Source organism: Pseudoxanthomonas sp. (assembly GCF_036845285.1).
Taxonomy (GTDB): Bacteria; Pseudomonadota; Gammaproteobacteria; order Xanthomonadales; family Xanthomonadaceae; genus Pseudoxanthomonas_A.
Map to the genome: position 1 here is coordinate 1 of NZ_DAIUEE010000010.1, position 57,671 is coordinate 57,671.

The window sequence follows — 57,671 nt, forward strand, 5'->3', positions numbered from 1 at the left end:
TTCGATCCAGCAACTACGGCCCACTCTGGTCCGGAAAGGCTAGGAATTACCTTTCTTTTTCGCGTGGAAGATGTCGGCTAACAAAAGACGACCAGCACTGGACGGCACCAGGCACGACGATTACTGTGCCGCCGCCCGCATGACGGGCGAACATCACAACAACACGGAAGGATTCCATGAAGCGATTCACTGTTGCCGGCGCGGTTGCGCTGGCGTGCCTCACCCTCTCGTCCACCGCTGCCGCCATCCAGGCCGGCCAGTGGTACGGACGCTTCGAAATCGGCCACAGCGACCTGAAGATCGAGGTCGACGGCCTGAGTGCCGACGACACCGACACCGCCTACGGTCTGCGCATCGGCCATTACTTCACTCCGAACGTTGCCGTCGAGGGCTTCTATTCGATCCTCGGCGACCGTTCCATCCAGGGCGTTTCCTACGACATGGACGCGGTGGGCCTGGGCGTGGTGGGCAAGAAGGCGTTCGGCGCCGACAACACCGGCTTCTTCATCGCCGGCCGCGCGGGTGCGCAGAGCGTCAACACCAAGCTGAGCGCCGACGGCGTGTCGCTGCGCGACCGCTCCACCAAGCCGTACGTGGGCGTGGGCGTGGGCTACGACTTCGACCACACCAACGGCCTCAGCCTGAACTACGACTACAACAAGGGCGACCTGTTCAACGCCGACGTCACCGCACAGACGCTGACGCTGGGATACGAATACCGCTTCTGAGCCAAAAAAACGGCCACCGCAAGGTGGCCGTTTCCGTTGCGGCGACGTACGTCGTCAACCGGCGACGGCCAGCTTCTCCTGGTGGTAACGCCGTACGGCGGCGAACCACAGCAGCGCCGCCACACCGAATGCGGCCGCGACGTAGATGCCCCATGTCTGCGGGCTGATGTACTCGTTGCGGATGACCTTCAGCAACAGCTGGTTCTGCGCCAGGAACGGCACGGCGAACTGCCAGAGCTGGCTCTTCAGCGGATTGGCCATCAGCGCGAACGTCGGGATCATCGGCAGCAGCATCAGCCAGGTCATGTGGCTCTGCGCTTCCTTCATGCTCTTCGCCGACGCGGCGAGATAGGTCAGCAGCGAGGTGCCGATGAACAGCATCGGCAGCAGGATCAGCAGCATCTTGCCCATCGACAGGAACGACACGTTCAACTGCCGGCCCAGCGTGCCCGCGAACTGCGCGCTGAACTTGAAGGCGAGCAGCGTCAGCAGCAGGGTCGTCAGGCCGATCGCGCACGCCGCCGCGATCTTGCCGCTGACCACCGCGCTGCGCGGTGCCGGCGTGGCCAGCAACGGCTCCAGCGATTGCCGCTCGCGTTCGCCCGCGGTCGCATCGAGGATCAGGTAGGCGCCGCCGATGAAGGACGTGAGGATCAGCAGGTACGGCAGCAGCACCGACAGCAGCATGCCCTGCTTGGCTTCGGGCGTGGCCAGGTCCTGCATGCCGACGTTCACCGGCCGCGCGACCGACGCATCCACGCCACGCGCGAGCAGGCGCAGCGCGCCGACCTGCTGGCTGTATGCGGAGAGCGCGGCATTGACGCGTTGCGTGGGAATGTCGGCATCGCGACGCGTGCTGTCGCGGATGATCTCCACCAGCGCGGGGCGGCCGTTGCGCCAGTCGTCCGCATAGTCTGGGCTGATGCGCAGGGCGACGTCGATCTCCTGCGTGCGTATCGCCGCATCCAGGTTGTCGGGCGCCTTCGCGGACGTGATGCCGTTGGTGGCGAGGAACTTCACCAGGTTCGGCGCGTGTTCGGCGCCGACCATCGGGATCTCCAGCGTCTTGTCGACCTGGGTGCGGATGCGGTTCTCGGTCAGGTAGCCCATGCCCAGCATCAGCGCGGGATACAGCAGCGGGCCGAGGAACAGGGCCAGCGCCAGCGTGCGGCGGTCACGCGACAGGTCGCGCAGTTCCTTGCGCATCACGGTGAAGACAGTACGGAACATGTTCATGCCAGCAGGCCCTCCTCCGACCCGATCACCTTGACGAAGGCGTCCTCCAGGTTGTCCTCGCCCGCCTGCGCGCGCAGTTCGTCGGCGGTGCCGGCGGCGACTACCGTACCCTTGGCGATGATGACGATGCGGTCGCAGAGCGCAGCGACCTCCTGCATGATGTGGCTGGAGAAGATCACGCAGCGGCCTTCGTCGCGCAGCTGGTGCAGGAAGCCGCGCATCGCGCGGGTCGTCATCACGTCCAGGCCGTTGGTGGGTTCGTCGAGGATGACGTTGCGCGGGTCGTGCACCAGCGCGCGGGCGATCGCGGTCTTGGTGCGCTGGCCCTGGCTGAAGCCTTCGGTCTGGCGATCGAGGATGTCGCCCATGTCCAGCGCATCGGACAGCGCCTGCGTGCGCTCGGCGATCTGCTTCGACGACAGCCCGTGCAGCTCGCCGAAGTAGGCGATGTTCTCGCGTGCGGTCAGGCGCTTGTACACGCCGCGGGCATCGGGCAGCACACCCAGCGCGCGACGCACGGCGACCGGGTCGCGCGCGGTGTCGATGCCGTCCACGCGGACTTCGCCGCGGTCGGGTGTCATCAGCGTGTACAGCATGCGCATGGTGGTGGTCTTGCCGGCGCCGTTGGGGCCGAGCAGGCCGGTGATCTGGCCGTCGTGGGCGGTGAAGCTGACGCCGTCCACGGCGGTGACCGTTCCGGTCTTGGTCTTGAAGGACTTGTGCAGGTCGTTGGCGATGATCATTCGGTCATGTCCATTGAGAAGGGCGGGCGCGCGAAGCGCGGCTCACGGCTCCCAGCCGTTGAAGCTGGTGAAGGGCGGCACGTAGTCGAGGCTGTCGAGGCAGGTCGCGTCGAGGTCCTTCGCGTTGGCCGTTTCCAGGAAGCGGCCGAGCAGCTTCGGCATGCAGCCGACGGCGAACGTGCCGTGGCCCTGGCCCTTCAGCGTCAGGTGGCGGCCGTTCGACAACGTGCGCAGCACCTGCTCGCCGTAGCGCGGCGGGGTGACCGGATCCAGTTCACCGGAGGTGATCAGGGTGGGAACGTCCGACGTCCACGCCGTGTGGAAATCCGCCGGCCGCTGGCCCGTGGGCCACGCGCCACACTGCGCCTTGAGGGTGTCGCCCAGCACGCTGCCCAGTACCGTATCGGTGTCGGCGGGATCGGCCTTCAGCAGGTCGGCATCCTCGGCGCAGATCACCGACAGCTGCATGCCATGCATGAACTGGTCGCCGACCTGCGTCTCCAGCATTTTCGACAGCGACATCAGCGACCCGTAACGGCCCTGCTGCGCCTCATTGAGGACCAGCGGCAGCAGCGCCGCGCCCTGCGGGTAGTACGAGTACATGCGGGTGATGCCGGCAACGGTGCCCGCGGAGACCTGGCCGCTGACGAGTTCGCCGGTCGAAGGATCGCGATAGTCGGTGTCCACCGGCGTCGCGGCCAATCGCGTCATCAGCGTACGCAGCTGCCCGCGCAGGTCGTCGCCGAAGCGCTGCTTGCACGTCGGCGTCGCCTGGCAACGCTGGAACTGCAGCGCCAGCGCCGCATCCAGGTTGCGCGCGTGCTCGCTGCCCAGCACCAGCTCGTTCGGCACCACGCCGTCGATCACCACGCTGCGCGTGCTGTCGGGATGACGCATGGCGTACTGCTGCGCCACGCGCGTGCCGTAGGAGCCGCCGACGAGGTTGATCTTCGCCACGCCCAGTGCCTTGCGCACGCTGTCCAGATCGCGCACGGCATCGGTGGTGGTGTAGAAGCGCGGATCGGCCTGCAGCGAGGCGGCGCATTCGCGGGCGAACGCCACCGCCGCGGCCTCGCTCAGGTCTTCCGCGTCGCTGTAGGCATTGCGCCCTTCGTCGTCCTTGCAGGACAGCGGATTCGATTTGCCGGTGCCACGCTGGTCGACCAGCACGATATGCCGCGACTTGCGCACCTCGCGGAATGCGGCGTCGATGGCGGGCCAGACCTGCACCGCCGCCTGTCCCGGACCACCGGCGAGGAAGAACACCGGGTCCTCGGTCGCCGCGCCCTCGTTGGTGGCGGGCAGCCACGCGATGTTCAGCGCCACCTTGCGGCCCTCGGGCTTCGCCGGGTCCTCGGCCACGTCGTACGTCGCGCATTGCGCTTCCACCGTGGTGGTCAGGTAGGGCGCGGTCAGCGTGCAGGGCTTGAAGGCGATGTCGCCGTAGTGGCGCACGGCCTGCTGGTCGGGGCCGGTGGCGGTGCCGTTGCAGCCTGCCAGCAGCAAGCCGCCCAGCGCGAGCGCGAGTGATCGATGAAGAAGAGCCATGTATCAGTTCCGTTGGAGGCGGGTCCCAGCATGCCATGACGGTGCGGCGGGACGGATGTGACCAACGGCGCTTACCTGGACGTTCCATCGTCCTGACGGCCCCGCCGGCGCTACTTGCTCGACACGTATTTTTCCCGGCGGATCTGCGGGACGGGCAGGCCGTGTTCCTTCAGTGTCTCGAAACAGGCATCGACCATGTCGGGGTTGCCGCACAGGTAGGCGATGTCGCGCGCCGCATCGGGCGCGAACTCGGCAAGGTGTTGCTGCACGTAACCCTGTCGCACATCGGGATGCGGATCGGCCGGCAGTTCGCGCGACAGGCAGGGTACGTAACGGAAGGCCGGATGCATGTCGGCGAAGGCGCGGAACTCGTCGCCATACAGCAGCTCGGTGGGCGTGCGTGCGCCCTGCAGCAGCACGACGTCGATACCGCGCCCGGCCATCAGCGCCTCCAGTTGCGGCAGCATCGAGCGGTAGGGGGTGACGCCGGTGCCGGTGGCGATCAGCAGGTAGCGCGCGTTGCGGTCGCCCGGCATCAGGCAGAAGCGGCCGAACGGTCCGCTGGCCTCCACGTGGCCGCCTTCCGGCAGGCCTTCGAACAGGGCGGTCGCCGCACCGCCGGGCACGTAGCTGACCGCGATCTCCACCGCCTCGCCCGGACCCATCGCGTGGTCGTGGATCGTCGCCAGCGAATAGCTGCGCTTGGTCGCCGTGCCGTCCGCGTAGCTGAAATGCACCTGGATGAACTGACCGGGGATGAAATCCAGCGGCTGGCCGTCGTCGCGCACGAAGCTGTAGTGGCCCACGCTGGGCGCCAGCATGCGGCGTCCGACGAGCTTCAGGGGAAAGGGAGCGATGGCCAAAGCGGCTGGAACACTCTGTGGCCCGGGGCGGCCCCGGCGAGGCGCCTATAATAAGCGCTCGCCCTCCCACCGCGCCCCCGCGCGCATCGCAAGGCTCCCATGGCGTCTCCTTCCGCGGCTTCCGCCGCCACTCCCGCGCTGGCCATCACCGACCTGCGCAAGGTCTACGACACCGGCGTGCAGGCCCTCAAGGGCGTGTCGCTGCAGGTCGAACCCGGCGATTTCTTCGCCCTGCTCGGCCCCAATGGCGCGGGCAAGTCCACCCTCATCGGCATCGTCAGTTCGCTGGTCAACAAGAGCAGCGGGCAGGTCGGCGTGTTCGGTGTGGACATCGACCGCGACCGCGACGGGGCGATGCGCCTGCTGGGCCTGGTGCCGCAGGAAATCAACTTCAACATGTTCGAGAAGCCGCTCGACATCTGCGTGAACTACGCGGGTTTCTACGGCATCCCGCGCGCCCAAGCGCTGGTGCGCGCAGAAGAGGAACTCAAGCGCGCGCAGTTGTGGGAGAAGGCCCACGTCATGAGCCGTACGCTGTCCGGCGGCATGAAGCGCCGGCTGATGATCGCCCGCGCCATGATGACCCGGCCGAAGCTGCTGATCCTGGACGAACCCACGGCCGGCGTGGACATCGAGATCCGCCGCGGCATGTGGAAGACCCTGAAGGACATCAACGAAGCCGGCACCACCATCATCCTGACCACGCACTACCTGGAAGAGGCTGAGAGCCTCTGCCGCAATCTCGCCATCATCGACCGTGGCGTCATCGTCGAGCAGGGCCCGATGCGCGCGCTATTGGCCAAGCTCGATGTCGAGGGTTTCCTGTTCGACATCGACGGCGACCTGCCGGCGCAGCTGCCGGTGATCGAAGGCACCACGCTGTCCGCCACCGACAGCCACACACTGGACCTGGACATGCCGCGCGCGATGGACCTCAACCGTGTCTTCACCGCACTGGGCGATGCGGGCATCTGCGTGCGCTCCATGCGCACCAAGAGCAACCGGCTGGAAGAGCTGTTCGTGCGCCTGACCGGCGACGAAGCCGCCGCCAAGCGGGAGCAGGCCGCATGAGCGCCACCGAGATGCAGCAGGCCGCCGCCGACACGCCGTTCCGCAAGAACCTGGTCGCACTGGGTACGATCGTCCGTCGCGAAGTGAACCGCATCCTTCGCATCTGGGGCCAGACCCTGGTGCCGCCGGCCATCACCATGACGCTGTACTTCCTGATCTTCGGCGGCCTGATCGGCAGCCGCATCGGCGACATGGGCGGCTACACCTACATGGAGTTCATCGTGCCGGGCCTGGTGATGATGAGCATCATCCAGAACAGCTACGGCAACATCAGTTCCAGCTTCTTCGGCGCCAAGTTCGGTCGCCACGTCGAGGAACTGCTGGTCAGCCCGATGCCGAACTGGGTGATCCTTCTGGGTTACGTAGCCGGCGCTGTGCTGCGCGGCCTGATGGTCGGCGCGATCGTGCTGGTCATCGCGATGTTCTTCACCAAGGTGCGCATCCCGCATCCGCTGGTGACCATCACCACGGTGCTGCTGGGCGCGACGATCTTCTCGCTGGCCGGCTTCGTCAATGCGGCGTACGCGAAGAAGTTCGACGACATCGCCATCGTGCCGACCTTCATCCTGACCCCGCTGACCTACCTCGGCGGCGTGTTCTACTCGGTCAAGCTGCTGCCGCCGTGGGCCGAGGCGCTGACCCACGCCAACCCGATCTTCTACATGGTCAACGCCTTCCGCTACGGCCTGCTCGGCACCAGCGACGTGCCGCTGTGGGTCGCCTATGCGCTGATGCTCGCGTTCGTGTTCGGGCTGGCCGCGCTGGGACTGTGGCTGCTGAAGAAGGGCGTGGGGCTGCGCAGCTGATGCGGCTGCTCGTGCTCGGTGCCGGTGGCACCGGCGGCTACTTCGGCGGTCGCCTCGCGCAGGCCGGCATCGACGCCAGCTTCCTGGTGCGTCCAGTGCGTGCGGCGCGCCTGCGCGAACGCGGCCTGCGTATCCGCAGCCCGCTGGGCGATGCCGATGTTCGGGTGCACGTCACTACCGCAGACGAACTCGGCAACGCCGCCCCGTTCGACCTGGTGCTGTTGAGCTGCAAGGCCTACGACCTGGACAGCGCGATGGACGCCATCGCACCGGCGGTCGCTGCGGGTGCCGCCGTGTTGCCGCTGCTCAACGGCCTGCGCCAGTACGACGCGCTGGATGCGCGCTTCGGTTTCGAAAGAATCCTGGGCGGCCTGTGCTTCATCAGCGCCACGCTGGCCGCCGATGGCGAGATCCTGCACCTCGGCAAGCCGGCCTCGATGACGTTCGGTGAACGCGCCGGCCAGTCGCCGGATACACGCCTGCAGGCATTGGCTGCCGCCTGCACGCAGGCCGGCATCGACCATCTGTACACACCGGACATCGCGCAGGCTCAGTGGGTCAAGTACAGCTTCCTCACCGCACTGGCGGCCGGGACGTGCGCGATGCGTGCGCCGATCGGCACCATCGTGGCGGGCGAGGGCGGTGCGGAGTTCATGGCCGCTCTGCATGACGAATGCCTGGCGGTCGCCGCGGCATCCGGCCAGTCGGTGCCTGCCGCCGCGCAAGCGAACGCGCGGGAGATCCTCGTTGCGGCGGGTTCGCCGATGAAGGCGTCGATGCTGCGCGATCTGGAAGCCGGCCAGCGCGTCGAAGCCGCGCATATCGTCGGCGACATGGTCCATCGCGCCATGGTGCACGGTATCGCGGTTCCCCGCCTGCATGCCGCGTGGGTGCACCTGCAGGCCTACGACGCGCAACGCACCGGCTGATCTCCGCCGTGACGCGCGTCCACGAGCGCTGAACCTCCATCGGGTACGCTCGCGGCTCCCCACACTCAGGAGCGAGGACGAATGCGGAGCATGATGTTGGCCACGGCCTGCGCCACGGCGCTGGTGCTGTCGGCATGCGGTAGCAAGGACACGGACGCCCCGGCGGCGGCGGATGCCACGCCAACGGCGGAAACGCCCACGCCATCGGCGCCCGAAGCAACCCCGCGTGGCGACCGTGCGGCGGGCGACCAGTTGCTGGACAAGGAAGGCCGGCCGATCGCGATCGTTCCCTTCGATCCCGCCAGCGTGCCGGTCAGCGCGCAGGCACTGGGCAGCGACCTGCCGTTCTTCTCGATGCCGGCGGGGTACGGGCCGGTCAACCGCGCGGCGAAGCGGTCGTTCGCCCGCTTTCCGTTTCGTCTGGGCGAAGGTCTGCACTGGGTCGAAGGCCGCAGCTGGAGCACCCGCATCGGCATCGACCGCGATCAGGCGCGGGACAAGGAATACTCGGCGCTGGAACTGAAGCGCAACCTGCTGGCCGTGCTGGAGCAGGCGGGTGCGAAACAGGTGTTCGAGGGACCGCTGAAGCGTGATTTCTACTACGGCTCGCAGCTGGAAGACGAGATCGGCGGAGGCTTCATCGAAGGCGTGAACATGGCGGAGGACACGCCGACCACCGTGCACGTGATACGCCAGGCGGACCGTACCCTCTGGGTGCAGCTGTCGTCCGACTCGCATTCGGCCGGGCTGGTGGTCGTCGAGGAACGCCCGTTCGTTGCGACGGCCCACTGGCAGGATACGTTCCCGTATCTGTCGCTGCCGGCCGACTACGAGGACGGCAACCGCCCCACGCAGCGCGACTTCGACGCCTATCCCTTCTGGACCGGTGCCGCGTTCGAGAACGTCGAAGGCAGGACCTACACGGCCTCGGTGAAGGCGAAGGAAGGCCAGCACTCGATGTACGAGGTGCGCCGCAACCTCGAAGCGATGATGGCCGAAGCCGGCGGGACGAAGCTGTTCGATGGCCGCATTCCGAAGGACGCCGCCGAGCGCATTACCTTCGAACAGAAGAGTCCGTACAGCAATGGCACCGGCTTCGGCTGGGATGGCTACGACTCGCTGGTCTATCGCGTCGACCTGGCGGACGGACGCCAGGTCTGGGTGCATGCGCGGCTGGAATACCTGAGCGCGGGCTGGGTGGTCGTCGAACGCAAGGGCTTGGTGCAGACCGCCGCACTGCTGCCCGCCGACGTGCTGAAGCAGCAGCTCGACGCCAGCGGCCGCGTCGCCATCCAGGTCAACTTCGCTACCGACAAGGCCGACCTCCTGCCGGATTCGAAGCCGCAGCTCGACCAGGTGCTGGCGCTGCTGACGCAGGATCCGGCGCTGTCGCTGTCGGTCGAAGGCCACACCGACAACACGGGTACCGCCGAACGCAACCGCACGCTGTCGACCGCGCGGGCCACCTCGGTGGTCGCCGCGCTGACCGGGCAGGGCATCGACGCCAAGCGGCTCGCCGCCGCCGGTTTCGGCCAGGACAAGCCGGTCGCCGACAACGGCACCGAGGCAGGTCGCGCGAAGAACCGTCGCGTGGAGCTGGTCAGGAAGCGCTGACCGTCGGCATCAGCCCGGCGTCGGCAACCGGAAGAACGCGCGTGCCGTCGCCGTCGTGGCGGCGGCGGTGACCTCGATGTCCTCGCCGCGATCGCGTGCCAGCTCGGCGACGATGTGGGCGAGGTACATCGGCTCGTTGCGCCGGTGCGAAGGCTGCGGCTTCACCGTGCGCGGCAGCAGGTAGGGCGCGTCGGTCTCGATCATCAGCCGGTTCGCCGGGATGTTCTTCACCAGTTCGCGCAGGTGCAGGCCGCGGCGTTCGTCGCACAGCCAGCCGGTGATGCCGATATGCCAGTCCTGGTCCAGGCAGTCGAACAGTTCCTTCCTGGTGCCGGTGAAGCAGTGCACGACGGCCGGACCCAGCTTGCCGTCGAAGTTCCTCATCATCGCCACGAAATCGTCGTGCGCGTCGCGCTGATGCAGGAACAGCGGTTTTTCGGTGTCCACCGCAATCTGCAACTGGCGCTCGAACGCCTTGCGCTGCGCCGGGCGCGGCGAGAAGTCGCGGAAGTAGTCCAGCCCGCATTCGCCCACGGCCACGACCTCGGGGTACGCGTGCAGTGCGCGCATCTCGGCGTCGCACTCGTCGGTGTACTCGGTGGCGTGATGCGGATGCACGCCGGCCGTGGCGAACAGCTCGCCCGCATGCGCCTGCGCCAGCCGCAGCGCAGTCGGCGAGTGCTCGCGGCTGGCGCCGGTCACCACCTGCTGCACCACGCCGGCTTCGCGTGCGCGCTGAAGCACCGCGTTGCGGTCGTGGTCGAAGCTGTCGTGGGTAAGGTTGGCGCCGATGTCGATGAGATCCATGGCTGCATTTTAAACCTTGGCGTGCGTCGTTGTAGGAGCGACGTAAGTCGCGACCGCGAAAACGAAAAGCCCGTATCCAGCGGAAATCTCCCGGAACTACAGTCACGCAAACCGTGCGGTCGCGACTTACGTCGCTCCTACAGAGGCACGGCAGGCCTTATCCTTCCCACCGCATGCCATCACCCACGTTCCCGATCACCCCTCTGCTGCAGGACATCGTCCGCAGCCTGTCCGAGCATCCGCGCCTGGTGCTGGAGGCACCGCCCGGCGCCGGCAAGACCACGCAGGTGCCGCTTGCCCTGCTGGACCAGCCGTGGCTGCAGGGCCGCAAGATCGTGGTGCTGGAACCGCGCCGCGTGGCTGCGCGCGCTGCGGCCGGATTCATGGCGAAGCAGCGTGGCGAAGGCGTCGGCGGCACGGTCGGCTACCGCATCCGCTTCGAGAACAAGGTCGGTCCCGACACGCGGATCGAAGTCGTCACCGAAGGCATCCTGACGCGGATGATCCAGGACGACCCGATGCTCGAGGACGTCGGCGCGATCCTGTTCGACGAATTCCACGAACGCCACCTCGCCGGCGACCTCGGCCTGGCGCTGGCGCTGGACGTGCAGGCACAGCTGCGCGAGGACCTGCGCCTCGTCGTCATGTCCGCCACGCTCGATGGCGAGAAGCTGGCGCGTTTCCTCGATGCGCCGCGCCTGAGCAGCGAGGGCCGCAGCTTCCCGGTGCAGGCGGCGCACTTTCCGGCGCGTCGCGACGAGTCACTCGACGTCCAGGTACGCCGCGCCGTGGAGCATGCGGTCCAGTCGCATCCGGGCGACGTGCTGGTCTTCCTGCCGGGCCAGCGCGAGATCGCACGGGTGGCGGCGATGTTGAGTCCCTCTCCCGACGGGAGAGGGGTTGGGGTGAGGGGCGACGAAGGTCGCGATGGTGCCGGCAACAGGACTGCGCTCGCCCCTCATCCGCCCTCCGGGCACCTTCTCCCTGGGGGAGAAGGGAAAGAAAACTTCATCGTGCTGGCACTGCACGGCGAACTGCCGGTGGAAAAACAGTCCGAAGCGCTGCAGCCGGACCCGCAGGGTCGCCGCCGCGTGGTGCTGGCCACCAACGTGGCGGAATCGTCGGTGACCCTGCCCGGCGTGCGCGTGGTGGTCGACAGCGGCCTGGCGCGGGAGCCGTCCTACGATCCGAACAGCGGGTTCTCCCGGCTGGAAATCACCACGATTTCGCAGGCGTCCGCCGACCAGCGCGCCGGTCGCGCCGGTCGTGTCGCCGATGGGTGGGCCTATCGCTTGTGGCCGCAGTCGCAGCGGCTGGACCCGCAGCGCCGACCGGAGATCGCGCTGGTCGAACTCGGTGCACTGGCGCTGGAACTGGCCGCCTGGGGCAGCGATGCGTTGCGCTTCGTCGACGCGCCGCCGCCAGGCGCGTTGAATGCCGCACGCGATCTGCTGCGCCGCCTCGGTGCGCTGACCACGACGAATGCCATCACGCCGCTGGGCAAGCGCATGCTGACGCTGGGCACGCATCCGCGCCTGGCCGCGATGCTGCTGTCGGCGGGCGAGGGCGACGACCGCGCGCTGGCCTGCGATCTCGCCGCACTGGTCGAGGCACGCGATCCGCTGCGCATGGGCGGCGATGCGTTGGCCTCGCGCTGGCGTGCCTTGGCCGCATTCCGCAGCGGACGTGCGCAGGGTGATGCCAACCGCTCGGGGTTGGCTGCCATCGACGCAGCAGCGAAGCAATGGCGCCGCCGGGTGCGCGAATCGACGTCCCCGCCTTCCTCGGTCGAAGCGCACCGGCTCGGCGACGTGCTGATGCATGCGTTTCCGGACCGCATCGGCTTCCGGCACCCACAGGACGCGCGCCGCTACCTGCTGGCGAACGGGCGCAGTGCGAAGTTGTTCGACGACAGCGCACTGGTCGGCGAGCCGTGGATCGTCGTCAGCGAATTGCGGCACGAGAACCGCGACGCGCTGGTGCAGCGCGGTGCGCCGGTGGACGAGCAACGCCTGCGCCGCGACTTCGCCGACCGCTTCGTCACGGAGGACACCGTGCGCTGGGACGCAGCGCGTCGCGCGCTGTCCGCGCAGCGCGAATCGCGCTTCGACCAGATCGTGTTCGATGCGCGACCGGCGGGCCGCGTGGATCCGCAGCTCGCCGCCGCGGCGCTGACCGACGCGGTGCGCGATCTCGGCCTGGAGGCGTTGTCATGGCCCGAGTCGCTGCAGCAATGGCGCGAGCGCGTGCGCTGCCTGCGCGAGTGGATGCCGGACCTCGGCCTGCCCGACCTGTCGGATGACGCGCTGATGGCCACGCTGGACGATTGGCTGAAGCCGGCGTTCGCCGGCAAGACGCGCCTGGAGGCACTGGGCGAGGACGACTTGGCGAATGCGCTGAAGTCCGGCATGGACTGGTCGCTGCGTCAGCGCATCGACCAGCTGGCGCCGACCCGCATCACCGTGCCATCCGGCATGGAGCGTCGCATCGACTACGCGCATGGCCAGCCGCCGGTGCTGGCGGTGAAGCTGCAGGAGCTGTTCGGCCTGGCCGACACGCCGCGCATCGCCGACGGCCGCATGCCGCTGTTGCTGCACCTGCTGTCCCCGGGCGGCAAGTCGCTGCAGGTCACCGCCGATCTGCGCAACTTCTGGAACTCGACCTATGCCGAGGTAAGGAAGGAGATGAAGGGGCGGTACCCGAGGCATCCCTGGCCCGACGACCCCTGGAGCGCCCAGGCAACGCATCGGGCGAAACCCCGCGGAACGTAACGTGCGCCATGCGCACGACCGCATGAACCCCCATCGCAGCACCCGGATACCATCGCTCGATTCCACATCGCGGATCGTGCGCATGGCGCACGCTACGAGTCCGTTCAGCCGCGGCGGTGGCGCATGCTCCACGTCGCGGGAAGGCTTCACTCGGCGCGGCCCGACGACCCCTGGAGCGCCCAGGCAACGCATCGGGCAAAGCCCCGCGGAACGTAGCGTGCGCCATGCGCACGACTGCATGAACCCCCATCGCAGCACCCGGATACCATCGCTCGATTCCACATCGCGGATCGTGCGCATGGCGCACGCTACGAGTCCGTTCAGCCGCGGCGGTGGCGCATGCTCCACGTCGCGGGAAGGCTTCACTCGGCGCGGCCCGACGACCCCTGGAGCGCCCAGGCAACGCACCGGGCAAAGCCCCGCGGCACGTAGCGTGCGCCATGCGCACGACCGCATGAACCCCTATCGCAGCACCCGGATACCACCGCTCGATTCCACATCGCGGATCGTGCGCATGGCGCACGCTACGTGTCCGTTCAGCCGCTGCTGCGGCGCATGCTCCACTCGGCGTGGCCCGACGACCCCTGGAGCGCCCAGGCAACGCACCGGGCAAAGCCCCGCGGCACGTAGCGTGCGCCATGCGCACGACCGCATGAACCCCTATCGCAGCACCCGGATACCACCGCTCGATTCCACATCGCGGATCGTGCGCATGGCGCACGCTACGTGTCCGTTCAGGTGGGGGGCGCCGAACTAACGCCGCGTAAACACCGCCGCCAAGACACTGGCGGCCTACCCACATCCTTACAGGGAAGGTCCCATGAGCAAGCTGACCACCATCACCGACCGCGCGCTGGAACTCGCCAGCCAGGCCGGCACCAGTCTCAAGCATGCCGTGCCGAGCGCGGACAGGCTGCTGCAGACCGGCGCGGCGCTGGGTGTCGCCAAGACCGGCGGCAGGCTCGCGGTGAACTTCGTGCGGCGCAATCCCGCCGTTGCGGTGGCCACGGGCATCGGTGTCGGCCTGCTGGCGCTGGTGGCCTACCGCAAGCGCAAGCAGGACCAGGCGACGGGCGCGATCGAAGGCAAGTCGCGCCGCGTGGAAGCCCGCAAGGTCAACGGCAAGGCGTCCAGTGCGCGCAAGACCGGCACGCCGCGCAAGCCGCGCAGCACCGCCCGCTCTGCGGAAAGTTGATCCGATGCGATCCGCGCGCGCTCAGAGCGCGCGCCATGTCCCAGGGGCGAGATCGCCCAACAGCGTGCCGCCCATGGCGGCACGTACCAGTCGCAGGGTGGGCAAGCCCACCGCTGCGGTCATCCGCCTGACCTGACGATTGCGTCCCTCGGAGATCGTCACCGACAACCATGCATCGGGTACCGATTTGCGGAAGCGCACGGGCGGATCGCGCGGCCACAGGGCCGGTGCCTGATCCAGCCGCGCTACCGTCGCCGGCCGTGTCGGCCCGTCGTTCAACGTCACGCCGCGACGCAGCGTATCCAGTTGCGCGTCCGTCGGTGCACCTTCCACCTGCACCCAGTAGGTTTTCGGCTGCTTGTGGCGCGGGTCTGTCAGCCGGTTCGCCAACGTACCGTCGTCGGTCAACAGCAGAAGCCCTTCGCTGTCGTAGTCCAGGCGGCCCGCGGCATACACGCGCGGCGGCAGGCCGAACTCCGCCAGCGTGCGCCGCGGCGGATCGCTGCGGTCGGTAAACTGGCACAGCACGTTGAAGGGCTTGTTGAACGCGATAAGCATGGACGATCAGCAAACGGCAGCGCCACACCCCGGGACGGGATGTGGCGCGATCGGGCGGCCGTGATGGCTCAGTGGTGCGGTTTCACGAACCGCAGTGTCATGCGGTCGCTTTCGCCGATGGCCTGGTACTTCGCGCGCTCGGCTTCGGGATGCTTGTTCGACGGCGGCAGCGTCCACACGCCGTCCGCATAGTCCTTCGTGTCCTTCGGGTTGGCGTTGACCTCGCTCTTCGCGTCGAGGCGGAATCCCGCCGCTTCGGCCAGCGCGATGACCTGGGCTTCGCTGACATAGCCGGTGTCGTCGTCCGCAGCCACGTCCTGCGTCGCGCGGTGTTCCACCACGCCCAGCACGCCGCCCGGCTTCAGCACGGTGAAGAAGCCCTTGAACATCCCTTCGGCCTGGCTGGCCTTGCGCCAGTTGTGCACGTTGCGGAAGGTCAGCACGACGTCGGCGGAGTCGGCCGTGCCGAAGACCGGCGCGGCCGGGTCGTACTTCACCACGGTGGCCTTGTCGAACTGCGCGGGACCATCGGCGAACTTCTTCTGCAGGCCATCCAGTCCGCGCTGATAGTAGTTGCGGCTCTTCTCCGCCACGCTGGCCGGATCGACCACGGCGGCGACGTAGGTGCCGTCCGTCTTCAGGTACGGCGCGAGGATCTCGGCGTACCAGCCGCCACCGGGCGTGATCTCGACCACCGTCTGCGTCGGCTTCACGCCAAAGAACGACAGCGTCTCCTCCGGATGGCGATAGATGTCGCGCGCAACGTTCTTTGGATCGCGCCAATCGCCTTTCAGGGCGGCATCGAGCGCGGCGGCGTCCGCGGCCGGCAGCGCCTGCGTGGCACCGGCCGGCTTGGCCGGCGAAGCGGCGAACGAGGACGGCGAAGCCGCGAGTGCGGCCACGAGCGCCAGGGACAGCGGAACAATACGGATCGTCATGTGTCAGCCCTCCAGAAAGGTGGGCGGAGCCTAGCACGCAGCATGTTCAGCCCGCATGGCGGCCGCCGCGCGCCGGGCACGCTTCATCGCATCCGCACGCGCCATGGCTAGACTGCAGGCATCGACGACACCGGAGACGATGCATGGGTACCCATGACGCAGACCGCAACACCCGCATCGTGCTGGCGGCGCGTCCGCTCGGCGAACCGACGGCGGAAGATTTCCGTCTGGAGCAGGCGCCGTTGCCGACCCCCGCCGATGGCCAGGTGTTGCTGCGCAACCGCTACCTGTCGCTGGACCCGTACATGCGTGGGCGCATGAATGCCGGGCGCTCGTACGCGAAGCCGGTGGAGATCGGCGAGGTCATGGACGGCGGCACGGTGTCGGAGGTGATCGATTCGCGCCACCCCGATCTGCACCCCGGCGACATCGTGCTCGCGCATGGCGGGTGGCAGACGCATGCCATCGCCGATGGCAGGACGCTGAAGCGCAAGCTGGACGCGCGCGTCGCGCCATTGACCACCGCGCTGGGCGTCTACGGCATGCCCGGCTTCACCGCGTACACGGGCCTGCACGAGATCGGGCAGCCGAAGACGGGCGAGACCGTCGTGGTCGCCGCCGCCAGCGGGCCGGTCGGCGCGACCGTCGGCCAGATCGCGAAGCTGCAGGGCGCACGCGCGGTCGGTATCGCCGGCGGTGAGCGCAAGCGCGCCTACCTGCAGGACGAGCTCGGCTTCGATGTCGCGCTGGACCATCGCGCGCCGGACTTCGCCGCGCAGCTGCGCGCCGCATGCCCGGACGGCATCGACGTCTACTTCGAGAACGTCGGCGGCGCGGTGTTCGATGCCGTGGTGCCATTGCTCAACGATTTCGCCCGCATCCCGGTCTGCGGACTGGTGGCGCACTACAACGACAAGGCGCTGCCGGCCGGACCCGACCGCATGGGCTGGCTGATGAGCCAGATCCTCACCCGCCACCTGACCGTGCGCGGCTTCATCCAGCACGATTTCATCGCGCTGTACCCGCAGTTCCTGCGCGAGATGGGGGACTGGCTCGCAGAAGGGAAGATCCGCTACCGCGAGGATCTCGTCGATGGACTGGAAAACGCGCCGCGTGCGCTGATCGGCCTGCTGCGCGGGGAGAATTTCGGCAAGGTGGTGGTGAAGCTCTAGACCGTCATCCCCGCGAAGGCGGGGACCCAGCGACTTGAACGCGCGAAAGCGAAGGCACTGGGTTCCCGCCTTCGCGGGAATGACGAGCAAGCGCATCATGCCGCCGGCGGCACCGGCAAACTGACGTTCATCAGCGTGGGATCGTCCACGTCCGGCTTCACCTTGAAGCCCAGGCTTTCGCACATCGCCAGCATGGTGCGGTTCTCGCGCAGCACCTGGCCCTCGATGAGCGTCAGGCCCTGCCACTGCGCGTACTCGATCATGATCTGCATCAGTTTCCAGCCGATGCCGTGGCCCTTGAGGTCCGAGCGCACCAGGATGCCGTACTCGCCTTTCTCGTAGTTCGCATCGGCATGCAGGCGCACGGCGCCGAGCATCTCGTGCGTGCCGGGATGCACGGCAACGAGCGCGATCGAGCGTGCGTAATCGAGCTGGGTCAGGCGGGCGATGAATTCATGGCTGAAGTGGCGCACCGACTGGAAGAAGCGCAGGCGCAGGTCTTCGTCGGTGATGTGCGTGAAGAACTCACGGAACATCGCGTCGTCTTCCGGCCGCACCGGCCGCACCAGCGCGGGCTGGCCGTCGGCGAGCAGGATCGTGCGCTCCCACTCGGTCGGATACGGGAAGATCGCGAAGCGCGGATGGCCGCGGCCCTTGTGCAGCGCGCGACCGTGCGCCACCGCGATGCGCGCGTCGACGGCGACCACGCCGTCGCGGTCGGCCAGCAGCGGATTGATGTCGAGCTGCTGGATCTCCGGAATGTCGGCGGCCAGCTGCGCCAGCTTCACCAGCACCAGAGCGACGGCGCGCTCGTCGGCCGCCGGGACGTCGCGGTAGGCCTTCAGTACGCGCGAGACGCGGGTGCGCGCGATCAGTTCGTGCGCCAGGCGCAGGTCCAGCGGCGGCAGTGCCACCGCCTGGTCGTTGATGACTTCCACGGCGGTGCCGCCGCGGCCGAACGCGATGACCGGGCCGAACACCGGATCGTCGGCGATGCCGGCGATCAGTTCGCGCGCCTTCGGTCGCAGCAGCGTGGGTTGCACCAGCACGCCTTCGATGCGCGCCTCGGGCCGGCGTTCGCGCGCGCGCTGCAGGATGCCGGCGGCGGCTTCGCGCACGGCGTTCGCGTTCGGCAGGTTGAGTCGCACGCCATCGACGTCGGATTTGTGCGGGATGTCGGGCGACAGGATCTTCACCGCGACCGTGGTGCCTTCGGCCAGCAACGGCGCGGCGATGCGCGCGGCGTCATCGGCATCGAGCGCGCGCCACAGCGGCGCCATGGGAATGCCATATGCGGCCAGCAACTGCGTGGTCGCCAGGGGATCCAGCCAGGTGTGGCCGGCATCGAGTGCGGCATCGACCAGTGCGCGCGCCACGCCGACATCGGGGCTGAAGTCCTCCGGCAGGCTGGGCGGCGTTTCCATCAGCGCCGCCTGCACCTCGCGGTGGCGCACCAGGTGCATGAAGCCGGCGACGGCATCGGATTCGTTGGGATAGCGCGGGATCTGTGCGGCGTCGAGCACGGCTTCGGCCTGCGGGTCGTTGCCCAGCCAGACAGTGAAGACCGGCTTTCGCGCGCCGTGCGCCGGCCGCTGCGACAGCACGCGGGTGACCGCATGCGCGGCTTCCGATGACGACGACAGCACCGTCGGCACGTTGACCGCGAGCAACGCATCGTTCTCCGGATCGGCGAGCAGCGCTTCGATCGTCGCGGCGTAGCGGTCGGCGTCGATGTCGGTCAGCAGGTCGACCGGGTTGGTCCGCGACCAGCCCACGGGCAGGATGCGGTCCAGTGCATCGCGGGTGGCGTCCGACAGCGTCGCCAGGGTGCCGCCCTGTTCGTACAGATGGTCGACGGACAGCGCGCCCACGCCGCCGCCGTTGGTCAGGATCGCCAGGCGCCGGCCGTGGAACGGGCGCACCTGTCCCAGCGTGCGCGCGGCGGCGAACAGTTCATGCAGCGAGCGCACGCGCAGCAGGCCGGCGCGACGGAATGCGGCGCCATAGACCGCGTTCGGCCTGGCCAGGTTCTGCGTGTGCGTGCTGCCGGCCGGCGTGACTTGCGCGTCGCCGCCGTGGCCCGACTTCACCACGACGACCGGCTTGGTACGCGCCGCTGCACGTGCCGCCGACATGAACTTGCGCGCGTCGCGGATCGTTTCCACGTACAACAGGATCGCGCGGGTGCGATGGTCGGTGGCGAAGTAGTCCAGCAGATCGGCGAAATCGACATCCAGCGCATCGCCCAGCGACACCACGGCGGAGAAGCCGACCGGCTGGCTCATGCTCCACTCGACGAGGCCGCCGGAAATGGCGCCCGACTGCGAGATCAGTGCCAGGTCGCCGGCCTTCGGAAAACGGCTGGCGAGGCTGGCGTTGAGCCGTGCGTGCGGCGCGATCACGCCCAGGCAGTTCGGGCCGAGTACGCGCAGGCCCTTGTCGCGCGTCAGTGCTTCCAGCTGCGCCGCCGGTGAGCCGGGACCGCTGCCCATGGCGGCGGTCAGCACCACGACCGCGCCGGCGCCTTTTTCCGCCGCTTCTGCCGCGAGTTGGGGCACGGTCGCGGCCGGCGTGGCGATCACCACCAGGTCCGGCGTCCACGGCAGGTCGCGCAGGGAACGCACGGTCGCCACGCCGTCCATCGGCTGCGGATGGCGGTTGACCAGGCCGATGTGTCCCTCGAAACCGGCGGCACGCAGGTTCTCGACCACCGCGCGCCCGACCGAGCGCGCCCGCGACTGGCTGCCTACCACCGCCACGGCGCGTGGCCGGAAGATCGAATCGAGGCGGTAGGTACTCATGCGGGGACGTGGCTCTGCGGATGCCGGCAAGGGTAGCGCGTGGCGCGTGGTGTCGGCATGCGCGCGATCACGCCAGCTTCAACGCATCCGGATACGGCGCAGTATCCGGGTAATCGCCGGCGGCGAGGTGCGACTGGAGGTCGCGCCACCACGCGGGGCGGAACAGTTCGCCATGCATGGCCTTCAGTGCCTTCGCCTGCGTATCGGGCAGGCCGAGGAACTGCGGGAAACGCTCGGGGAAGACATCGCCTGCGTCCACATGGAACCAGGGGCCATCCGACATCTGTTCCTCGTACGTGGTCGGCTGCGGCCAGTCGCGGAAGCGGCAGTCGGCGACCAGCCGAAGCTCGTCGTAGTCGTAGAACACCACGCGGCCGTGGCGCGACACGCCGAAGTTCTTCAGCAGCATGTCGCCGGGGAAGATGTTGTTGCGTGCCATGTCCTTGATCGCCTGGCCGTAGTCGAGCGCGGCGATGCGCGCCGCCTCGGCCTTCTGCTCGCGCAGATACAGGTTCAACGGGCGCAGGCGCCGCTGCACGTAGCAGAGGTGGATGACCAGGTCGTCGCCGTCCTCGCTGAGGCTCTGCCCGCAGCTTTCGCGCAGTTCCCGCAGCAGTTCAGGCGAGAAGCGCGCGCGCGGGAAGCGCAGGAAGCGGAACGCCTGGGTGTCCAGCAGCCGGCCGACGCGGTCCAGGTGGAACACCAGGTCGTACTTGTCCTCGACATCCTGCCGGCTCATCGCCTTCGGATAGGCGAAGCGGTCGCGGATCACCTTGAACACCAGGGGATAGCTGGACAGGGTGAACACCGCCATGACCATGCCGGGGGTGCCGTCGGCATGCACCAGCCGCTCGTCTGGATGCGCGTGGAAGTGATGGAAGAAGGTGCGGTAGCGTTCGGTCTTGCCCTGCTTGGCGCGACCGAGCACCGTGTAGATCTCGTCGATGGGCTTGCCGGGCAGCAGCGAACGCAGGAACACCACCGCATCGCCGACGGTCGCCAGGTCGGCATGGAAATAACTGCGCGAGGTGCCGAACAGGTGCGCCACGTCGCCGCGATGGGTCAGCACCGCTTCCGCCTTCAGCTGGCCGCCCTCGTTGACCAGTGCGATGACGCACGGCGAGAACCGGTGCTCGCCGAAGACGCGCCCGACCAGGTAAGCGCGACGCTCGCGGTAGAACACCGTATCCAGCAGTTCGATGCCGCGCACCGGATTCGCACCCCAGTGCGCCAGGTCGTCCTGCAGGCGTACCGCGATCGCCGCGGCGCAGCGCGTGCGGTGCGCGTAGGGCACGTCGAAACGGTAGTCGCCGAGCATCCGCGCGAACGTATCGGTCGGCCGCTGCTCGGAGACGGCATAACTGTGGCGCGCGACCGGATGGGTGATCGCATCGGTGGGTTCGACGTCCAGCGCGACGAACTCCAGCGCCGGGTCCACGCCACGGGTACGGAAGAACCGCCGGCTCAGCGTGTTGTAGAAGGTCTTGTAGAGCTCGCGGTCGATCTGGCCGCCGATCAGGTGTTCGAAGGCGGCACGTGCCGCGATCCACGGCGCGCGATCGTGCGCGCGCCCGAGCAGCGTGGACTGCAGGCGCAGCGCGCACTCGGCGATGCACTGGTCGTACAGTTCGATGCGTTCGACGGCGTCGGCGCGCGCGCCGGCCCAGTCCATCGTCTCGAAGCGGATCTTGGCGCGCCGCGTGATCTCTGCGAACCGCGCGTGGTAGTCCGCGAAGGCGTCATGGATCAGGCGGGCGATGGCGTCGGGCGCGACCATGCGCCGATGTTAGCCGCCGCACGCTGGAGTCATCGCTCCACCGCGATGCCGGCCTGCTCCAGCAGCCAGCCGCGCACCTTGCGGAAGCCCGGATGCGACAGGCTGCGCTCGGGATAGACCAGGTAGTGCGCGAAGTCGGCCTGCAGCCGCTTCTTCGTCAGCGTCACCAGCCGGCCCGCCTTCACCAGCGGCTCGGCCAGCGTCCAGCGCGCCAGTGCCACGCCGACACCCTGCGCGGCGGCCTGGTGCAGGGTCTCGGTGTCGTCGAACTGCGCCACGTAGCGTGCCGGCGCCTGTCCGCCGAAATGCTCGAACCAGTCCTTCCAGCGATTGGCGGGGTCGCCGAGCAGCGGCAACGTCGCCATCTGGTCCGGCGTCGGTTTGCCGTGCTGCTTCACCAGCGTGGGACTGGCCACCGGCGTGATCCATTCGTGGAAAAGGAATTCCGCGTGCACGTTCGGCCAGCGGCCGCCGCCCAGGCGCAGCGCCAGATCCACCGGCTCGCGTTCGAAGTCGACCACGTGCGTGCTCGACTGCAGGTTGAGGCCCAGTTCCGGATGCGCAGCGAGGAAGGCCGGCAGGCGCGGCACCAGCCACGCCGTGGCCATCGACGGGATCAGGCTGAGCGTGACCGTGTGGTCGTTGCGCAGCGTGGCGCGCCGCAGTGCGTGCTCGATGGTGTCGAGCGGGCCGGAAATCGCATCGAACAGGCGCTGGCCGTCCGGCGTCAGTTCCACCCCGCGCGGCCCGCGTGCCAGCAGCTTGTGGCCCAGCCGCTGTTCCAGCAGCCGCATGCGGTGGCTCAGCGCACTGACGGTGAGGTGCATGGCCTCCGCCGCGCGCGTCAGGTTGCGCAGGCGCGCAGCGGTGACGAAAGCGTCGACCTGGTCCAGCGGCAGCCGGCTCATCTTGAATCCACCTCAAGGCTGGGTTGCGGAGCTTTCGCTTTTTCAGGCTCGATGATGCGCCTACCTTGTCACTCCTTCAAGCCGGATACCGGCGCAACGGAGTCGTCGCATGCAGACCGAGATCAGGAAGCAGTGGTGGCAGCAGCTGGGTGGCATGAGCCAGGGCATGTTGTTCCTGCAGGGCCATGTCGCTCACCCCGGCACCCCGTCGCCAGAACCCACCCACCGGCACCACGCCCACGATGCGGCAGGCCAGGCACGTCATCGCGAAGCGATCCAGCGGCTCAGCGCGCGGCGGCTGCGGGCGATGACCTCGTTGTCGCTGTTCCGGTGAGGCAGCGGTTCCCTCGTTTGTGGGAGCGACGTCAGTCGCGAACAGGTTGCCACGGCGGTTCATCGCGACTGACGTCGCTCCCACACCGATTCCCGCGCTGGACTCAGGCCTTCACGTACACCCAGGCCTCGCGCCCGGATTTCAGGCGCACCTGGACACGCGTGTAGTCGGCGACCTCGTAGCGGTCCGCCGCAGCGAGCTCGTCGGCGCTGATCCGGAATACGGTACCGGCGACTTCATCGGATGGCTCGCCGCTGGGACTGACGATGGGATGGACGCGTTCGCCGCTGGCGGCGAGCACGTCGGGATCGGTGATCTCCACGATCGTCCGCGCGTATCCGGTCATCGCATCCGGTTCGCCGTCGAGCCGGCGGCCGAACGAGGACCGCTGCACGCTTTCCAGCTGCAGCGTGCCGTACGAGAACAGCAGGAGGTCGCGTGGATCGGTCATGGCGGCGTCGCAGTGATCAGGGCAGCGGTGGCATGCTCGTGGAAAACACGACGCCCGGCACAAGGCCGGGCGTCGGATGGTGCGGAAAAGCGGTGGACCTCAGGCCGACAGCGTCGCCAATGCGTCGTTGAACGTCTTGCTGGGGCGCATCGCGGCGGAGGTCTTCGCCAGATCGGGGTGGTAGTAGCCACCGATGTCGAGCGCCTTGCCCTGCGCGCCGTTCAACTCGCCGAGGATCGTGGCTTCGTTGTCGGCCAGCGTCTTCGCCAGCGGCGCGAACTTCGCCTTCAGTTCGGCATTGTCGTCCTGTGCGGCGAGCGCCTGCGCCCAGTACAGGGCCAGGTAGAAATGGCTGCCGCGGTTGTCGAGTTCGCCGACCTTGCGCGCCGGCGAACGGTTCTCGTCCAGGATGCGGCCGTTGGCCACGTCCAGCGCGTTCGCCAGCACCTTGGCCGGCGTGTTGAGGTAGCGCTGGCCCAGGTGTTCCAGCGACGCGGCCAGCGCGAGGAACTCGCCGAGCGAATCCCAGCGCAGGTAATCCTCTTCCAGGAACTGCTGCACGTGCTTGGGCGCGGAGCCGCCGGCGCCGGTCTCGAACAGGCCGCCACCGGCCATCAGCGGCACGATCGACAGCATCTTGGCGCTGGTGCCGAGTTCCATGATCGGGAACAGGTCGGTCAGGTAGTCGCGCAGCACGTTGCCGGTCACCGAGATGGTGTCCTCGCCCTTGCGGATGCGTTCCAGCGACACCTTCATGGCGTCGACCGGCGGCAGGATGCGGATGTCCAGCGCGTCGATGGTGTAGTCCTTCAGGTACCGCTCGACCTTGGCGATCACCTGCGCATCGTGCGCGCGGTCCTTGTCCAGCCAGAAGATCGCCGGCGTCTTGCTGAGGCGTGCGCGGCCGACGGCCAGCTTCACCCAGTCCTGGATCGGCGCGTCCTTGGTCTGGCACATGCGCCAGATGTCGCCAGCCTCGACCTTCTGTTCGAACACGACGTTGCCCGTGTCATCGGTGACGCGCACGGTGCCGTCGGCCGGGATCTGGAAGGTCTTGTCGTGGCTGCCGTATTCCTCGGCCTTTTGCGCCATCAGGCCGACGTTCGGCACGCTGCCCATCGTGGCCGGGTCGAACGCGCCGTTGGCGCGGCAGTCGTCGATCACTGCCTGGTAGATGCCGGCGTAGCAGCGGTCGGGGATGACGGCCTTGGTGTCCTGCAGCTTGCCTTCGGCGTTCCACATCTTGCCGGAGTCGCGGATCATCGCCGGCATCGAGGCGTCGACGATCACGTCGCTCGGCACGTGCAGGTTGGTGATGCCCTTGTCGGAGTTCACCATCGCCACCGCGCCGCGATCGGCATAGACGGCCTGCAGGTCGGCCTTGATCGCCTCCTGCTGGTCGGCCGGCAGCGCGCCGAGGCGCGCGTACAGGTCGCCGATGCCGTTGTTGGCGTCGAAGCCGATCTGTTCCAGCACAGCCGCATGCTTGGCCAGCGCGGCCTTGTAGTACTCGTTGACCACCACGCCGAACATGATGGGGTCGGAGACCTTCATCATCGTGGCCTTGAGGTGCAGTGAGAACAGCACGCCCTTGGCCTTGGCATCGTCGATCTGCTCGGCGATGAAGGTGGCCAGCGCCTTGCGGCTCAGCGACGCGGCATCGACGATCTCGCCCGCCTTCACCTTCACCTTGTCCTTCAGGACGGTGACCGCGCCGTCGGCGGCGACCAGTTCGATCTTCAGCGCGCCGTCGGCGGCCAGTGTGGCCGACTGCTCGCTGCCGAAGAAATCACCGGCGGGCATGTGTGCGACGTGCGACTTCGAGTCTGCGCTCCACGCGCCCATGCGGTGCGGGTGCTTGCGGGCGAAGTTCTTCACCGACAGCGGCGCGCGGCGGTCGGAATTGCCTTCGCGCAGCACCGGATTCACCGCGCTGCCCTTGACCTTGTCGTAGCGCGCCTTGGCGTCCTTTTCCTTCTCATTCTTCGGCTCATCCGGGTAGTCCGGCAGCGGGTAGCCCTGCGCCTGCAGTTCCTTGATCGCGGCCTTCAGCTGCGGCACCGAGGCGCTGATGTTGGGCAGCTTGATGATGTTGGCTTCCGGCTGTGTCGCCAGCTGGCCGAGTTCGGCCAGGTCGTCGCTGATCTTCTGCGCGTCGCCGAGGTACTCGGGAAACTGCGACAGCAGGCGGCCGGCGAGCGAGATGTCGCGGGTTTCCACCGCGATGCCGGCGGGCGCGGTGAACGCTTCGACGATCGGCAGCAGCGACTGGGTGGCGAGGAACGGGGCTTCGTCGGTCAGGGTGTAGATGATGCGGGGCGTATCCGACATGGGGATCAGGACTCTCGACAAGGGGCGATGGGGAATTCAGCGCGCCATTGTCGCGCGCCATCGCACGCAGGGCAAAACGAGGGGGTATGGACGGCGTATTCCGGCCGCTCAGCAGGACTCCTTGAGGACAGAAACCAAGACGAGAGTGCTGAAGGGGAGGCGCAGGCACCAGCCGGAGTGTCTTTGCATAGGCTGGGATAGGGGGCGAGGAGCGGGGCTAAGTCCCGCTCCTCGCTGTGCGACTCAAGGCTGCGCTCAGCGGAGCGTGCAAGCGAATGAGAAGTACGGCATGTCCCTAGCCGATGATGCGCCAGGCGAACACGTCGACACGATTGGCGCAGTCGACGTGACGGCTGCAGTAACGTCGGAAAAGTCCGCCTTACCACCGGAGACCATCTGCACTTCGGACGTATTGAGTTCTCTCATGTATTCCAATCCTTATGGCTGAATACCACACTGGGACTGCTTGAACATCCCTAGATCAAGTATGCGTAGCGACTGAAAGCGAGCTTGGATCGCGCCACTCCCGCCTTCAGTGTCTCCGCTTTGGGATTCACCGGAACATGCCAGGCGCAAGCATCGCAACTTTCTGCAGGAAGGTTTTCTCCTGCACGAGTTTCTCAGTTGAGTCGACCCTGACTGTCATACCGGAGAAATCGGCCTTGCCTCCAGAAACCAAAGCTACCTCGGATTCGTTCAGAACTTTCATTGCCATTCCTTGGTTATGTCCCTCAATGGGACGAGGCAGTTTCGCAGCCTTGCTCGTGATGGACTACTAACATTCGCAAAAAAAGCGGGCGTGGATTTCTCCACGCCCGAGCTTGCCCCACATGCGTGGGAGAGAGACTTGTCCTGCGGATTACTTGACCTCGAACTCCGTCACGCCGGCCGACGTGCCGTTGAGCGTGGCCTCGAACTTGTACTTACCGGCCGGCAAGCCATCAGGCTTGGAAATGCTGAAGGTTGCTACACCTGGACCAGTGGTGTTGAGCGTCTTGGTTTCCTCGCTCACCGTCTGGCCATCCTGGAACGTCCACTTCGATGCCAAGGTCGCACCGTTGGCGGCGCCGTCTGTGGCGACCGAGGCGTAGATGGTCTCCTTGGGCGCGAAGGTCGTGGCGGCCGTGGTGACCTTCTGCTCGGCATCGACGGCGTTGCCGAGTGTCACGCCGGTGACGTTGATCGTGAGCGGCGCCGCTTCAACCGGTGCGGGGGCCGGAGCCGGTTCCATGGCGGAAGGCGGCGCGACCACTGGCTCTTCCTTCTTCTTGCAGCCGACGAGGGCAACGGTTCCCACCAGCGCGGCGGCGAGGGCATAGGTGATGCGATTCTGTTTCATGGATTCGGTTCCCTGTGAATGAAGTGGAATGCGCTTAGGCGCTGGTAGGCTTCGACGGAAGTTTGATGACTTGGCCCGGAAAGATGCGATCCGGATCGTCGATGACGTCACGGTTGGCTTCGAAAATCTGCTTCCAGGCGTTGGCGCTGCCAAGATGCTCTTTCGCGATTTTCGACAGCGTGTCGCCTTTCCCGACCGTGTAAGTGATCTCATTGGCAGGCGTCACATCCTGGACGTTGCCGGACACGACAAAACCTTCTTGGACATTCGAAAAATCTGGTGCCTGCTTGACCTCGCCGGACGTAGCGAAACCTTCTTTGACGCCTGAGAAGTCCGCTTTCTTTTCTGTACTCATTGCATCCACCCTTCCTGGCGGGCTGTGGGATGCGAGCAGCGTTGCACGCGCCCTGTTAAGAATCCATAGCGCGGATGTGAAAACGACTCTATTGTTACGTAGGTAACTTTACTGGCGTAAGTCGCGCTTCAGGAGCGGCGCCTTCATGTCCGCCGTCGCCCGCCAGGGATTGATGTCCAGGCCACCGCGGCGGGTGTAGCGCGCCTCGACCGAGAGCGAGGCCGGACGGCAGTGCGCGCTCAGATCGTGAAAAATCCGTTCGACGCACTGCTCGTGGAATTCGGCGTGGTCGCGAAAGCTGACCAGGTAGCGCAGCAACTCCATACGGTCGATGCGCGGGCCGCGGTAGGCGATCACGACGGTGGCCCAGTCCGGCTGGCCGGTGACCGGGCAGTTGGATTTCAGCAGTTCGGACGACAGGGTTTCCTCGACGTCCGTCTCCGGATCGGCAGCGAGGAATTCGGCGCGCGGCGGACCATAGTGGTCGATCTCCACGTCCAGCCCGTCGATCGATTCGCCCTCCGGTGCGTCCGTCATCGGCGGCAGGCCGAACACCACCTGCACGTCCGCACCGGCACGCGCCGACAGGTCGGTGGCGATGCGTTCCAGCACGGCCGCGTCGCTGTTGAAGCGGGTGCTGTTGAGCGAGTTGAGGTAGAGCTTGAGCGACTTAGATTCGATGAGGCATGGCGACGTGCAGGGTACGGTCAGCGTGGCGGTCGCCACGCGCGGTTTGCCGCGGGCGTCGAGCCAGCTGAGTTCGTAGCCGTGCCAGCGGTCGTGGCCGACGAAGGGCAGGGCATCGGCGGCGATGCCGATCTCGTCGCGCGCACCCTGGCGCGGGATGGGGAACAGCAGGGTGGGGTCGTAGTGCGCGGGATACGCGACCTCGCGACCCAGCGAGGAATCCTGGGGGGTGTTGTTCATGCCGCCATTTTACGGACGGGCCGCAGGGCCTGATACCGCTTATGACCCCTACCGCACCGATCCTGCGAACGTGCGCAGCAAGGAAGAGCGAGGGCGCGTATGTCGATCATGCGGCGCCGCGCGGCTTGGCCTGACGGCCAGTCAGGCGCTGCGCCACGCGACACCCCTGACGGCCATCGGACAGCCATGCGGTAGGGGTCATAAGCGGTATCAGGCCCTGAAGCCGGGGTGTATAACGGCGACGTCTCCAGGGAGGACGCGACCATGCGATCACTGCTGCTGCCCGGCCTGTGCGTGCTGCTGTCTGCCTGCGCCAACGACCCCGCCAGCGGCGGCGGTCCGCCGCCGGCGACGTTGCCGGACGATGGCCTGGTCCGGCCCCATGGCGAAGGACCGGTGCCGATGCGGGTGGGGCAAGTTCTCGAGATCGCGCTGATGGCCAATGCCAGCACGGGTTACCAGTGGGAGTTCACCTCGGACGGCGCGCCCGTGCTGGCCCGCACGACCGGCCCGGCCATGCCGCCGCCGATGGACACGCAACCCCCGATGCCGGGTGCGCCTGCCCTCGCGCGCTGGTGGTTCCGCGCCGAGACGCCGGGTGAGGCGACGGTGAGGATGGTGTATCGGCGATCGTGGGAAACGGTGCCGCCGGTGGAGGTGGTGGAGTACCACGTGATCGTTCGCTGATTGCAGATAGCGTCTCTGTCGTCGCGAACACGATGCGCGGCGTCAGCGCGTCGTGCCACGACGTGGCGGCTTGGCTTCATTGTTCCGGCAAGGCAAAGTGGCCGCTCCCCCGAAGGCCAGGGAGGCCGTCATGACCTCGCACGAATCCGTTCTCTGGCTGGCGTTGATCGCTGCAACGCCGGTCGCGGCGCAGACGCCACCCGCGCCGCCCGCGCCCATCGTGCCGCCGGTCGTGGTCCCTGCGGCCGATCCTGTCTTCACCACCTGCATGACCAGCCTGCGCGGCGTCGCCGAGAAGCAGGGCATCACGACGACCACGTTCGACACGTACACGAAAGAACTGGCCGCCGACATGAGCGTGCTGGACCTGCTCGACGCGCAACCCGAGTTCACCACGCCGCTGTGGGACTACCTGGCGGCGCTCGTGGACGACCAGCGCGTGGCGGACGGGCAGGCCATGCTGACGACGCATGCCGAGCTGCTGGGCCGGGTATCGCAGGCCTACGGCGTGGATCCCGCCACCGTTGTCGCGGTGTGGGGCGTGGAAAGCGACTACGGTCGTGTGTTCGGCAAGCGGCCGCTGCTGGTATCGCTGTCCACGCTGTCGTGCTTCGGTCGGCGCCAGGCGTTCTTCCGCGGCGAGTTTCTGACCACGCTGAAGCTGCTGCAGGCAGGCGACGTGCGCGCCGACGGGTTGAACGGTTCCTGGGCCGGTGCGTTCGGCCACACCCAGTTCATGCCCAGCACCTACCAGCGCATCGCCGTCGACTTCGATGGCGACGGTCGCCGCAACCTGATCGACAGCATTCCCGACGCGCTGGCCTCGACCGCCAACTACCTGGTGAAGTCCGGCTGGCGGACGGGCGAACCGTGGGGCTACGAAGTGACATTGCCAGCCGGTTTCGATCTCGCGCAGGCCGGTCGCACCAACCGCAAGCCACTGACCCAGTGGGTGAAGCAGGGCATCGCCCGCGTCGATGGCCAGGCGTTGCAGGCCGACGACCGCAATGCCGCGGTGCTGGTGCCGACCGGCGTCGCGGGTCCGGCGTTCATCGTGTTCAAGAACTACGACGCCATCTATTCCTACAACGCGGCCGAGAGCTACGCACTGGCCATCGCGCTGCTTGCCGATCGCCTGCGTGGCGGCAGCGGGCTGGTCGCTGCATGGCCGACGGACGATCCCGGCATCGGTCGTCCACAACGACGTGAACTGCAGACGCTGTTGCTCGCACGCGGCCATGCCATCGGCACGGCGGACGGCATGATCGGGACGCAGACGCGGCGCGCCATCGTGGTCGAACAGCAGCGGCTGGGGCTGTTGCCGGCGGATGGCCGGGCCGGTACGAAGATCCTTGCGGCGCTCAAGGCTGAAGGACCGCCGGTGGCGCCACCCGCGGCGGTCAAGCCGTGAACACGCTTCCCGATGGCGTGACCCGCGAGACCTGGCAGGGGATCGACGTACTGCGCGTGGAGACGCCGTTCTCTGTCGCCCGCATCAGCCTGCACGGTGCGCAGGTGCTGTCGTTCGTCCCGACCGGCTTCGATGATCTGCTGTGGGTGTCGCCGACGACCGCGCTGCCGCCGAAGGCGATCCGCGGCGGCGTACCGGTCTGCTGGCCGTACTTCGGCAAGCAGGGACAGCCGGACGATGCCGTCCAGCACGGCCATGCACGCATCTCGCGCTGGCTGTTCGCTGAGGTGAAACGCGACGCAGACGGCAGCGTCGCGCTGAAGCTCGCACTGCCGCTGCGCGACGGCGTGCCGCTGGAGCTGCAGATGTCGCTGCACATCGGGCGCGAACTGCGGCAGAGCATCGATACCCTGCATCGCGGCGATGCGCCGTACCGGCTGACGCAGGCGCTGCACACGTACTTCCGTGTCGCCGATGCCATGCAGGTACGGATCACCGGCCTGGATGGCTTGCGCTACGACGACAAGTACGACGGCGGCACGAATGTGCAGTCCGGAGACTGGTCGCTGCACGACCCGCGCGATCCCGGCCGCAGCGATCGCATCTACACCGGCACGGGACACCGGTTCGACCTGCGCGATCCGGCCGGCGGTCGCCGCATCCGGCTGGACACGTTCGGCTGCCGGTCGCTGGTGGTCTGGAATCCGGGCGAAGCGGGTGCCACCGCCATCGCCGACATGCCCGATGACGGCTGGCGGACGTTCGTCTGCCTGGAGGCAGCGAATGCCAGCGACGATGCGATCGAGCTGGAACCCGGCCAGCGGCATCGGTTGAGCCAGGTGGTTTCGGTGGCCGCACTGTAGAACCGACCTGTGGGAGCGACGTAAGTCGCGATCGCACTCTCGCCGCCATGCGCTGCCCACCGTGCGCAACTGGGCCAGCCATCGATAACCGAACATCGTGGACAACCAAGGTCCGCGATCGCGACTCACGTCGCTCCCACAAGGAGCTTCCACCTCGGCTAGCGCCATGCCCTACACTTGCGCACCTTTTCTGCGGTTGCACGCCTGTGAGCGCCGAGATCCCCGCCGTCCCCGGCCGCCGCGCCGCGCTGGTCTTCATCTTCATCACGGTGCTGATCGACATCCTGTCGTTCGGCGTGATCATCCCGGTGCTGCCGGGGCTGGTGCGCCAGTTCACCGGCGGCGACTTCGTGCAGGCGGCGTGGTGGGTGGGAACGTTCGGCATGCTGTTTGCCGCCATCCAGTTCGTGTGTACGCCGATCCAGGGCGCGCTGTCGGACCGCTTCGGCCGGCGTCCGGTGATCCTGCTGTCGTGCCTGGGCCTGGGCATCGACTTCGTGCTGATGGCGCTGGCGCAGTCGCTGCCATGGCTGCTGGTCGCACGCATTTTCTCGGGCGTGTTCTCGGCCAGCTTCACCACCGCGAATGCCTACATCGCCGACATCACCGCGCCGGAAAAACGTGCGCAGGCATTCGGCATGATCGGGGCGGCGTTCGGCGTGGGCTTCATCATCGGTCCGATCGTCGGTGGCCAGCTCGGCGCGATCGACCTGCGCCTGCCGTTCTGGTTCGCCGCCGGCCTGGCGCTGCTGAACTTCCTGTATGGCTGGTTCGTCCTGCCGGAGTCGTTGCCGAAGGAGCGCCGGACGTCGACGTTCGACTGGTCGCACGCCAACCCGGTGGGTTCGATGGTGCTGCTGAAGCGGTATCCGCAGGTCTTCGGCCTGGCCGCGGTCGTGCTGATCGCCAACCTGGCGCACTACGTCTACCCCAGCGTGTTCGTGCTGTTCGCCGAGTACCAGTACCGCTGGAACGAGCAGCAGGTCGCATGGGTACTGGCCGCCGTCGGCGTGTGCAGCGTGATCGTGCAGGCAGGCCTGGTCGGCCGCGTCGTGCCGCGGTTCGGTGAACGCCGCACATTGTTGTTCGGCCTGGCGTGCGGCGTGGTCGGCTTCTGCATCTACGGCATGGCCGACGTCGGCTGGATGTTCCTGATCGGCTTGCCGATCAGCGCGCTGTGGGGCCTCGCCGGCCCGGCCACGCAGGCGCTGATCACGCAGCAGGTCGGCGCCGACGTGCAGGGCCGCGTGCAGGGCGCGTTGATGAGCCTGGTCAGCCTGGCCGGCATCGTCGGCCCGATGATGTTCGCCGGTACCTTCGCGCTGTTCATCGGCAAAGCTGCGCCGGCCCATGTGCCAGGCGCGCCGTGGTTGTTGGCGGCGGTGCTGCTGGCCATCGGCTGGCTGGTGGGATGGCGGTTCGCCCGACCACCGCACGCGTCGACAGCCGGATAAGAGAAGGCCGCCCGAGGGTGGCCTTCTTCATGGCAAAGACGTAATGGCGATCAATCGTTCTCGACGTGGATGATCTCGCCCGTATTGGCGGCCAGGTGGATCTCGACATCGTTGCCGTCGGCGCGTTCGGCCTCGGCCTTCCACACGCCGTCATCGAAGTCGACGTCATGGATCCTGGAGTAGCCGGCGGCGGCCAGCTTGGCCTTGATGTCGTTCTCGCTGAGGTTCGACACCAGCTTCTTGGCGACGACATCCCCCGTCGCCGGATTGATGCGCACGTCGACGCGCTCGCCATTCGCGCTGGTGGCGTCGGTTTCCCACTGGCCGTCCTCGAAATCGAGATCGTCGATGTTCGTATAGCCCTTCTCGGCCAACAGCGCGCGCACCTGCGGTTCCTTCAGTGCGTCCTTGCCTGCGGTCGGTGCAGGCGCTTGCGCGAACGCGGCGCCGGACAGCGCGGCCAGCACGGCCAGGGTCGACAGACGATGACGAAGCGGGGTCTGCATGGAATATCTCCTGCGGGGATGGAGCCGGGAGCGTGCCCATGCCCGCATCATCCGCAGGTGAATCCGCGCCTTTCAACCTGAATGCTCCACGCCGCGTTCACCTGCGTGAGCCGAATGCGAATCGCGTCCGCGATCTCAGGCCCGACGCAGCACCAGCAGCGTGACCACGCCCGCCACCAACCCCCAGAACGCCGAGCCGATGCCGGCCAGCGTCAGTCCGGATGCCGTCACCAGGAACGTGACCAGCGCGGGTTCGCGCTCCGGCTCGTCGCGCAGTGCTGCGGCGAGGCTGTTGCCGATCGTCCCGAGCAGCGCGATGCCGGCGATGGCGAGGATCAGCTCCTTCGGAAACGCCGCGAACAAGGCGGCCACCGTGGCCCCGAACAGGCCGACGATGACGTAGAAAACGCCTGCGGCGATGGCCGCGACGTAACGGCGCGAGACATCCTCGTGCGCTTCGCGCCCCATGCAGATCGCGGCGGTGATCGCGGCGAGGTTCAGCGCGAAGGCGCCGAACGGCGCCAGCAGCAGATTGGCCACGCCGGTCCAGCCGACGACGGGGGAAATCGGAATCTCGTAGCCCGACGCGCGGATCACCGCCACGCCGGGCACGTTCTGCGAGGCCATGGTGACGATGAAGAGCGGCAGCGCGATGCCGACGATGGCGGCGAACGAGAACGTCGGCGCGATGAAGATCGGCGTCGCCAGCTGCAGCGACAGCCCGTCCACCTGCAGCAGACCGAGTCCAGCGGCGAACGCGATGCCGACCAGCAGCGTCAGGATCACCGCGTAACGCGGCAGTAGGCGGCGCGCCAACAGGTAGACCGTGAACATCGTCAGCACCATGCCGAGTTGCGTCTTCATCGCCGCGAACGCGTCGATGCCGAAGCGCAGGAGCACGCCGGCCAGCATGCCCGAGGCCAGCGACACCGGGATGCGGCTGATCATGCGTTCGAAGAACCCCGAGAAGCCGCACACCGCGATCAGCAGCGCCGACAGCAGGAACGCGCCGATCGCATCGGACAATGGCAGGCCGGCCGCGCTGCTGATCAGCATGGCGGCGCCCGGCGTGGACCACGCGGTCACCACCGGCATGCGGTAACGCAGCGACAGTCCGATGCACGTCAGTCCCATGCCCAGGCCGAGCGCCCACATCCACGAACTGATCTCCTCCGGCGACGCGCCCAGCGACTGCGCCGCCTGGAAGACGATCACCGCCGAACTGGCGAAGCCGACCAGCACGGTGACGAAGCCGGCGGCGATGGCGGAGAGCGAGAGGTCTTTCAAGAAGTGACGAGGCGTGGCGCTCATCGCGGCTGTGGTTCCTGTAGGAGCGACGTAAGTCGCGACCGTAAAAATGAAACTACCTTCGTCCTGTCGATGCCTGTTGTGCTGGTCCACAGGAAGTCCAGCCGTGCGGTCGCGACTTACGTCGCTCCTACAAATGCCAGACGCTTGCCGACTGATTCGCACCAGCGTCGGGCGACCGCCAGCGACGTCGTGCACACTGCCTCGTCGGTGACGGTGGTCACTGCGCGTTCCAACAGCTGGATGTCGGCTTCGTGCTGGCGCGCGACGTGCGGATCCTCGAAGAAGATCACGCGCTGGCAGCGGCGCTCCAGCACGCGGTCGGCGATCTGTGCGTCGCCGCCGAGCGGTCCGCTCTGGAAGCGCTCCACCCACGGCTGGTCTTGCGGCCAGCCGCGGCTCCATGCCAGTTCGTTGAGGCGCTGGCCGGTCGTGCCGGTGGCCATGCGATGGGCGAAGCGCGACAGCACGTCGAAGTGGTCGTCGGCGAAGGCCAGCATCTGCGGCTTCATCGCATCGTGCGCAATCAGTGCCAGCGTCTGCGATTCCAGCGCATGGAAGCGGTCCGCGCCGCGGTCCGGGGCGAGGCCGGCATGGATGCGCTCCATCTCGATCCAGTCGCGCGCCGACGCCACGGTCGACAGGAACGGCTTGCCGTGGATGACGCACTGGCGTTTCAGCGCGATCGCTTCGGGGAAGATCGACGACGGATCGACCGGGTCGATGAAGTAGATCGCACCATCGAGGTGGCGTTCCGCGCCTTCCAGCCCGACGACTTCCGCCACCAGCTTCATCAGTCCGCCATCGCGACCGTAGGGATAGCGCTTCAGCGCCTCGTAGCCGCGCAGCATGCCGGCCGCGGCGATGGCATCGTGGGTACGGCCGACGGCATGCAGGCCGAGCTGTAGTTCGCGGATACCGGGTTCGCAGGCGTGCAGCCAGCGGAACAGCGCGGCGTCCTCGGTGTGGTGGTGCAGGCGGTTGGCGGCCAGGCCCAGGCGCATGTTCGAATCGTGTGGGACGTGAGTCGCGAGTCTAGCGTAGGGCGGGCCTTGGCCCGCCGCCGTTGCCACGAAGCGTGATGGGGCTTTCCGCCATGCCGCGATCAGGTGGGCTGGAGTCCACCCTGCGCGAGCACCAGCGTCGCGATGCTACCCGCCGCGTCGCGCCCTTCCGCCACCGCAGTGACCACGAGGTCAGCGCCACGCACGGCGTCGCCGCCGGCGAACAGCTTCGGATGCGTGGTCTGGAACGGCAGGCGATCGCCACCGCCGGCGACGATGCGGCCGTTCGGCGTGCCTTCGACGCCGACCTCGGCCAGCCACGCCGGCACGGTCGGCGAGAAGCCGAACGCGATGATCACCACGTCCGCCTCCAGCACCGACTCGCTGCCGTCGATCGGCACCGCGTTCTGGCGGCCGCGTTCGTCGGGTTCACCGAGCGTCGTTTCCACCACCTGCACGCCGGCGACGCGGCCGTCGTCGCCCGCCACGACGGCGAGCGGCTGGCGGTTGAAGAGGAAACGCACGCCTTCTTCGCGCGCATTCGCGACTTCGCGTGCGGAGCCGGGCATGTTGGCTTCGTCGCGGCGGTAGGCGCAGGTGACCTTGGCGGCGCCCAGGCGGATCGCGCTGCGCACGCAGTCCATGCCGGTGTCGCCACCGCCCAGCACGACCACGCGCTTGCCCTCCAGGTCGGGCAACGCCAGCTTGTCCTCCCAGCCGGCGATCGCGCGACCCCAGGGATCGCTGCCGCTGACGATGCGGCCGTTCTGCACCAGGAAGGGCAAGGCCGGCAGCACACCGTCGAGATCCTGGCCCGGCAGGCCGCCGTCGGTGTAGCGGTAGGCGCCGGTGCCGAGGAAGACCGCGTCGTACTCCTCCAGCAACTGCGCAAGGGTGATGTCGCGGCCGACTTCCACACCCAGGCGGAATTCCACGCCCATGCCTTCCAGCACCTCGCGACGCGTGGCGATGACGCTCTTGTCGAGCTTGAAGCTGGGAATGCCGAACTGCAGCAGGCCGCCCATCTGTTCGTAGCGATCGTAGACGACGGCCTGGATGCCGGCGCGCGCCAGGCGATCCGCGCAACCGAGACCTGCCGGTCCGGCGCCGATCACCGCGACGCGCTTGCCGGTCGGCTGCACATCGCTCAGGTCCGGTCGCCAACCATTGGCCAGCGCGGTGTCGACGATGTACTTCTCCACCGCGCCGATGGTGACCGCGCCGAATTCCTCCAGCGTGCAGCTGCCTTCGCACAGGCGATCCTGCGGGCAGACGCGGCCGCAGACTTCCGGCAACGGGTTGGTGGAATGGCACAGCGCCGCAGCTTCCTCGATGCGGTTCTCCTGCACCAGCTGCAGCCACTGCGGGATGGCGTTGTGTACCGGGCACTTCCAGCTGCAGTAGGGGTTGCCGCAATCCAGGCAGCGACCGGCCTGGTACTGCGCCTCGTCCTTGCCGAACCTGCCGTACAGCTCGCCCCAGTCGCCGCCCGTGCGCAGTTCCAGCGGAATGCGCTGCGGCATCGTCCGCGGCAGGTCGAGGAACTGGAATACCTGCTTCTTGCTCATGGGGACAGCCTCTGCTCCCTCCCCCGTTTACGGGGGAGGGTTGGGGTGGGGGGACAACCGGAGCCGGGATCGAGTTGGGACAGCACGTGTTTCGAGTGTCGGCTTCGAGCCGAGACGGAGCGCTCGCACGTACGGGCGTCGGCTTGCCCCCATCCCAACCTTCCCCCGCGGGCGGGGGAAGGGGCCGTTTCCTGATGGTGGAGCGCACTCATGCCGCCCGCCTCAAGGTCTCGTTCAACGAATCGATGTTCGCCGTGAGACAGCGTCTGCCCCCTCCCCTGTTCACGGGGGAGGGTTGGGGTGGCGGGAAAACCGGAGTCGGGATCGTGGTGAAGCAACACATGTTTCGAGTGGTCGTTTCGTGCCGGCTGTCGGCAGGCAAGCGCACCGACGTCGATCTGCCCCCATCCCAGCCTTCCCCCGCGGGCGGGGGAAGGAGCGGTTTCCGGACGACGGAGCACGCTCATGCCGCGCACCTCGAGGTCTCGTTCAACGAATCGATGTTCGCCGTGAGACAGCGTCTGCCCCCTTCCCCGTTCACGGGGGAGGGGTGGGGTGGGGGGACAACCGGAGCCGGGATCGTGGTGAAGCAACACACGTTTCGAGTGGTCGTTTCGTGCCGGCTGTCGGCAGCCAAGCGCACCGACGTCGGTCTGCCCCCATCCCAGCCTTCTCCCGCGGGCGGGGGAAGGAGCAGGTCCCGGATGACGGAGCGCACTCATGCGGCGCGCCTCAAGGTCTCGTTGAGCGAATCGATGCTCGCGGCCTTCGGCTTCACCAGCCAGAACTTGCCCACGTAGTCGCGGAACTCGTCGAGGACCTGCTGCGCCCAGATGCTGCCGGTCAGTTCGCGATGGCGGCTGACCAGCGTGTGCAGGTGCTGGCGGTGGCTCTCGAAGCCTTCCGGGCTGATGCGGTGGATGTCGATCAGCTCGTGGTTGTAGCGGTCGACGAAGTCGCGGTCCAGGTCCAGCACGTAGGCCAGGCCTCCGGTGAAGCCGGCGCCGAAGTTCAGGCCCACCTTGCCCAGCACCAGCACGATGCCGTCTGTCATGTATTCGCAGCAGTGGTCGCCGGCGCCCTCGATCACTGCCAGCGCGCCGGAGTTGCGCACGCCGAAGCGCTCGCCCGCGCGGCCGGCGGCGAACAGTTCGCCACCTGTCGCGCCGTACAGGCAGGTGTTGCCGATGATCGGCGTGTTGCGTGCCTCGAAGCGCGCGCCGCGCGGCGGACGCACCACCAGCCGGCCGCCGGCCATGCCCTTGCCGACGTAGTCGTTGGCTTCGCCTTCCAGTTCCATCTGCAGGCCGCCGGCGTTGAACGCGCCGAAGCTCTGCCCCGCGGTGCCGCGGAAGCGCAGGTTGAACGGCGCATCGGCCATGCCCTGGTTGCCGTGCGCGCGCGCGATGGCGCCGGACAGGCGCGTGCCGATGCTGCGGTCCGTGTTGTGGATCAGGAAGCGGTGGTCGCCGCCGCTCTTCTTGCGGATCGGTTCGGCGAGCAGGCCGTCGAGCTGCGTGGCCAGGCTGTCGGGCGATTCGTACAGCCGCTGCGCCGCGCACGTGCTGCTGTCGAACTGTGCGCCCTTCAGCAGGCGCGACAGGTCGACGCGGACGCCCTCGCGCGGTGAGGCGTCGATCTGCTGCAGCAGGTCGGTGCGGCCGACGATCTCGTCCAGCGACTTTGCGCCGAGATACGACAGCCACTGCCGCACTTCCTCGCTGAGCAGGCGGAAGAAGTTCTCCACGCGCTCGGGCAGGCCGGTGAAATACTGCGTGCGCAGGCGCTCGTCCTGCGTGGCCACGCCGGTGGCGCAGTTGTTGAGGTGGCAGATGCGCAGGTACTTGCAGCCCAGCACGATCATCGGACCGGTGCCGAAGCCGAAGCTGTCCGCGCCCAGCAGCGCCGCCTTCACCACGTCCAGGCCGGTCTTCAGGCCACCATCGGTCTGCAGCACGGTGCGGTCGCGCAGCTGGTTGACCACCAGTGCGTGGTGCGCCTCGGCGATGCCGAGTTCCCACGGCACGCCGGCATAGCGGATGGAGCTGACCGGGCTGGCGCCGGTGCCACCGTCGTGGCCGGAGATGGTGATCAGGTCGGCGCCGGCCTTCACCACGCCGGCGGCGATGGTGCCGACGCCCGCATGGCTGACCAGCTTCACCGAGACCAGCGCGGTCGGGTTGACCTGCTTGAGGTCGTAGATCAGCTGCGCCAGGTCTTCGATCGAATAGATGTCGTGGTGCGGCGGCGGCGAGATCAGGCCGATGCCGGGCTTGGCGTAGCGTAGCCGCGCGATCAGTTCGTTGACCTTGTGGCCGGGCAGCTGGCCGCCTTCGCCGGGCTTGGCGCCTTGGGCGACCTTGATCTGCAGCACTTCCGCGTTGACCAGGTATTCCGGCGTCACGCCGAAGCGGCCGGACGCGACCTGCTTGATCTTGCTGCGCTTCTCGGTGCCGTAGCGCGCGGGGTCTTCACCGCCTTCGCCGGAGTTGCTGCGGCCGCCGAGGCGGTTCATCGCGATGGCCAGCGCTTCGTGCGCCTCGGGCGACAGTGCGCCCAGGCTGATCGCGGCGGTGTCGAACCGGCGCAGCAGGTCGGCCGCATCGGCCACCTGGTCGAGGGGCGTCGGCACGTCGGCTTTCTTCAGCTGCAGCAGGTCGCGCAGCGCGGACGGCGGACGCGAATTCACCACATCCGCGTAGGCCTGCCAGTCGCGGGCGTCGCCGGTGCGCGTCGCGCGCTGCAGCGTCATCACCACGTCCGGGTTGTACATGTGGTACTCGCCGCCATGCACGTACTTCAGCAGGCCGCCCACCTCGGGCGATTCGCGGTCGTTCCAGGCGCGCGCATCCAGCTGGCGCGCTTCCAGGTCCAGCCGTTCGAAACCCACGCCGCCGATGCGCGACGGCGTTTCGGCGAAGCACAGGTCCACCACGTCCGGATCGAGGCCGACGATCTCGAACAGCTGCGCGCCGCGGTAGCTGCTGATCGTGCAGATGCCCATCTTCGAGATGATCTTCGACAGGCCCTTGTAGACGCCCTTGCGGTAGCTGCGGCCGATCTGCGCCTGCTCGCCGCCCTTCTTGATCTGCAGGATGCCGCGACGTCCCAGGTCGAACAGGGTCTGGTAGGCGAGGTAGGGATAGACGGCGGTGGCGCCGACGCCGATCAGGCACGCCATGTGGTGCGGATCGCGTGCGGTGCCGGTTTCGACGATCAGGTTGGCGTCGCAGCGCAGGCCGACGCGGCACAGGTGGTGGTGCACCGCGCCGGTGGCCAGCAGCGCATGCGCCATCGGCCGGCCCGGCTGCGGGTAACGGTCGGACAGCAACAGCATGACCTCGCCACCGCGCGCGGCCTGCTCGGCTTCGCGACAGATCCGCTCCAGGCCGGCCTTGAGGCCTTCCTCGGGCGAATAGGACAGGTCGATCAGGCGGTTCTTCTCGACGTACTGCGGCATCTTCAGCAACTGCCGCAGCTTGCGCTGGCTCAGCACCGGCGAATTGAGGATGACGTGGTTCACCGTCTCCGCGCCGGCGTGGAAGATGTTGGTCTCCCGGCCCAGTTGCGTGGTCAGCGACATCACGCAGTCTTCGCGCAGCGGATCGATCGGCGGGTTGGTGACCTGCGCGAATGCCTGGCGGAAGTAATCGTACAGCGGACGCGTCTGCCGGCTCAGTACCGCCATCGGCGTGTCGTCGCCCATCGAGCCGGTGGCTTCCTGTTCCGTTTCGGCGAGCGGACGCAGCACCTGCTCGACTTCCTCGGTCGTCAGCTGGAACAGCTTGTGGTACCCGCGCAGCGTCTTTTCGTCGAACGGCTCCTCGACCAGCGACGGATCGATCAGTTCGGTCTGCAGGTAGGTGACGCCCTGCTGCAGCCATTGCTTGTATGGCGCACGGCCGCGGTTGATGCGGTCCACCGCTTCGCTGTCGAGCAGGTCGCCGCGGCGCAGGTCGATGGCCATCATCTCGCCCGGACCCAGCTTGCCCTTGCGGGTGACGCGTTCGGCCGGCACTTCCCACACGCCGGCTTCGCTGGCGACGATGAAGTGGCGGTCGCTGGTCAGCATCCAGCGCGCGGGGCGCAGGCCGTTGCGGTCCAGCGTGCACGCGGCGTAGCGCGCATCCATCGAGACGATGCCGGCGGGGCCATCCCACGGCTCGGTGTTGAGGCCGTAGAACTCGTAGAACGCGGCGAGGTCGGCGTCCTTGAATTCCAGCGACTGCGTGGCCGGCGGCACCAGGATGCGCAGCGCCTGGATCAACTCCATGCCGCCGGCGACCAGCAGTTCCAGCATGTTGTCCAGGCTCTGCGAATCGGAGCCGTGCATCGAGATGACCGGATCGAATTCGCCGATGTCGAAGCGCGGCGTCTTCCACACCTTGCTGCGCGCCTGCGCCCAGCGGCGGTTGCCCTCGATGGTGTTGATCTCGCCGTTGTGCGCCAGCAGGCGGAACGGATGCGCCAGCGGCCAGCGCGGCAGTGTGTTGGTGGAGAAGCGCTGGTGGAACACCACCGCGCTGCTGGCCAGTTCCGGGCGCTGCAGGTCGGTGTAGAACGCCGCCAGCTTGTCCGGCAGCACCATGCCCTTGTAGCCGATCGCGTGCGGCGACAGCGTGACCACGTAGAAATCGGGCACGTGCGCGCGCAACTGCTGTTCGGCGCGGCGGCGGGCCAGGAACAGCGCCAGCGCGAAGGTTTCGTCCTTCTGCTCGTCGCCGGCGTCGACGAACACCTGCTCGATGCGCGGCAGCGTGTCCTTCGCCAGCTGGCCGCACACGCCGTCGTTGGTCGGCGGAATGCGCCAGCCTCTGACGGTCACGCCGGTACGGAACAGTTCGGCTTCCAGCGTGGCGCGGCACTGCGCGGCCTGCGCCTCGTCGTGCGGCAGGAATACCAGGCCCGAAGCGAAGCGCGCGCCGGGCGCGATGTTCGCTTCGGTCGCGAGCGCGCGCAGGAAGACATCCGGTTTGCGGATCAGCAGGCCGCAGCCGTCGCCGGTGAGTCCATCGGCGGCGACGCCGCCGCGGTGGGTCATGCGCGACAGCGCGGCAATGGCGGTATCGACCAGCGCGCGCGAGGGCTGGTCGTCGAGTTGCGCGATCATGCCGAAGCCGCAGGCATCGCGCTCATCGTTGGGGTCGTACAGACCGTGGTCAAAGCCGCCTTGGCGATTGCGAGGGGCCATGTGTTGCCTCACACCGGAGTGACGGCGACACCGTGCCCTGCCCACGCAGCGGCACTTCGAAATGTCACCGGAGCCCCGACTAAATCACAGTTGTTGCGCTGCCGCAACAACACCTATTGCGCGCCACTTTGTTGGTTGCAACGGCAACTTTCCCCGGGGCGTCGGCGCGCGATCGCCGCGCATGAAAAAGCCGCCTGTGCAGGCGCAGGCGGCTCGTGGTCGAACCCGGTCGCGTGGCGGTCAGCCGCAGTTGACCGAAGTCGCTGCGCCCTTCTCGTCGAGGATGATGTTCAGGCGATTCGGATTGAAGTCCATCGTCGCGGCATCGCCGGGCTTCAGCGCGCGCACGGCGTCGGACTTGCTGTCGGTCTTGGCCTGCTCGATGTCCGCCGCGCTCGCCGTCTTGCCGATGATCCACTGCACCTGGGTGTCGTCGCAGGTGCCGGCGAGTTCGGTCGGTGCCGGTTCCGCGGGTGCCGGCTCGGCGGCTTCGGTGGCGGCGGCCTGCGATTGCTCGGCGGCGGCGGTCTGTTCGTCGGCATCGGGCGCGGAACAGGCGGCAAGCGAGAGGGTCAGCAACAGGGCGGGAATCGCGGCTCGGATCATGCGGCACTCCGGAAGATGGGTCTGAAGCAGAGATTACGTATCGGACATTCGAGAGTCGTTAAGCAGGATCCGAAGGGTTCGATCGACCGGGCGGAATCACTTCAACGGGAAGGGCGTTCAGACCTTCTCAACCTCAACCCGCCGCGGGACGCCGCCGTTCCAGCCACCACAGCAGGCCGGCAGCGAACAGCCAACCGAGGAACCAGGGCCACGCGGGTCCGCGGGAGCCTGCCGTGGTCGACGCGGCGGCGGGCAGGGATCGCGATGCCAGCCGCTGGGTCTGTTCGCGCACTGCGGTCGCGTGCAAGTGAAGCGCATCGTCCCGCTCGCGGACGAAGAACGGCACCGTGGCCTCGTCCGTTGCCAGCCGGTGCCAGCCGGCCATGCGCGGCCAGAAGCCGCCGCAGCGGGCGGAGCTGGTGGCGGGATCGCGCTGCAGGCGGGTGACGGTGCCATCCGGCGCCGCGACCTGGGCATCGTCGGCGAGGCCGCACGGCGCCACGCGTTGCGAGATGCGCGCGTCGTCTGGCGTGGCCAGGGCCACCTCCGTGGTCGGACGTGCGAGCGCGCCCAGCGCCTGCGACCACAGCGTAGCGTGCGTGTCGGCGTGGCCGGCCAATGCGAGAGTGTAGGTATCGGTCGGCGTCCACGCGCCGATGCGCCCGCGTCCTTCCGCTCGCCACCATGCGATGGCCGTGCCGTCGGTCGCGCGCAGCAGTGGGACCGCATCCGGCGATGCGGTGCGCAGTGCCTGACGTGTCAGTGTCGGCAGCCCGGCCGGGACCGCATCCGCATCGACTGGCGCGTCAACGGTGCCGGCGCCGCGGCGTGCGCGCCAGGCATCGTCGTCGGGCGCGGGGCGCGGCAGCTGGAACTCCGTTTCGCCGCTGCCGGCCAGTGCCAGGCCAAGCATGCGTTGCACGCCCGGCGCGAGCGCGCCATCGGTGCGCACCAGCACGCCCAGGCCGTCGCGGACCGCGGCGATGAGCGCCGCGCGCTGTCCCTCGCCGAGGGTGGCGGCGCTGCGCGCGTCCAGCAGCACCAGATCGAAGCGGCGCAGCGTGTCGGCCGTCATCGGCAGCGGTGCATCGCCCAGCTGCAGACCGCCGCCAACACTGATCTGCAGGTGCAGCGGTACACCGGCATCGGTCGCCCACCGGCGCAGGTACTTCCATTCCGCATTCGGCGCACCGGCCAGCGCCCATACGCGCGGCGCAGAAGCCGGCTGCGTCCACACCGGCACGGTCGCGCTGTCGACGACGGTCCGCTTCGCATCCAGCACCTCGACGCGGAACGACGCCGGACCGGGCAGGCGGCTCACCCCGTCGAGACGGAAACCGCCCTGCGCATCCGGCACGGTCGCGCCGATGCGCTGGCCGGCAGGATCGCGCAGCGCCACCGTGGCATTCGGCATGTCGTGCACACGACCGCCGACGGTGAAGGTCGCGCCCGTCGCCACGGGAGCCACCGTCGCCAGCTGCACGATGCCGCGGGGCAGCGGCGTGGCGGAGAACGCGAGTCCGCGATCGCCGAGGGCATCGCGGTCGCGCGCTTCCAGGCCGTCACCGACGACGTGCAGCGCGCCTGCCTCGGGATGCCGGCGCAACGCGGTGCCGAGGTCGGGCACGCGTTCGGCATCGACGCCGGCGGGCGCTTCCGGCAACGCGACGCGCGGCTGGCCCTGCAGCACCGCAGGCAGCACGACCCGGTCCGCTTGCGCGGTCATCACCACCAGCGTGCCGGTGGTGGCGATCTGCCGCGGTGGCAGCAGGGTGAAGTAGAGCAGCAACGCGACCACCGATTGCAGCAGGCACAGCAGCGCGAACCGCGCCGATGACCCGCGAGGGTCTGGCGGCGCACGGCGACGCCACAGCGCCAGGCGCAGCCACGCCATCGCCACGGCGAGCGCCAGCAGTACGGCCAATACCAGCGGCAGCGAGGCGGCGAGGTTCATCGCACCGGCTCCTGCCGCAGGGCATCAAGGTAGCGGCGACCGGCCTCGTCCGCCGCGCCGCGCCGCGGGACCTGCGCCGGCGGTTGCGCGGATGCTGACCACAGCAGCGCACGCAGCCGCTGACCGCACGGTGCGCACGCCGGATCGCCGCGCACTTCATCTATGGCGGCGAACAGGTCCAGCGCATCCGGCACGCGCGTTTCGTTGCTGCGCAGCCAGGCCTGCAACGCGTCGAGATCCGCCACGTCGGCCGGCACTTCATCGTTCGCCAGCGCGGTCCAGGCGCGCGCCGGTGCCGGCGCGTCGTCTTCCTGCGGGCGCGCGAGCGGACCGAGCGCACGCGGTGCGATGCCTTTACGGTCGCCACCGAGCCGGCGCGTCTCGTCGATCGGCGGCAGCTCCGGCCCCACGCGGGCGAGGTAGATGCGCGTGGCCTGCTGCACCTGCTTGATGTACTCCAGCGCCTTGTACGCGAACGGCAGCGCCTGGTCCGGATGGCCCTGGCGCAGGTGCAGTTCCGACTGCCACATCTGGTCCAGCGCCTTCTTCAGCGTGGCGCGTGTTTCGGGGTCGAGCAGCGTCGCGGCCTCGGCGTGGTCGTGCGTGTGGCCGTAGGCTTCCAGCACGTCGGCTTCGCGCCCGAAGCCGGCGCCGGTCGCGCTGGTGGCGTCGCCATGGCCATGCCCGTCGTCCGCCTGCACCACTTCGCCAGCGTGGTCGTGGCCGTCGTCGTCCGCGTGGCCGTCGTCCGCGTCGTTGGTCGGCGGCGGTTGCGGCTCGCCTTCGGCTTCCTCGCCGAGGAACTGGCCGTAGCGCAGGCGCAGGATGCGCTGGTCCACGCCGATGGCGTCGGAACGCGTGACAAATGTGTCCGCTGCCAGACTGCGCTTCTGCTTCTGCAACGCTTCGGCGTCGATGATGATCTGGCGCTGGCTGCGGAAGTACGCAGGCATCACCTTCTTCACCAGGCCCTCCAACCCGGTGCTTTCCTGGCCCAGGTCCGCTGGCCAGCGCAGGATCAGGCCGGGACTCTGCGCGCGTTGCGGCGATGGCGAGCGCGTGTCCTGCACGGTTAGCTGCGCGATGAGGTCGTCGCCTACCGCCATGCCGAGCGCTTTCAGGTCGAGCGCGGCGCTGAAGCGGCGTGCCGTCGCCGGGCCGCTGCCGCGCAGCGTCATCACCTGTTCCTTGAACGCGATGTTCTCGCCGCTGCCCTGCGCCAGCGTCAGCTTCAGCGTCGCGGTCGGCGCGATGCCGTAGTCGTCGCGCGCTTCGAACGACAGCGGCCATCGCGCCTGTCCGACCGTCACCAGGCTCAGTCCACGGTCAGGTGCCAGCACCTTCACTTCCGGCGCGCGGTCGGGGATCGCATCCAGCCGGCGCAGCTTCGTCGGCGGCTGGCCTTCGGTGCCCGCAGCGACCACGCGGTACAGCGTGGATTTCGCCAGCACGTGCGTCGCGGTCCAGGTATCGCCGGCGCGCTTCAGCGCAATGCGCTGGCCATCGTGGAAGACCAGTGCTGCCGCCGCCGGTTGCGGCTCGAAGCGCAGCGTCCAGGTCAGCCGCGAGCCGACCGGCGCCTTGGCATCCAGTGTGGCTTCGGCGTGCGCCGCTAGACCGGTGTAGGTGGGCGGCGCGACGTGCAGGCGCTGTGCGATGAGATGCGGAATGCCGGGGACGGCGGGCACCGGCTCGTCCGAGGGTGCGAGCGTGACGGTGTCATGCGTTCCTGAAGGCCACAGCATCGCCGCCGCGATCACGATGACAGCGGCGATCCACAGCGCGGCGATACGCGCCCATGGCCACGGCGTGCGCAGGTCCGGTGCGGGCCTAGTGCGCAGACGTTCGCGCACGCGCGCCTGCTGCAGCTGCTGCAACGGCGACAGCGAGGCGGGTGGCGTCAGCAGCAGGTCGGCGCTGTCGTCGAGATCCGTGCGGCGGGCATCCAGTTGCCGCACCAGCCATGGCGTGTCGAACGTGCGCGTTCGTTGCCAGGCGAGGAGCGCGAGCAGGGCGATGCCGACGAGTGCCACCGCAACCGCGGCGCCAGGCGACGTCATGCGCCACAGGACGGCGCCGACCGCGACCGGGATCGCCGCACCCAGCAGCAGCTGGCCGAGCAGCGCATGCCGGCGGACCTGCAAGAGACGGTCAGTCGCCGGCAACGTCATGGCGCCACGCTCCGCGTGCGGCGCGTGGCCATCCACCGCTCTACCAGCACCAGCAGCGCGATCAACAGCGCCAGCCACGGTTGCAGATCGCGCGGTGCGACCGGATACGTCGCGCCGCCGGTGATCGGTGCGTAATCGGTCGCCATCACGCGGCCTGGCGCCACCGATGGCGCATCGAACAAGGCACGCAGCTGCTGCGGGAAGTCGGCTTCGACCAGCGCCGGCATCGCGTCCGGCCGCAGTGGCCGGGTGAAGCGCAGTACGCGGCCCTTGCCGAGCATCGCCGATTCGACCATTGCCACACCGTCGGCATCACGCCACGGTGTCGCGTCGGCGGCGAAACCGTCGAGCGTACTGTCGTTCGCCAGCAGTGCCGTGCCGCCGGACGCGATCCACTGCACGACCGGCGCGGGCAGCGGTCCCGGGACCAGCCACACCAGCGGACGCGTGATCGCCGGTAGTGCTTCATCCTGCGCGCCGACCTGCAGCGACGATGGCGTGGCGGCATTCGATTGCCACGCATGTGTGGCGGCACGCAGGTAGCGCAGCCCGGTGTCGTTGCCTGCCGCATGACGCACGGTCAGCGATGGGGGCTGCAAAGACGGTGCGGGCGCGGAAGGCATCGCGCCATCGACCACCGTCCACGTCACCGTGCGCGACAGCACCGGCCGCTCCGCGTCGGCGCCCTGCAGCGTCGCCGGTACGACGACGGTCAGCGGCGCGCCAGCCGGCAGTTCGGCATCCAGCTGGCGCAACAGGCTGCCGATCGCGGGTGTTCCCTCAGGCGCGGTTTCATCCAGCGATGGAAACCCGGATGCCAGCCAGTGCAGGCGTGCTTTCGAATTCCCGGCTTGTCCGCGCACGGCGGCTGCATCCACGCCCGGCACGACGACAACGCGGGGACCCGTGTCGTCCATGCCCGACAGCACCGGTTTCGCGAGCCACAGCGCCAACAGCGCGAGCAGCAGCAGACGCAGCAGCAACAACGGCCATTCGTCGAAGCGGATGCGGTGGCGCGGCTTCGGCTTCTGCCGCAGCCAGCGCAGCGCAGCGAAGTCGGTCGGCGTCTGTTCGTGCCGGCGTGCCAGGTGCAGCAGCAACGGCAGCAGCAATGCCGCGAGCGCGGCGAGTCCGGCAGGCAGCAGCAGGGCCAGGCTCATGCGTACTCCGCCGCGTCGCGCGCGCCGAACAACCGCCGCAACGGCAGGTCCAGCGGCTGGTCGGTGTAGTAGCGCGCATGGCGGATGCCGCTGGCGTCGAGTCGCGCATCCAGCAGGCGCTGTGCCTCGGCGAAGCGCTGCAGATAGTCATTGCGCAGCGCGGCGGCATCGCCCAGCAGTTCCTCGCCGGTTTCCGGATCGCGGAAGCGGTGGCCGCCGGTGAACGGGAAGTCGCGTTCCTCCGCGGTCAGCAGCTGGATCGCCAGCACCTCGCGGCGCGCGGCGGCCAGTCGCTCGATCAGCGCGACCATCGCGTCATCGAACCCGTCGCTCAGCGTCATCACCAGATCGCCGGCGCCGATGCGCTCCCACACAGGAGCAAGTTTCTCGACCGCCGGAAACGTACCGCCCGCCGCGAGCCCATGCAGCGCCAGCAGCAACTGGTCGCGCTGGCGCGCGCCGTTGCCTGGCGAGACGAGGCGAACGCCGTCGCCGTGCAGCACCAGCAGACCGAAGCGGTCACCCTGGCGCAGGGCCAGTTCGGCAATGCAGGCGGTCAGCCGGCGTGCGGCATCGAAACGCGTGCCGCGTTCGCCGTCGCACTGCGTCATCGACGCGGTGGCGTCCAGCACGATCCACACCGTCAGCGGACTCTCGCGCTCGGCTTCACGCACGAAGAAGCGATCCGAGCGCGCGTACAGCTTCCAGTCGATCTGGCGCAGTTCGTCGCCCGGCTCATAGGCGCGGTACTGCGCGAACTCCAGCCCGGCACCACGGCTGCGGCTGTGGTGCACGCCGATCCCCTGCGCGCCGATGGCACGGCGCGCGGTCAGCCGCAGGTCCTTCAACCGGCTGCGGACGTCGGCGGGGATCAGGTCGTGCGCCACGGTGCGTCGATCAGGCGGCGAGCGGCACGCCGCGCAGCAGCGCGGCGATCACGTCGTCGGCGCTGACCTGTTCGGCCTCGGCGGCGAACGACAGCAGCAGGCGATGGCGCATCACCGGCTTGGCCAGCGCCATGATGTCCTCGCGCGTCGCGGCCAGACGGCCGTGCAGCAGCGCACGCGCCTTCGCCGCCAGCACCAGCGACTGGCCGGCGCGCGGGCCCGCGCCCCAGCGCACGTACTTGCGGATCTCGTCCGGCACGCCGTCGCCGGGGCGGCTGGCACGCACCAGCCTGGTGATCCAGCGCAGCAGGTCCTCGCTGACATGCACGTCGCGCACATGCTTCTGCAGCACCAGTACGGCCTCGCCTTCCATCACCCGCGGCACCGCGCCGCCCGCGCGACCGGTGGTCTGCGCCAGGATGTCGTGTTCCTCCTGTTCGGTCGGATAGTCCACGCGGATGTGCAGCAGGAAGCGGTCCAGCTGCGCTTCCGGCAACGGGTACGTGCCGGCCTGCTCGAGCGGATTCTGCGTGGCCAGCACGAAGAACGGCGAGGGCAGCGCATGCGTGGTGCCGGCGTAGCTGACCGTGCGCTCCTGCATCGCTTCCAGCAGCGCGGCCTGCGTCTTCGGCGGCGTACGGTTCAGTTCGTCGGCGAGCAGCAGGTTGGTGAAGATGGGACCGGGCTGGAAGCGGAAATGGCGATGGCCGGTGCCATGGTCTTCTTCCAGCAGCTCGGTGCCGAGGATGTCGCTCGGCATCAGGTCCGGGGTGAACTGCACGCGGCGGAACTGCAGGTGCAGCGCTTCGCCCAGCGAGCGCACCAGCAGCGTCTTGCCGAGGCCGGGCACGCCTTCGAGCAGGCAGTGGCCACCGGCGAGCAGGCCGATCAGCAGCTGCTCCACCACGTCCTGCTGGCCGACGATGGCCTGGCCGATGGCGGCGCGGAGTTCGCCCAGCTTGGCGAGTTGCTGCTGGAGGTCGGATTCGGTGAGAGATGTGGTCATGGGGTCTCCTTGCGGATTTCAGGTCGGGCGACGGCGAAGAACCCCGGAGCAATCCCGTGGCCAACGTCATCCGCGGACGACGTCATCCCAGCGAACGCTGGGATCCATCTTGATTCTGTCTTTGCGGTCACTCGTTGCTTGCGCATCATGGGGCGCCCGGCGCGAAGATCACCATGGGTCCCAGCATTCGCTGGGACGACGTGGGAGGGAGGAAGATGCGTGCAGGCGGTCATGTCGTCAGCGCATAGATCACGAGGTTGACGCCGAACTTCGTGTTGTCTTCGGCCAGGAAGCGCTTGTTGCGCCAGTCGTAGTCCCACTCGCAGCCGTAGTCCTTGTTGCTGTAGAGCACGCCGAGGCGGCCGTTGATCTCGATGCCCTGCAGGTAATCGTGGACCAGGTCGTCGCCCCAGCCGTTGAGTTCGAAGCTGGTGGCGGGCGGGCCATCGAACTTGAAGAACGAGGAATAGATGGCATGCGTGTTCGGCAGCTTCTTCATCGCCTTGGCGCCGAAGATCGCCGCCATCTGCGCTTCGAACGACTTGGCGAACAGGCCGTCGATGTCGTGGTTGCAGTCGTCGACGAAGACGAAGCCGCCGTTGCGCACGTAGCGCTCGAAGTTGCGCTTCTCCGCCGGATTGAAGTCCACCAGCTTGTGCCCGGCCAGGTAGCAGAACGGCGCGGCCAGCATGCGCGGGTCGGACAGCGCCAGCACCTGCTCTTTCGGGTCCACGCGCAGGCTGGTGTAGTCGATCAGCGAGGTGATCAGGTTGGACGGCATGCGCGCATCCACGTCCCAGTCGCCGGAGTCGTACTTCAGGCGGGTGAAGCGGAAGTCGTAATTGCCCGCCGCATAAGCACCGCGCGCCGCGCCCGACAGCAGCGCGCCGGCCAGGCCTGCGCCGAACAGCCTCAGGAACTCGCTGCGCGTCATCCCCACGGTGAACCGCCCCTTCCCCCGCAAGCGGGGGAAGGCTGGGATGGGGGCGAGGGCGAAAGGGGTTTCATCGAAAGGCGTGGAGAGAAAGAGCGGGCTTCGGTGCGATCCAGCTGCAGACCGCGTGCGACTTCGTCAGGCCCCCACCCCAACCCGTCCGGCCCGGCGCAGCACGCCGGGCGTTCGGTTCGCCCGCGCGGCATGCCGCGCTAGCGGGCGACCCTCACCCCCCGCAGGCAGGGGAGGGAGCAGATCGCGTGCGCTTACACCGCGTCCGACAACGACGTGAAGGTGAAGTCGCGCAGCTTCATCGGGGGGATCATCATCACGAAGCTGGACTCGTCACCGGCGACACGCACCGGCTTGCCCAGCTCCTCGATGTTGTTGAGCATGATCACCGGCGATTCGTTGAAGCGGAAGTTCTTCACCGGATGCTTGATCTGGCCGTTCTCGATGTAGAAGGTGCCGTCGCGGGTCAGGCCGGTCAGCAGCACGGTCTGCGGGTCGACCATGCGGATGTACCACGTGCGCGTGACCAGGATGCCCTTCTGCGTGCCGGCCACGAGTTCGGCGGTGGACTTGGTGCCGCCGGCGAACAGCAGGTTGCCCGGCGAACCGGTCGCGCGCTTGCCCTGCTTCTGCGCCCAGAAGCGCGAGTACTCCAGGTTGACCACCTTGCCGTTCTCGACGATCGGCATCTTCTCGCGCGGCAGGCCTTCGTTGTCCCATGGCATCACTTCGGCGCCGGGGTGCCACGGGTCGGCGCTGATGTTCACGCGCGGGTCGTAGACCTGTTCGCCCAGCTTGTTGCCGCCGCCCTTCTTGGACAGGAAGCTGCGGCCTTCGTCGGCCTGGCGCGCGTCGAAGAAGTTCATCATGAAGGAGATCAGGCCGGCGGCCGCGGCCGGTTCCAGGATGACCGTGTACTTGCCCGGTTCCAGCGCCTTGGCTTCGGCCGACTCGCTGGCCTTGCGCATCGCGGTGCGGATGTCGCTGTCGGCCTTGAACGCGCTGGCATCCTTCAGGTTGCGGCCGACCCAGCCGGAACCGCGGCCGTCTTCGGTGCGCACCGTGCAGGTGTAGTTGAACGCCGTGGCCTTCTGGTAGCCGAAGTTGCCCTTGCTGTTGGCGAACGCGACGAAGCTCTGGCCGTCTTCCAGGAAGCCGGCGGCGATCAGCTTCTCGGCCTTGCACGGGCCGATCGAATCGGCGGCGACCTGCGCGCGGAATTCCGGCGTGATGGCGGCGGTGGATTCGCTGAAGGTCGGCGAGGGCTTGTAGGTCTGCTTCTCGACGGCCGGCATGAATTCGGGATTCTCCGGCGCCAGGCGGGCGAGGTCTTCGGCGCGGCGGACCACGCGTTCCAGTGCGGCGTCGTCGAACTCGTTGATCGTCGCCACGCCGGTGCGCTTGCCGAACGCCACCTGCACGGCGAGGTCGGTGTTGCTGACGATGCCGCTGGTGGACACGTTGTTCAGCGCGAACCGGATGTTGCCGTCGATCGAGCCGCTGAGGGACGCGGTGCACTCATCGGCCTTGGACAGCGCGAGGACCTTGTCCAGGATGGCCTTGGCCTGCGCTTCGGTGAGGATGCTCATGTTCTGGTGATCTCCTTAAGCGCCGGTCAGCCGAGCGAGCGGGCGGTGTTGATGACGTTGATGCCGTTGAAGCGCGCGGTGGACGACCCGTGCGAGACCGCGGACACCTGGCCGGGCTGGCCCTTGCCGTCGAAGAACGAGCCGCCCAGGCGGTAGTCGCTCTCGTCGCAGACGGCGGTGCAGGCGTTCCAGAATTCCGGCGTGCGGATCTGGTACGCCACGTCCTCGATCTGCTGGGTGATCTTGCCGTTCTTGATCTCGTAGAACAGCTGGCCGCCGAACTGCGCGTTGTAGCGCTGCTGATCGATCGAGAACGAACCGTCGCCGATGATGTAGATGCCGTTCTCGACGTCCTTGACCATGTCGGCCACCGACAGCTTGGTCTTGCCCGCCGCCAGCGACACGTTGGCCATGCGCTGGAACTGCACGCTGCTCCACGAATCGGCGTAGCAGCAGCCGTCGGACTCGGTCTTGCCCAGGATGTGGGCCTGGTCGCGGATGGTCTGGTAGTCGACCAGCTTGCCGGCGCTCACCAGGTCCCAGCGCTTGGTCTTCACGCCTTCGTCGTCGTAACCGACCGCGCCCAGGCTGCCGGGTTGCGTCTTGTCGGCGAACAGGTTGACCTGCTCGCTGCCGTACTGGAAGCGCGCCTCGCGCTTGTCCAGCGTGGCGAAGCTGGTGCCGGCGTAGTTGGCTTCGTAGCCGAGCACGCGGTCCAGTTCAAGCGGATGGCCGACCGACTCGTGGATGGTCAGCCAGGTGTGCGAGGGATCCAGCACCAGGTCGTACTTGCCGGGCTTCACCGACGGCGCGGCCAGCTTGGCGCGTGCCTGCCTGGCGGACGCAATGGCGTCCTCCTTCATGTCGTACGACAGGCCGTAGTTGATGACGCCGTTCGGCGTGGTGTACTTCTGCGACGCGTCGCCGTCCAGATACTCATAGCCCATGCCGACCGGCGAGGACAGGCCGTCGCGTGTGCGGAACTTGCCACTGGCCTTGTCGATGGCGGTGACCGTCATCGGCACCCAGAGGCGGTGCACGTCCTGGTCGATGAAGGAGCCGTCGGTGCTGGCGAAATACTTCTGCTCGTTGACCACGAACATCATCGAGTTGACGAAGTCGGCACCGGCGTTGATCGCGGCGGCGTTGACGCCCAGCAGCAGGTCGACCTTGTCCTTGATCGGGACTTCCATTGCGTTCTTCTTGATCGGCGTCTTCCACGACACCTCGCCGAAGCCCGGCGCCTTGGCCAGCTGCACCGGCGCGGTCTGGGTCTTGCTGTTGGCGGTGGCGATGGCGGCGGCCTGGCGCGCGGCGGCGGCCACGCCCTCGGCGGTCAGCGTGTTGGTGGCGGCGAAGCCCCAGGCCCCGTTGGCGATCACGCGGATGCCGGCGCCGGTGGACTCGGTATTCACCACGTTCTGCACCTTGTCCTCGCGGGTGATCACGAACTGGCGCAGGTAGCGGCCGATGCGCACGTCGCAGTAGGTGGCGCCGGCCTGCTTGGCGGCGGCCAGCGCGGCGTCGGCCAGGCGCTTCTTGAACGCGACGTCGAGGGTGGACTGGAGTTGCTCGGCGGCGATCGCCTTGCCGAAGTAGGACGGCACCATCAGGCCGCCCACGGTCAGGCCGGTCAGGGCCAGGAAGTCACGACGTTGCAAGGCTGTTCTCCAACGTTGGGCCTGCGCGGGGGCAGGCGGGGGCTGCGACGGACGCGTTTTGCCCGCACCGTGTCCACGGCGAGGGTAGTCGCGGATTCTTGCGCCGGGGTGGAGACAGCGTCAAATGACTTTCGGCATAGACGGACGAACATCATGCCTGCGGCTACCACGACATCCAATCCCGTCATCCCAGCGCACGCTGGGATCCATTGGCTTTTGAGCCTGTGCCAGAGAGCGTGCGAAGAGCAAAGTGGGTCCCAGCGTACGCTGGGACGACGGTCGATGGTCTATCCCAGGCTGCGCGCCGTGTTGATGATGTTGATCCCATTGAACCGCGTCGTCGCCGAGCCGTGCGAGACCGCCGACACCTGGCTGGGCTGGCCCTTGCCGTCGAAGAACGAGCCACCCAGGCGGAAGTCGCGCGCGTCGCAGATCGCGGTACAGGCGTTCCAGAACTCCGGCGTGCGGATCTGGTAGGCCGCGTCCTCGAGCTGGCGGGTCACCTGTCCGTTCCTGATCTCGAAATACAGCTGGCCGCCGAACTGCGCGTTGTAGCGCTGCTGGTCGATGGAATACGAGCCGCGGCCGTGGATGTAGATGCCGTTCTCCACGTCCTTGACCATCTCCGCCACGGTGAGCGGTGTCTTGCCCGGTGCCAGCGACACGTTGGCCATGCGCTGGAACTGCACGCTGCTCCACGAATCGGCGTAGCTGCAGCCGTGCGAGGCGTCTTCGCCGAGGATGTGGACCTCGTCGCGGGTGGCCTGGTAGTTGACCAGCACGCCATCCTTCACCAGGTCCCAGCGCCGCGTCTTCACGCCTTCGTCGTCGTAACCGACGGCGCCGAGGCTGCGTGGCTCGGTCTTGTCGGCGGTGAAGTTGACGATCGGGCTGCCCCACTGGAAGCGCTGCTCGCGCTTGTCCAGCGTGGCGAAGCTGGTGCCGGCGTAATTGGCTTCGTAGCCGAGTACGCGGTCAAGTTCCAGCGGATGGCCGACGTTCTCGTGGATGGTCAGGAACAGGTTGGACGGGTCCAGCACCAGGTCGTACTTGCCGGGCTTCACCGACGGCGCAGTCAGCTTGGCGCGGGCCTGTTTCGCCGCCGCCACGATGTCCTCGCGCAGGTCGTAGGAGGCGCCGTACGCCACCACCCCGCCCGGCAGTGCGATCTTGTCGGCCGGATTCGCGTCCAGGTATTCGTAGCCCATGCCCATCGGCGCGGACAGGCCGTCGCGCGTCTTGAACTTGCCCGTCGCCTTGTCCACCACGGTCACCGTGAAGGGCACCCAGATGCGGTGCACGTCCTGGTCGATGAAAGAGCCGTCGGTGCTGGCGAAATACTTCTGCTCGTTGATGACGAACATGCGCGAGGCCGCGAAGCTGGCGCCGGCTGCCAGCGCGGTGGCGTTGGCGCCGAGCAGCAGGTCCACCTTCTCCTTCACCGGTACCGCCATCGCGTTCTTGACGATCGGCGTCTTCCACGCCACCTCGCCCACGCCCGTCAGCGGCGCCAGCTGGACCGGCTTGCCCTGGATGCGCGCGTTGGCGAGGGCAATGGCGACCGCCTGACGCGCCGCGGTCGCCACGCCATCGGGGGTCTGGTCGTTGGTCGCGGCGAACCCCCACGCGCCCTGCGCGATCACGCGCACGCCGATGCCCGACGACTCGGTGTTCACCACGTTCTGCACCTTGTCCTCGCGGGTGATCAGCGACTGCCGCAGGTAGCGGCCGATGCGCACGTCGCAGTAGGTCGCGCCCGCCGCTGTCGCCGCTGCCAGCACCGCATCGGCCAGGCGCCTCTTCTTCGCTACGTCGCCGGGTTCCAGCAGCGCTTCTGCGGCGATGACGCGCGTACCGGGCAGCGCGAGGCCCGCGAGAGTGAGGCCGCCGAAGGCGAGGAAGTCGCGTCGTTGCATGTCGGGATCCGGAAGCGAAAGCCAACGGACTGTCGTCGGCACGCCCCGCAACGTCAAGTGACCGACGTCATGCGAGGGTGACGTGGTGCACAATGCGCCTCATCCCGCACAGGAATCGGCCCGCATGAAATCCCGTCAGGTCGCCCGGCCCGAAAACGACGACGAACAGCCGCGACTGGCGGTGCTGATCGATGCCGACAACGCGCAACCCGCCGTCATCGAAGGCCTGCTGGCGGAAACCGCCAAGTACGGCGTCGCCAGCGTCAAGCGCATCTACGGCGACTTCACCAGCACGCGCATGACGCAGTGGAAGCAGGCGCTGCTGAAGCACTCGATCAATCCGGTGCAGCAGTTCGCCTACACCAGCGGCAAGAACGCCACCGACAGTTCGCTGATCATCGACGCGATGGACCTGATGTACACGCGCCGGTTCGACGGCTTCTGTCTCGTCTCCAGCGACAGCGATTTCACCCGCCTGGCCCAGCGCCTGCGCGAGGAAGGCCTGACCGTCTACGGCTTCGGCGAGCGCAAGACGCCGGACGCCTTCGTGCAGGCCTGCGACAAGTTCATCTATGTCGAGGTGCTGCGCAGCGAAGTGCCTGCATCGCCGCCGCCCACCGCGACTGCGCCGGCAAAGAAGACGGCCAGGCCGGCGGCGAAGAAGCCGGCCGTACAGGCCGAGCCCAGTGCTGCGCCGGCAGTCGAACAAGGCAAGCCCGAGCCGTTGCCGCTGCGATTGATCCGCCAGGCCATCGAGGACGCGAGTGATGACCAGGGCTGGGCCTTCCTCGGCAGCGTCGGCAGCTACCTCAACAAGGTGCGTCCCGATTTCGACACCCGCCTGTACGGCCACAAGAAGCTCAGCGACCTGCTGAAGGCGCACCCCCGCCATTTCGCCGTCGAAGAGCGTGGCGGCGACAACGGCGTGAAGCGCATCTATGTGCGTTCGGCGTAGCGTGCGCCGCGCGCACGGCCTCATGATGCTTCCGACAACGCCTGGTCGTGCGCATGGCGCACGCTACGCCTCGTGACCAAACCATTCGCGCCGTCGTGCGAACGCAACCAGGGGCCGATCCTGGAGGTGTTGCTGCGCCACCTTGGCGGCACCCGCCGCGTGCTCGAAATCGGCAGCGGTACCGGGCAGCATGCGATGCACTTTGCGGCGGCGATGCCGTGGCTGGTCTGGCAGAGCAGTGATCGCGCGGACAACCTGCCGGGCATCGCGGCGTGGCTGGACGACGCGGCCCTGCCGAACACGCCGCCTGCCATCGAACTGGATGTCGATGCACCGTGGCCTGACACGACATTCGATGCCGTCTTCACCGCCAACAGCCTGCACATCATGGGGTGGCCGCAGGTCGAAGCCTTCTTTGCCGGCGTCGGTGCGGTGCTGGAGGTCGGCGGCCTGCTGGTGGTCTACGGCCCCTTCAACTACAACGGCGACTTCACCAGCGACAGCAACCGCGCCTTCGAGCAATGGCTGAAGGATCGCGATCCCGCATCGGGCATCCGTGACTTCGAAGCCATCGACACGCTGGCACGCGGCATCGGCCTGGTGCTGATCGAAGACAACGCCATGCC

At 67.9% G+C, this 57,671-nt stretch carries 46 protein-coding genes (1 of these 46 running past the window's edge); 15 read left to right on the forward strand and 31 right to left on the reverse strand.

Annotated elements, in window-relative coordinates:
• Positions 1-176: 176 nt before the first annotated feature.
• The gene (locus V7060_RS12705; protein ID WP_334179617.1) at positions 177-728 is read left to right on the forward strand and encodes a porin family protein; all 552 of its coding nucleotides are present in this window, start codon (positions 177-179) and stop codon (positions 726-728) included.
• Positions 729-782: 54 nt separating this feature from the next.
• Here the strand turns inward: V7060_RS12705 and V7060_RS12710 are convergent, their stop codons facing one another.
• From V7060_RS12710 to V7060_RS12725, 4 genes are all read right to left on the reverse strand, one after another.
• Positions 783-1,964 carry an ABC transporter permease gene (locus V7060_RS12710; protein ID WP_334179618.1) on the reverse strand — a complete coding sequence of 394 codons (1,182 nt, stop codon included), beginning with the start codon at positions 1,962-1,964 and terminating at the stop codon, positions 783-785.
• Entirely contained in the window at positions 1,961-2,707 is a 747-nt protein-coding gene (locus V7060_RS12715) for an ATP-binding cassette domain-containing protein (protein WP_334179619.1), read from the reverse strand. Before V7060_RS12715 ends, V7060_RS12710 begins: the two co-directional genes overlap by 4 nt.
• Before the next feature lie 42 nt (positions 2,708-2,749).
• Positions 2,750-4,255, reverse strand: coding sequence for an alpha/beta hydrolase (locus tag V7060_RS12720; protein ID WP_334179620.1), 1,506 nt, complete (start codon positions 4,253-4,255; stop codon positions 2,750-2,752).
• Between the two features lie 110 nt (positions 4,256-4,365).
• Entirely contained in the window at positions 4,366-5,118 is a 753-nt protein-coding gene (locus tag V7060_RS12725) for a ferredoxin--NADP reductase (protein ID WP_334179621.1), read from the reverse strand.
• 99 nt (positions 5,119-5,217) lie between these two features.
• Between V7060_RS12725 and V7060_RS12730 the strand changes: the two genes are divergently transcribed.
• From V7060_RS12730 to V7060_RS12745, 4 genes are all read left to right on the forward strand, one after another.
• Positions 5,218-6,189, forward strand: coding sequence for an ABC transporter ATP-binding protein (locus tag V7060_RS12730; RefSeq protein WP_334179622.1), 972 nt, complete (start codon positions 5,218-5,220; stop codon positions 6,187-6,189).
• Complete coding sequence (locus V7060_RS12735) at positions 6,186-6,995, forward strand: ABC transporter permease (protein WP_334179623.1); 810 nt, start codon at positions 6,186-6,188, stop codon at positions 6,993-6,995. Before V7060_RS12730 ends, V7060_RS12735 begins: the two co-directional genes overlap by 4 nt.
• Complete coding sequence (gene panE, locus V7060_RS12740; protein WP_334179624.1) at positions 6,995-7,924, forward strand: 2-dehydropantoate 2-reductase; 930 nt, start codon at positions 6,995-6,997, stop codon at positions 7,922-7,924. Before V7060_RS12735 ends, panE begins: the two co-directional genes overlap by 1 nt.
• A 90-nt stretch (positions 7,925-8,014) precedes the next feature.
• The gene (locus tag V7060_RS12745; protein WP_334179625.1) at positions 8,015-9,538 is read left to right on the forward strand and encodes an OmpA family protein; all 1,524 of its coding nucleotides are present in this window, start codon (positions 8,015-8,017) and stop codon (positions 9,536-9,538) included.
• A 9-nt stretch (positions 9,539-9,547) separates the two neighbouring features.
• On the opposite strand, the gene V7060_RS12750 is transcribed toward V7060_RS12745, so the two are convergent.
• On the reverse strand, positions 9,548-10,345 hold the full coding sequence (locus V7060_RS12750; protein WP_334179626.1) for a TatD family hydrolase: 798 nt from the start codon (positions 10,343-10,345) through the stop codon (positions 9,548-9,550).
• A gap of 173 nt (positions 10,346-10,518) precedes the next feature.
• Here V7060_RS12750 and hrpB point away from each other — a divergent pair, with 173 nt between their 5' ends.
• Positions 10,519-13,116, forward strand: coding sequence for an ATP-dependent helicase HrpB (gene hrpB, locus V7060_RS12755; RefSeq protein WP_334179627.1), 2,598 nt, complete (start codon positions 10,519-10,521; stop codon positions 13,114-13,116).
• 820 nt (positions 13,117-13,936) lie between these two features.
• Positions 13,937-14,311, forward strand: coding sequence for a hypothetical protein (locus tag V7060_RS12760; RefSeq protein WP_334179628.1), 375 nt, complete (start codon positions 13,937-13,939; stop codon positions 14,309-14,311).
• 21 nt (positions 14,312-14,332) lie between these two features.
• Here the strand turns inward: V7060_RS12760 and V7060_RS12765 are convergent, their stop codons facing one another.
• Together V7060_RS12765 and V7060_RS12770 are read right to left on the reverse strand one after the other, a co-directional pair.
• Positions 14,333-14,869, reverse strand: a complete 537-nt coding sequence (locus tag V7060_RS12765; protein WP_334179629.1) for a pseudouridine synthase — start codon at positions 14,867-14,869, stop codon at positions 14,333-14,335.
• Between the two features lie 68 nt (positions 14,870-14,937).
• A complete protein-coding gene (locus V7060_RS12770) occupies positions 14,938-15,807 on the reverse strand; it encodes a methyltransferase (RefSeq protein ID WP_334179630.1) in 870 nt (289 codons plus the stop codon).
• Positions 15,808-15,950: 143 nt separating this feature from the next.
• On the opposite strand from V7060_RS12770, the gene V7060_RS12775 reads away from it, so the two are divergent.
• Positions 15,951-16,979 carry an NADP-dependent oxidoreductase gene (locus tag V7060_RS12775; RefSeq protein WP_334179631.1) on the forward strand — a complete coding sequence of 343 codons (1,029 nt, stop codon included), beginning with the start codon at positions 15,951-15,953 and terminating at the stop codon, positions 16,977-16,979.
• Between the two features lie 95 nt (positions 16,980-17,074).
• Here the strand turns inward: V7060_RS12775 and V7060_RS12780 are convergent, their stop codons facing one another.
• From V7060_RS12780 to V7060_RS12790, 3 genes are all read right to left on the reverse strand, one after another.
• Complete coding sequence (locus V7060_RS12780) at positions 17,075-19,780, reverse strand: bifunctional acetate--CoA ligase family protein/GNAT family N-acetyltransferase (protein WP_334179632.1); 2,706 nt, start codon at positions 19,778-19,780, stop codon at positions 17,075-17,077.
• Between the two features lie 67 nt (positions 19,781-19,847).
• Complete coding sequence (gene aceK / locus V7060_RS12785; RefSeq protein ID WP_334179633.1) at positions 19,848-21,557, reverse strand: bifunctional isocitrate dehydrogenase kinase/phosphatase; 1,710 nt, start codon at positions 21,555-21,557, stop codon at positions 19,848-19,850.
• Positions 21,558-21,586: 29 nt separating this feature from the next.
• The gene (locus V7060_RS12790) at positions 21,587-22,465 is read right to left on the reverse strand and encodes a LysR substrate-binding domain-containing protein (RefSeq protein ID WP_334179634.1); all 879 of its coding nucleotides are present in this window, start codon (positions 22,463-22,465) and stop codon (positions 21,587-21,589) included.
• A 109-nt stretch (positions 22,466-22,574) separates the two neighbouring features.
• Between V7060_RS12790 and V7060_RS12795 the strand changes: the two genes are divergently transcribed.
• Positions 22,575-22,799, forward strand: a complete 225-nt coding sequence (locus tag V7060_RS12795) for a hypothetical protein (protein ID WP_334179635.1) — start codon at positions 22,575-22,577, stop codon at positions 22,797-22,799.
• 103 nt (positions 22,800-22,902) lie between these two features.
• Here V7060_RS12795 and V7060_RS12800 read toward each other — a convergent pair whose 3' ends face one another.
• From V7060_RS12800 to queF, 6 genes are all read right to left on the reverse strand, one after another.
• On the reverse strand, positions 22,903-23,250 hold the full coding sequence (locus V7060_RS12800) for a gamma-glutamylcyclotransferase family protein (protein WP_334179636.1): 348 nt from the start codon (positions 23,248-23,250) through the stop codon (positions 22,903-22,905).
• A gap of 99 nt (positions 23,251-23,349) precedes the next feature.
• Positions 23,350-25,581, reverse strand: a complete 2,232-nt coding sequence (locus V7060_RS12805; protein WP_334179637.1) for an NADP-dependent isocitrate dehydrogenase — start codon at positions 25,579-25,581, stop codon at positions 23,350-23,352.
• 553 nt (positions 25,582-26,134) lie between these two features.
• Positions 26,135-26,290 (reverse strand): hypothetical protein, encoded by a 156-nt coding sequence (locus tag V7060_RS12810; RefSeq protein ID WP_334179638.1) that lies wholly within the window; start codon positions 26,288-26,290, stop codon positions 26,135-26,137.
• A gap of 150 nt (positions 26,291-26,440) precedes the next feature.
• Positions 26,441-26,920: a hypothetical protein gene (locus V7060_RS12815; protein WP_334179639.1), complete on the reverse strand. Its 480-nt coding sequence runs from the start codon at positions 26,918-26,920 to the stop codon at positions 26,441-26,443.
• A gap of 34 nt (positions 26,921-26,954) precedes the next feature.
• Positions 26,955-27,275: a LysM peptidoglycan-binding domain-containing protein gene (locus V7060_RS12820; protein ID WP_334179640.1), complete on the reverse strand. Its 321-nt coding sequence runs from the start codon at positions 27,273-27,275 to the stop codon at positions 26,955-26,957.
• A 108-nt stretch (positions 27,276-27,383) separates the two neighbouring features.
• Positions 27,384-28,202, reverse strand: a complete 819-nt coding sequence (gene queF, locus V7060_RS12825; protein ID WP_334179641.1) for an NADPH-dependent 7-cyano-7-deazaguanine reductase QueF — start codon at positions 28,200-28,202, stop codon at positions 27,384-27,386.
• Positions 28,203-28,466: 264 nt separating this feature from the next.
• Here queF and V7060_RS12830 point away from each other — a divergent pair, with 264 nt between their 5' ends.
• The 4 genes from V7060_RS12830 to V7060_RS12845 all read left to right on the forward strand — a co-directional run bounded on the left by V7060_RS12830 (position 28,467) and on the right by V7060_RS12845 (position 32,617).
• Positions 28,467-28,889, forward strand: a complete 423-nt coding sequence (locus V7060_RS12830) for a protease inhibitor I42 family protein (RefSeq protein WP_334179642.1) — start codon at positions 28,467-28,469, stop codon at positions 28,887-28,889.
• Between the two features lie 130 nt (positions 28,890-29,019).
• Positions 29,020-30,300 carry a lytic murein transglycosylase gene (locus tag V7060_RS12835; protein ID WP_334179643.1) on the forward strand — a complete coding sequence of 427 codons (1,281 nt, stop codon included), beginning with the start codon at positions 29,020-29,022 and terminating at the stop codon, positions 30,298-30,300.
• A complete protein-coding gene (locus V7060_RS12840) occupies positions 30,297-31,163 on the forward strand; it encodes a D-hexose-6-phosphate mutarotase (protein ID WP_334179644.1) in 867 nt (288 codons plus the stop codon). Before V7060_RS12835 ends, V7060_RS12840 begins: the two co-directional genes overlap by 4 nt.
• A gap of 206 nt (positions 31,164-31,369) precedes the next feature.
• Positions 31,370-32,617, forward strand: a complete 1,248-nt coding sequence (locus V7060_RS12845; protein WP_334179645.1) for a TCR/Tet family MFS transporter — start codon at positions 31,370-31,372, stop codon at positions 32,615-32,617.
• 50 nt (positions 32,618-32,667) lie between these two features.
• Here the strand turns inward: V7060_RS12845 and V7060_RS12850 are convergent, their stop codons facing one another.
• The 15 genes from V7060_RS12850 to V7060_RS12920 all read right to left on the reverse strand — a co-directional run bounded on the left by V7060_RS12850 (position 32,668) and on the right by V7060_RS12920 (position 56,090).
• Positions 32,668-33,123 carry a PepSY domain-containing protein gene (locus V7060_RS12850; RefSeq protein WP_334179646.1) on the reverse strand — a complete coding sequence of 152 codons (456 nt, stop codon included), beginning with the start codon at positions 33,121-33,123 and terminating at the stop codon, positions 32,668-32,670.
• Between the two features lie 135 nt (positions 33,124-33,258).
• Positions 33,259-34,434 carry a benzoate/H(+) symporter BenE family transporter gene (locus V7060_RS12855; RefSeq protein ID WP_334179647.1) on the reverse strand — a complete coding sequence of 392 codons (1,176 nt, stop codon included), beginning with the start codon at positions 34,432-34,434 and terminating at the stop codon, positions 33,259-33,261.
• A 116-nt stretch (positions 34,435-34,550) separates the two neighbouring features.
• On the reverse strand, positions 34,551-35,435 hold the full coding sequence (locus V7060_RS12860; protein WP_334179648.1) for a methylglyoxal synthase: 885 nt from the start codon (positions 35,433-35,435) through the stop codon (positions 34,551-34,553).
• A gap of 101 nt (positions 35,436-35,536) precedes the next feature.
• The gene (locus tag V7060_RS12865; protein ID WP_334179649.1) at positions 35,537-37,003 is read right to left on the reverse strand and encodes an FAD-dependent oxidoreductase; all 1,467 of its coding nucleotides are present in this window, start codon (positions 37,001-37,003) and stop codon (positions 35,537-35,539) included.
• 718 nt (positions 37,004-37,721) lie between these two features.
• A complete protein-coding gene (gene gltB / locus V7060_RS12870; RefSeq protein ID WP_334179650.1) occupies positions 37,722-42,194 on the reverse strand; it encodes a glutamate synthase large subunit in 4,473 nt (1,490 codons plus the stop codon).
• A gap of 240 nt (positions 42,195-42,434) precedes the next feature.
• The gene (locus V7060_RS12875) at positions 42,435-42,800 is read right to left on the reverse strand and encodes an I78 family peptidase inhibitor (protein ID WP_334179651.1); all 366 of its coding nucleotides are present in this window, start codon (positions 42,798-42,800) and stop codon (positions 42,435-42,437) included.
• Positions 42,801-42,933: 133 nt separating this feature from the next.
• Entirely contained in the window at positions 42,934-44,754 is a 1,821-nt protein-coding gene (locus V7060_RS12880) for a carboxypeptidase-like regulatory domain-containing protein (RefSeq protein ID WP_334179652.1), read from the reverse strand.
• Entirely contained in the window at positions 44,751-46,925 is a 2,175-nt protein-coding gene (locus tag V7060_RS12885; RefSeq protein WP_334179653.1) for a hypothetical protein, read from the reverse strand. Before V7060_RS12885 ends, V7060_RS12880 begins: the two co-directional genes overlap by 4 nt.
• Complete coding sequence (locus tag V7060_RS12890) at positions 46,922-48,085, reverse strand: BatA domain-containing protein (RefSeq protein ID WP_334179654.1); 1,164 nt, start codon at positions 48,083-48,085, stop codon at positions 46,922-46,924. The genes V7060_RS12885 and V7060_RS12890 overlap by 4 nt, the downstream gene beginning before the upstream one ends.
• Entirely contained in the window at positions 48,082-48,972 is an 891-nt protein-coding gene (locus tag V7060_RS12895) for a DUF58 domain-containing protein (RefSeq protein ID WP_334179655.1), read from the reverse strand. The genes V7060_RS12890 and V7060_RS12895 overlap by 4 nt, the downstream gene beginning before the upstream one ends.
• A gap of 10 nt (positions 48,973-48,982) precedes the next feature.
• Positions 48,983-49,978: a MoxR family ATPase gene (locus V7060_RS12900; RefSeq protein ID WP_334179656.1), complete on the reverse strand. Its 996-nt coding sequence runs from the start codon at positions 49,976-49,978 to the stop codon at positions 48,983-48,985.
• A 229-nt stretch (positions 49,979-50,207) separates the two neighbouring features.
• Positions 50,208-50,912 (reverse strand): DUF4159 domain-containing protein, encoded by a 705-nt coding sequence (locus tag V7060_RS12905; RefSeq protein WP_334179744.1) that lies wholly within the window; start codon positions 50,910-50,912, stop codon positions 50,208-50,210.
• 266 nt (positions 50,913-51,178) lie between these two features.
• Complete coding sequence (locus V7060_RS12910; protein WP_334179657.1) at positions 51,179-52,513, reverse strand: TldD/PmbA family protein; 1,335 nt, start codon at positions 52,511-52,513, stop codon at positions 51,179-51,181.
• A 26-nt stretch (positions 52,514-52,539) separates the two neighbouring features.
• Positions 52,540-54,174, reverse strand: a complete 1,635-nt coding sequence (locus V7060_RS12915; protein ID WP_334179658.1) for a TldD/PmbA family protein — start codon at positions 54,172-54,174, stop codon at positions 52,540-52,542.
• 287 nt (positions 54,175-54,461) lie between these two features.
• Positions 54,462-56,090 carry a TldD/PmbA family protein gene (locus tag V7060_RS12920; protein WP_334179659.1) on the reverse strand — a complete coding sequence of 543 codons (1,629 nt, stop codon included), beginning with the start codon at positions 56,088-56,090 and terminating at the stop codon, positions 54,462-54,464.
• 124 nt (positions 56,091-56,214) lie between these two features.
• On the opposite strand from V7060_RS12920, the gene V7060_RS12925 reads away from it, so the two are divergent.
• Positions 56,215-57,045: an NYN domain-containing protein gene (locus V7060_RS12925; protein WP_334179660.1), complete on the forward strand. Its 831-nt coding sequence runs from the start codon at positions 56,215-56,217 to the stop codon at positions 57,043-57,045.
• A gap of 72 nt (positions 57,046-57,117) precedes the next feature.
• Positions 57,118-57,671, forward strand: the 5' portion of a protein-coding gene (locus V7060_RS12930; protein ID WP_334179661.1) for a DUF938 domain-containing protein. The gene runs 76 nt beyond the window's last position; only the first 554 of its 630 coding nucleotides appear in the window; it begins with the start codon at positions 57,118-57,120; its stop codon lies beyond the right edge, outside the window.

Bases quoted from the DNA above. Each gene is read 5' to 3' on its own strand.
- V7060_RS12760 (WP_334179628.1), top strand. From the start codon at position 13,937: ATGAGCAAGCTGACCACCATCACCGACCGCGCGCTGGAACTCGCCAGC.
- V7060_RS12770 (WP_334179630.1), bottom strand. From the start codon at position 15,807: ATGACGATCCGTATTGTTCCGCTGTCCCTGGCGCTCGTGGCCGCACTC.
- V7060_RS12920 (WP_334179659.1), bottom strand. From the start codon at position 56,090: ATGCAACGACGCGACTTCCTCGCCTTCGGCGGCCTCACTCTCGCGGGC.
- V7060_RS12875 (WP_334179651.1), bottom strand. From the start codon at position 42,800: ATGATCCGAGCCGCGATTCCCGCCCTGTTGCTGACCCTCTCGCTTGCC.
- V7060_RS12720 (WP_334179620.1), bottom strand. From the start codon at position 4,255: ATGGCTCTTCTTCATCGATCACTCGCGCTCGCGCTGGGCGGCTTGCTG.
- V7060_RS12830 (WP_334179642.1), top strand. From the start codon at position 28,467: ATGCGATCACTGCTGCTGCCCGGCCTGTGCGTGCTGCTGTCTGCCTGC.
- V7060_RS12775 (WP_334179631.1), top strand. From the start codon at position 15,951: ATGGGTACCCATGACGCAGACCGCAACACCCGCATCGTGCTGGCGGCG.
- V7060_RS12865 (WP_334179649.1), bottom strand. From the start codon at position 37,003: ATGAGCAAGAAGCAGGTATTCCAGTTCCTCGACCTGCCGCGGACGATG.
- V7060_RS12810 (WP_334179638.1), bottom strand. From the start codon at position 26,290: ATGAAAGTTCTGAACGAATCCGAGGTAGCTTTGGTTTCTGGAGGCAAG.
- V7060_RS12710 (WP_334179618.1), bottom strand. From the start codon at position 1,964: ATGAACATGTTCCGTACTGTCTTCACCGTGATGCGCAAGGAACTGCGC.
- V7060_RS12855 (WP_334179647.1), bottom strand. From the start codon at position 34,434: ATGAGCGCCACGCCTCGTCACTTCTTGAAAGACCTCTCGCTCTCCGCC.
- V7060_RS12730 (WP_334179622.1), top strand. From the start codon at position 5,218: ATGGCGTCTCCTTCCGCGGCTTCCGCCGCCACTCCCGCGCTGGCCATC.
- V7060_RS12765 (WP_334179629.1), bottom strand. From the start codon at position 14,869: ATGCTTATCGCGTTCAACAAGCCCTTCAACGTGCTGTGCCAGTTTACC.
- V7060_RS12805 (WP_334179637.1), bottom strand. From the start codon at position 25,581: ATGTCGGATACGCCCCGCATCATCTACACCCTGACCGACGAAGCCCCG.
- V7060_RS12885 (WP_334179653.1), bottom strand. From the start codon at position 46,925: ATGACGTTGCCGGCGACTGACCGTCTCTTGCAGGTCCGCCGGCATGCG.
- V7060_RS12800 (WP_334179636.1), bottom strand. From the start codon at position 23,250: ATGACCGATCCACGCGACCTCCTGCTGTTCTCGTACGGCACGCTGCAG.
- V7060_RS12900 (WP_334179656.1), bottom strand. From the start codon at position 49,978: ATGACCACATCTCTCACCGAATCCGACCTCCAGCAGCAACTCGCCAAG.
- V7060_RS12745 (WP_334179625.1), top strand. From the start codon at position 8,015: ATGATGTTGGCCACGGCCTGCGCCACGGCGCTGGTGCTGTCGGCATGC.
- V7060_RS12795 (WP_334179635.1), top strand. From the start codon at position 22,575: ATGCAGACCGAGATCAGGAAGCAGTGGTGGCAGCAGCTGGGTGGCATG.
- V7060_RS12750 (WP_334179626.1), bottom strand. From the start codon at position 10,345: ATGGATCTCATCGACATCGGCGCCAACCTTACCCACGACAGCTTCGAC.
- V7060_RS12880 (WP_334179652.1), bottom strand. From the start codon at position 44,754: ATGAACCTCGCCGCCTCGCTGCCGCTGGTATTGGCCGTACTGCTGGCG.
- hrpB (WP_334179627.1), top strand. From the start codon at position 10,519: ATGCCATCACCCACGTTCCCGATCACCCCTCTGCTGCAGGACATCGTC.
- V7060_RS12715 (WP_334179619.1), bottom strand. From the start codon at position 2,707: ATGATCATCGCCAACGACCTGCACAAGTCCTTCAAGACCAAGACCGGA.
- aceK (WP_334179633.1), bottom strand. From the start codon at position 21,557: ATGGTCGCGCCCGACGCCATCGCCCGCCTGATCCATGACGCCTTCGCG.
- V7060_RS12820 (WP_334179640.1), bottom strand. From the start codon at position 27,275: ATGAGTACAGAAAAGAAAGCGGACTTCTCAGGCGTCAAAGAAGGTTTC.
- V7060_RS12815 (WP_334179639.1), bottom strand. From the start codon at position 26,920: ATGAAACAGAATCGCATCACCTATGCCCTCGCCGCCGCGCTGGTGGGA.
- V7060_RS12905 (WP_334179744.1), bottom strand. From the start codon at position 50,912: ATGACGCGCAGCGAGTTCCTGAGGCTGTTCGGCGCAGGCCTGGCCGGC.
- V7060_RS12790 (WP_334179634.1), bottom strand. From the start codon at position 22,465: ATGAGCCGGCTGCCGCTGGACCAGGTCGACGCTTTCGTCACCGCTGCG.
- V7060_RS12890 (WP_334179654.1), bottom strand. From the start codon at position 48,085: ATGAGCCTGGCCCTGCTGCTGCCTGCCGGACTCGCCGCGCTCGCGGCA.
- V7060_RS12925 (WP_334179660.1), top strand. From the start codon at position 56,215: ATGAAATCCCGTCAGGTCGCCCGGCCCGAAAACGACGACGAACAGCCG.
- V7060_RS12735 (WP_334179623.1), top strand. From the start codon at position 6,186: ATGAGCGCCACCGAGATGCAGCAGGCCGCCGCCGACACGCCGTTCCGC.
- V7060_RS12835 (WP_334179643.1), top strand. From the start codon at position 29,020: ATGACCTCGCACGAATCCGTTCTCTGGCTGGCGTTGATCGCTGCAACG.
- V7060_RS12705 (WP_334179617.1), top strand. From the start codon at position 177: ATGAAGCGATTCACTGTTGCCGGCGCGGTTGCGCTGGCGTGCCTCACC.
- panE (WP_334179624.1), top strand. From the start codon at position 6,995: ATGCGGCTGCTCGTGCTCGGTGCCGGTGGCACCGGCGGCTACTTCGGC.
- gltB (WP_334179650.1), bottom strand. From the start codon at position 42,194: ATGGCCCCTCGCAATCGCCAAGGCGGCTTTGACCACGGTCTGTACGAC.
- V7060_RS12850 (WP_334179646.1), bottom strand. From the start codon at position 33,123: ATGCAGACCCCGCTTCGTCATCGTCTGTCGACCCTGGCCGTGCTGGCC.
- V7060_RS12780 (WP_334179632.1), bottom strand. From the start codon at position 19,780: ATGAGTACCTACCGCCTCGATTCGATCTTCCGGCCACGCGCCGTGGCG.
- V7060_RS12910 (WP_334179657.1), bottom strand. From the start codon at position 52,513: ATGAGCATCCTCACCGAAGCGCAGGCCAAGGCCATCCTGGACAAGGTC.
- queF (WP_334179641.1), bottom strand. From the start codon at position 28,202: ATGAACAACACCCCCCAGGATTCCTCGCTGGGTCGCGAGGTCGCGTAT.
- V7060_RS12860 (WP_334179648.1), bottom strand. From the start codon at position 35,435: ATGCGCCTGGGCCTGGCCGCCAACCGCCTGCACCACCACACCGAGGAC.